We start from the raw sequence: 57,671 nt of genomic DNA on the forward strand, positions 1-57,671 counted from the left end.
TTAGCGTGGCGTCGCGTGGGCGCCAGGTTCGGCGCCGTCGGTACGGATATAGATAATTTTCTGTGTGTCGTTACCGCAGTGACCCACGACCTGACCGTTCGCCTGCTGTACCTGATCGTTGGGGACGATCTCCAGCGTAAAGGCGTCCTGCGGGACGCCGTTGGCTACGATCTTCTGGCTAATCTCATCCCGGATGGTTTCGCAGGAGGAGACGGCGGCATAAGAGAACAACGGTGCCAGGAGCAGGGCGGAGAATAAGATAGGTTTATGCATATGATACCTGTCAGTTAGGGAGTTAACGGACGCCCGCTCTGACGATCCAGGCAGCGGCGCGTCCCTGGTTCCCAGTAGGCGTTGACGTTCAAACTGCGCTCACAGCGCTCTCGCTGTTCGATGGCCCGATCGGCCTTATCAAACTCTTTCTCAACGTGCGTGTTGACCTTACTACGCAAAGGGCGGGTTTGGTCCCATTGCTCCCGCTGTTCACGCGCCTGCTCTTTGGTCAGCGAGTTGTCTTGTCCACCGCTGGAGCCAAAGACGCAGGTGCTGCCAGCCTCGCAGCTGGCGGCCTGCGCGGCGCTTTGCCAACCGATGCCGCCGAGCAGTAGCAGCAGGGGAATCAAACGGACGAGTTGATGTCGTTTCTCTATCTTCACAGTGTTGTCCTCAGCGAAATGCACTTTTCAGACCGCGCAGAGCGTCATTGATTCAATCTGCCATGATTTTCTCTATGACGCTATAGCCATTCGGCGAATGCCTATTCGCCGCGATAGACCGCCAGGGGTGAGAACGACTGGGAGACCGGCATCATCTCCATCGTATTGATATTGACGTGAGGGGGTAGCGTTGCCACCCAGAACACCGCCTCGGCGATATCGTCGGCGGTCAGGGCATGCGCATCTTGATAGGTACGGGTGACGCGCTGCTCGTCGCCTTTAAAGCGGACGCTGGAGAATTCGGTACCGCCGACCAGGCCGGGCTCAATGTCGCTTACCCGGATTCGGGTTCCGTGCAGATCGGCCCGCAGGCCAAGGCTGAACTGGCGGACAAAGGCCTTGGTCGCGCCATAGACATTGCCGCCGGCGTAGGGCCAGCTGCCCGCCGTTGAGCCGATATTGATAATATGACCCGCGTTGCGGGCGACCATTTCCGGCAGCAGGGCGCGAGTCATGTTCACGACGCCTTTGACGTTGGTGTCGATCATGGTTTCCCAGTCATCGATATCCGCCTGATGGGCGGGCTCCAGCCCCAGAGCCAGTCCGGCGTTATTGACCAGCAGATCGATCGTGCGCTGCACCGGCGTCAGGTGCGCGATCGCATCCTGGATAGCGGCCCGGTTGCGGACATCCAGCTGAACGACCGTCAGCGTATCGCCCAGTTCATCGCGTAGCGCCTCCAACCGCTCGAGGCGCCGTCCGGCGGCGATAACGTGGTGGCCATGGCGGATAAACTTACGGGCGATCGCCGCACCAAACCCGGCGGTAGCCCCGGTAATGAAAACGTTCATACTCACTCCCTCGCGTGTGGATAAATTTGATGCGCCTTTGCAACGTTTCACAACCGCCGACGTTACGCACCGTAATGGAACACTGTCTATCAGAATGCCAGAATTATCCTAATATGTAATCATGATAATAATTCGATACATATCATATTTTAAAATTCTATGTTTTTTATTCGTAATATACTACCTGTCTTATTAAAATCGAGATATTCTTAACAGGGATTTACGTTACTACGTATAAACATGCGACATATTAAGGACTATGCAAGATGCATGAAAAACCAGTAAACCATGTCAATGATGAGATCGATCTGCTTGATATCATTAGGCAGCTATGGCAAGGGAAAGTGATTGTTTTTTGTGTTTCAATCATGTTTCTCGCTATCGCTGGCCTTTATATCATGTTGACTACGCCAAAATGGACGGCGGAGTCAACGCTTTCGAAGCCTTATCTTAACCAATTGGCAAATTATCCCGCAGGGGTCATGCTGAGCCAGGTCTGGACGATGAATGACGGGGATAACGCCCCCGTTATCGATGATGCCAAAATAACCGGCAATGTATTTAATACGTTTATCGCTATGGCTAATGCTCAAATTCTCTCCGGGATGGATATCAGTATTCGTCCCGGCACCACCGCCGAGACGTTTATTGTTTCCTCAACGGCAAACGATCCGGCACTGGCGAAGAAAAACTTGCAATCAGCCTTAATTTCGCTGAGTGATGATGCGCGTAAGCAGCTGGATGCGTTGATGTACAGTTCGCTACGTGAACGCGCTAATAGCTTGAAAATACAGATGCAGGCTCAGGAAAATAGCGCCAGAGCGCAGCGAGACTATCGCATTAGCGTGTTGAAAAATGCGCTACAGCTGGCGAACCAGATGAATATCCAACAGACCAAGCTTAACCCGGCATCCGGAGAAATATCTGATGATATGCTGTTTATGCTTGGCGTTCCAATCTTAAACACAATGATTGAGCATGAAAAAAACTTACCGCTGAAGTTTAACGCCAGCTATTTTGACATGCAGGAAATGTTTGATTCGATTAATGGATTCAAGCTCACTGAAGATAATTTATCCATATTCAATGCGACTAATATATCGGTGGATAAAGTAGGGCAAAAGCGTGCTTTAATTTTGGTCTTGTCCTTACTGCTGGGTGTGATTTTAAGCTGCGGGTATATCTTGTTGAGAAACGCACTGCGTAGCGCTAACAAATAATACCTATTTAAAAGGGCATGCCCATCGCGAGGGCATGCCCTTTTTCTTTATACCGATGAGGCCTCTGCGCTCCGATCCGATTTCCCCCGGCAATTATTTATCAGCATAGCAATATCGACCCGATCCATTTGCTCTGGGCGTAGGTAGCGCTTAGCGTAGTCCAGGTAGACGCCGCTTTGTAGAAACAGACAAAATACATCGGCATCGATATGCTCTCGACGGCACATCTCACTCATGATCGTGAGCGTCTGCGATAGCGTCTTCGCCGGTTTATAGGGACGATCGCTGGCGGTAAGCGCCTCAAAAATATCGACAACGGCCATGATACAGGCCTGTATCGACATCTGACTGCGGATCAGCCCCCGTGGGTAGCCGGAGCCGTCGATATGTTCATGATGACTGCCGGCAATATTGGGCACCTGCTGCAGGTGACGGGGAAAGGTCAGCTGATTCAGCATTAGAATCGTCTGAATAATGTGTTCATTGATCTTAAAGCGCTCCTCGTCGGTTAAGGTTCCGTGCACGATGGTCAGATTATGCAGCTCGCCATGATGATACTGATACTGCGGTATATCCATGGTAAATCCCTGCTGACGATAGGCCTCCAGCAGTTCGTTACCGTGGCGCGGCAGAAGATGCTCCGCTCTGTCGGCCAGCAGCGGTTCATTCACCGGCAGGGGCGATTCCGGCGTCGCTTGCTTGCGCTGCGTCTCATCGGCGGAGAGCCCGATTCTATCGGAAAGGGTGCGGGTCCAGGTTCGTAGGGCGATGGCACGCAGACGCTCAATCGCCTCCGGCGACAGGGATTCACTGCCGCGGTTACAGGCGGCGACAAAGGCAAACTCCTCATCCAGCTGTAATTTTAGCGTATCGCGCACCCGCGCCAGCGTCGTCGGATCGCCGCCTTCCGCCATGCCTTGCCAGTAGGCGACGTCAGCATCCCGTTTTAGCAGCTCAAAGCGCATACGGATCTCATGAATCCGGTCATACAGGGTCTCCAGCTTGGTGGCCTTTTCCATCACGGAGTCCGGCGTCGTCACCTTGCCGCAGTCGTGTAGCCAAGCGGCGATGCGCAGCGCCTCCCACTCATCGTCAGAGAGAGAGAAGTCAGCAAAGGGGCCCTGTTTTTGGTCGCAGGCCGCCTGTGCCAGCAGCTTGGCCAGCACGGGAACCCGCTGGCAATGCTCTCCGGTATGCGGACTCTTCGCATCGATGGCGCCGGCGATGATACGAATAAAATCCTCCAGCAGGCGCTTTTGCTCATCCAGCAGGCGCTGGGTATTCAGCGCGACGGCGGCCGTTCCGGCCAGCGCCTGGGCGAAGGCCAGCATACGCGATGAGACGGGAAAGTGCTGATGATCGATGAACAGGATCAGCAGCCCCAGGGACTCTTGCGCGGCGTTTCTCAAGGGGAGCAGTAGCAGAGTCAGCGGCCGGATCGTCGGGGGAAACGCCGGAAAGGCCGCCGCTAGCGTAGGCGGATCGATAGTGCGCCGGATGAGCTGCTGCTGCTGCATTCGCTGGAGCAGGCCCATCCCGGCAGCAGAGACCCAGGTATGACGTTCATCGATTGTCGTGGTTGTTTCCTGCCAGCGCGACTGAACCGGGTGCAGCCCCCCCTGCTGAGATAGCAGGATTAATCCCCCCATCGCATGGGTCTGGCTGGTCATTTCGGCCAGGATCCGCGCCAATAGTACGGGCTGGTGACGTTCGCCGACCAGCGCCAGAGAGATCGCCATAAAGTGGTCGATGCTCTCTTTCATTTTCCCGAATGCTTTGGCCAGACGATAAATTTCAACGATGTTACTCTGCACATTGACCGGCTCATCAAAGCGGAACTCTTCGATCTTCTTGACTTCATTAACCAGCTGATTCAACGGCTTGGATGCGCGGTGCGCCAGCCATATCGCGCCGATCAGCCCCAACCCAAGGATCAGCAGCGAGATCCGCAGCATTTGGCCGACGTCCTGTCGGGCGCTGGCCATCAGCTCCGCCGTAGGCGAGGCCATCAGCAGGCGCAGCGTTTCTCCCCCTAATACCTTAAAGGTAAAGGGCATACCTTCCCAGCGTTCGCCGTTGGCAAGATCCAGCGAGACGGGCTGTAAGGGCGGCATACGGCTAAGCTGGGCCAGCGGGAGCAGCTGCGGGTTGTCGGTATCGGCCAACGTAGGAAGGTGGACAATACCCAGGCTGTTGGTCAGTAGTCCAGGCAGTCCCAGATCGCTGGCGAGGATTTGCCCCTGGGCGTTGAGGAGGACCAGATGGCTGTTGGGCGTAATGCGCGCCGCCTGCAGCATCGCATCTAATCCATTAAGCTGAATATCGCTGCCTGCAACGCCGGGGGCGTTGACCATGCGTGCCGCGAGCGTGATCCCCAGCAGGCCGCCGCTGGCAAAGCGGTATGGCGAGGTGCTGTGCAGCATGCCCGGATCGCTGGCCATCTGATACCAGTTACGCATGCGCGGATCAAAACGATAGGCGGCGACGCCGCGCTGTTCCAGGAGGGTTAATTTATCATTATAAAACAGGTAGCTTCCCGTTATTTTGCCATCGCCGTTCAGCGTTTGGCTCTGTACCATCCAGGCGGTTCCCGCCGGCGGATCGAACTGGCGGATCATTTCAGCCGACGGAATATAGCGACGGACCAGAAAAAACGTGCCGTTATCATAGCCGGTATAGAGCGCGGCTAGTTTAGGACTATTGCGTAATGCGGTGACATAGAACGGCAGATGCTGCAGGCGATCTGCCAATGGCTGCGTCGCCATATCGTTGCGCTGGTTAGCCAGCAGCTCGACCAGCAGCGAGCCGCTGTGGTAGGCCTGCTCCATTTCATTCGCGGTTTCACTGACGACGCTGCGATAATGATTGTACGTCGTCCCCAAGAGCAGGCGGGTGCTGGCGTGATATTGATACCATAGGATCAGGCAAGAGAAGACCAGCAGCAGTCCGATAAACAGATAGGCAATATGCAAATAAAAGGGAATCGCGCGCGGAGGCTTCATGGTGATCCAGGCAACGGGTCAAGATGTCAGTTAACTTAAGGATAGCACCCGGCGATAAAGATGCCGGGTCTATCTGGATTCGCTAACTCAGTTACCTTTTAACGGGACGATCAGCGTATCAATGTTTATGGCGTCAATGGTGTTCTTCGCCACGGAAAGAAAGGAGACAAATTTCTGTGCAAACGCGCTGTTGTGGTGCCCCAAAATCACCAAGTCGATTTGCTGCTGCTGAATAAAGTCCTCCAGGGATGCAGAAAAATCATTGCTGATCATAATAGTAATTTCTGGGCATGCGGCGCCAATGGTGTGCTTCAGCGTTTCGGCCTGATCCTCTAGCTGAGAAAAGTAGGGTGAGTTTCCGCCGTCATCGCCCGGATCAATATCGAGCACGACATGTACCGGATGCAGGGTTGCCTGCAGACGCTCACCCAGCTGAACGCCCTTGCTCAATAGCTGAATGTCCTCTTGGGATCCGGTTTTAAGGTCAAGTAGTACTAAAATATTTCTGTACATAATTGTTTCTCCTATTGGCCCTATTGTTAAATTTAGCCGTATTGCCGGCGAATGGGTAACAAAAAATAACTGTTTAATGTATGGAAAATAGTCATAACGGTTAGGCCCTGCGCAGACGGATACGCAGCGGGAATTATTGCCGCAGCCTAAATGCGCCATGGCAATATATGGCGTATGCTGAAGCTGATCGTTGCGACGTAACGCGTCATGACTGACGTCATTTCCCCTCAGGCTCGAGGAGTTGAACAATGAAGGTCTCTTCTGTATCTGCTGCTTCCCCATCGACCATGCCGATAAGCCAAGATTCATGTACCACTATTCTGATTGGCGCGGCGGCGACACGCGATGGTTCGCGTATTATTGCCCGCACCGAGGACCACGATCCGCTGCTGTCGAAGGTACTGCTCAAGCATCCGCCGAAGGCGGATCAGCGTGGGCTGTTTCATGCCAATGAAAATGCCTTTAGCTGGCCGCTACCCCAAACGGCGCAGGGCTATAGCGCATTCGCTAACGGTAAAGTCGGAAAAACGGCGGCGCAGATGACCTGGGGCGCCGCCGGATTTAATCAGCGCGGCGTCGGAATGAGCGCCACCGAGACGATTTTTGCCAGTGAGCAAGCCTTGTTACACGATCCTTATCTGAGCGAGAGTGGGATCACCGAGGACAGCATTGTCGATATTGTTTTGCCCTATATCGACTCCGCGCGGGACGGGGTATCGCGCCTGGGTAAAATGATTGAAGAGCAGGGCGCCGGTGAGGGGTTTGGCGTTGCCTTTATCGATTCGGATGAGATTTGGTATCTGGAGACCGGCAGTGCGCACCAGTGGCTGGCCGCTAAACTGCCGCCGCACGGCTATTTTGTTACCGGCAATCAGGGACGCCTGCGCGACTATGATCCCGACGACCACGACGGCTATATGGCGTCGGCCTCGCTGATCGACTTTGCCCTTCAGCATGGACTGTATGATCCCCAGCGCGAGGGGGCCTTCAATTTTGAGCGGGCCTATACGCGCCATGACGATCGCCTCGACGGCTATTATAACTATCCGCGGGTGTATGCCTTGCAGCAGCTGTATCGCCCCGATCCGGACAGAACGCTGCAGCAGCCGCAGCAGTTTGCGGTATTCGAAGCGCCCAGCGCTGCGCTGGATGTGGAATCGGTTAAGCGAGGGCTACGCAACACATACGATAATCTGGGGAGGCAGCCCTATGCGGATACGCCGGACTATACCTGGCGGCCGATATCACTGTTCCGCACCCAGCAGTCCCATATCCTACAGTCGCGCAGCGGTTTGCCGCGCGCGCTGAGCGATGTGATATACCTATCCTACGGTATGCCCAGCATTTCGCTCTATATTCCGTTTTATCCCAACGCTCAGGGCGATGTGCCAGCCGCCTATTGCGAGGTTACCGCCGGGGAGGCCGATACGTTCTCGGCGCAGTGGCAGTTTCGCAAGCTGCAGACGCTGGTTATGGTCAACTACTATCGCTATGCACCGAGCGTTCAGCAGGCATATCAACAATTAGAGTTGCGCTTTAGCGAGCTGCAGCAGGCGATGGAGTCTGAATATATTAATATTTATCAAGATGATATGGATGAGGCCGACCGCCTGCTTCAGCGCTTTGGCGAGCAGGTATTTGCGGAGGCGTTAGAGACGACGCAGAGGCTAACCAACCAGCTGTTTACTCAGCTGGCGCAGGATGTTAACGCGAAATACCTGTTTGCCGGCGCCTAGCGAGGCGCTATTTCGCCCGTGCGCCGCCTTGAAAAGTAGGGCGCCGGCGGCGCGAGGTGCGCCACATCGTGACGTTGTCACGGATTATCAGCGTGCGGCGCCGGCGATGGCGCCGCTCTCAGGGCAGATCCCCGACCGCTGCAGCGGGTGATAGAGGCGGTTCGGGGTTAACCGCGAGGGGGTGCGCAAACGACGGGGTCGACGTGCGTCATCAGACACAGCACCGGATGTTCTGCCATCACTCTGCGCTCCGCCTCGCTGGCGATATGATGTCCCGCGGTGACGCTAAGCCGGCCGTCAATTTCCAGATGGACATCGGCCAGGATCAGATCGCCGCTTTTGCGGGTTTTTAGCGCATGCAGTCCGATGACCCCGGGCGTAGATAAAATAGCCCGTCGGATGGCATCATTCTGCTCAGCGTCGGCGGCCCGATCGGTTAAATCATGCAGCGCATCCGCGCTAAAGCGCCATCCCATACGGCTCACGATTGCCCCGACGATCAGCGCTGCGATGGGATCGAGCCACCCAAACCCCAGCAGATTTCCAGCGATCCCGATGGCGACAACCAACGATGAGGCGGCGTCCGATCGGGCATGCCAGGCGTTGGCGACCAGCATTCCAGAGCCAACCCGATGGGCGACGGCGAGCATGTAGCGAAAGAGTATCTCTTTCACCAGCAGTGCAGCTATCGCCACGCCGAGTGCGGTGTAATGCACGGTAGGAATGGCCGCCGGATCGCTGAGCTTATTGATGGCCGAAACGATCATCCCAATACCGACGGCCAACAGGAGTCCTCCCAAGATCAAAGAGGCCGCATTCTCGTAGCGCCGATGCCCATAGTGATGACGAACATCCGGGGCCCGCGGACTGCGCTGAACGGCGCAGAGGACGACAAAGTCTGCCGCCAAGTCGGATAACGAATGCATACCGTCGGCGATCAGCCCCTGAGAGCCGGAAAAAACGCCGGCGACGATCTGAAACACCGTCAGTACACTATTGACGACCACGCTGATCCAGGTGCTGCGTTTACTGGCCACCTCACGGCTGTGATCCGCGTCGGGGCCGCGGCAAAACGGCATGTGCTGCTGTTGATTCATGGCAGAAGATCCTGCATTGGCGCAACGATAAAAGGGGCGAGGCTGCGCAGCCTCAGTCGAGATCCAGGTGCGGCTCATCCAGATGTTCCAGCATGCTGGCCACCATCCGGGAAATATGCGAGTCCGACACGAAGTAGAATACCTGTTTACCCTGACGATCGGCCGTCACTATTCGAGCGGCGCGGAGGAGGCGCAGATGATGGCTGACCAGCGATGGGCTAATATCCAGCGAAGCGGCAATATCGCCGACGGCGATGGGATGCGCTCGACAGCACAGCGTAATGCGTAGTCGAGTTGTATCACCCAAGAGACGAAAAATATCGGCCAGTTCAGAGACGGTGCTTTCAGCGACGGTTAACATCATAAATACCAACAATTGAATATGTGTTCATATGTTATTTCGTGGCGATAGCATTGTCAATACGGCGAATAATCAGGCGCGACGTTAGGATGCGTTAGGCGAAATCAGCAGGGTAGTTATCCTATTTCCATTCCAGATTTCACGTAGCGACGCCATTTTTAACGCGGCGGCATGGCGAATTTGACGTCAATTTGATCGCGTAGCGAGCGTATCGCCAGCGCTATGGCGAATAACGTCGATAAAATCATCTGACGTACCGTATTACGCCACACCGCGTGGGTCAATTGATGCCAAGGTATGAATCTCGGGTCAGTTTGGGTCATCATAATCACGTCCGCGACGCCCATCAAGCCTTGCTCCGTTGCCGATGAGCGCGAGCGTATAGGTGAAGCGCGGGAGTAGGGAAGCGCTGCCGGGCTATAAGCCAGCCGGCGATCTTTTCACCGACTCGAATCGGGCGGCCTCAATATATTTCAGTGGATTAACTCGGCGTCTTCATGCTGCCTGAGTGTTACCCTGAGGCGGACTGAATCATGAGATGCCTGATGGATTGCTTGCTAAGGACATACCGTGAATTTGCATTCGCTTTTCTTATGCCTGCTCAGATCCGATATCTTGGGCCGGAGGAGGCTTACGCCAGGTGGTTCAGGCTGACGTAGCATTCTGCTGATAGAACAACAGCAGTAGTCAGGCTCGGGTAATATCGAGTCTCTTACCGAGACTCCGTTGCAGCCTGGCCAGAATCTGAATTGCGCTCGATGACATCCTGAAGGATCTTGAAGCGGTGCTTATTTTCACGGAGAACATCTCGACGTCAGACATAGCCAGCGCAAACGCCTTATCAGGAAAAGTGATCCGTTGACGAGGCATACCGGCGAAGAGGCTCACGTAGTGGCGCTGGGCTGTATTATGCTAGTTCGCATAATGTATATTATGTTAAATTACGAATGGACCAAGAAACCAGGGCACTTTCTCCATCGGCGTACTCTGGCCTTAGCGTATTGGCACCTCCCCTGCGGCGTTGATCTCCCCGGCGCCTGCACTGTCTGATTGCCGCTGTTATGGTTATCGGTAGGCGCTGCGCATATCGCGCCGACCTTAGCCTCTTGCTTCCGCCGCATCATTGCCGCGTGGTCGAAACGTGCGTTGCGATGAAACGGTATTCTGAATGCATGTTGCCGTGGATGCATTTCTCACTATCGCCGTATCCGTCGCCTCGATCGCCGGCCTCATTACGGATGATCATCTGCCGTCGTCGCGGCCGATATATCGCTCAAGGCTGCCGCGCTGCGCTCCGTCGTTTGCCAGCGGCCATGGCATCACGTTTTATGATGCGCCGTGTTCACGGTGCCAGATATGTTGACCGGGTACGTTTTATCGGCCCTGCGCTGGTCGTCGCGACCCCCCTTGCATTGGCGTCGCTACGTGAAATCTGCGCGTCGATTAACATGATTACCCTGCTGATTTTCTCTATCGACACCTTCTGTGCCCATAAAAAATGCAGCCGTCGGCTATATTGACGGCTGCATCGCCTAATTTATGGACAATAGCGCGCAGTTTTAGTGTGTAGAAGCCGTTTCCGGCTGTAGCACCGGGTACCATCCCCAGCCGGGATCCCTATTGTTTTGCCAGGTCAGCGGCCAGTTAGGTCCAATGCCGTAGTCCCAGGCCGCCACCGGCGGCTGCGTTTCGCTCACCTGCCAGAGTTGAATGCCCTGAATGTTCAGCATGACAAAGGTATAGGGTGACGAGCCTATTTTACCCACCTCGCTGCCGCTGAGGGTTCCCAATACCGTGACCAGATGATGACGGTAGTTGACCGGATCGAGGAAGCGATCGCTACGGGCGATAAGTCGTCCTTGATAATGCTGATCTAGCTGCGGTCTGGCGGCGCTGTTTAACGGCAGCACGGCGATCTCCAGCAGCGTCTGTTTGGGCTGATTAATCACGTTAATCACTCGCCCACCCAGGCGAACCTGCTGACCCGTGTAGAGATTGGGCGCCATGCGGATCTGGTTAAAATCTTTTTGCAGTATCGGGCTGTTGTTACCCTGTATATCGCCGGGAATGGCGGCGCACCCGCTGAGTATTAACGGTGCACAGATCGCCGCGGCGAATAGTGAATGTCGGCACTTCATCATGACTCTCCTTACGCAGTCACATCGAATATGATAGTTATCACTCAGTCCCACGATGAAAAGAGATAGTTAAAGCATAGGAGTCATGCGGGAATATTGCTTGTTATATTGTGATAAAACGTCAGCGATGGCGGGAGATATCGTAGATAGGAATATAGGAATAAAAAAATAGAGGGCGGCCATTAGGCCACCCTCTCGGTTGACGCGGTATAACGTAAAGCGGACTACATGCGGAACTGACCTACGGTATCGGCCAGCTCACTCGCCTGCCCTTGCAGCGCGGCGGAGGCCGCGGTTGACTCCTCAACCAGGGCGGCGTTCTGCTGCACCATCGTATCCAGCTGGATCACTGCGCTGTTGATCTCACTGATGCCGCGGTTTTGCTCTTCCGCCGCGTTGGTGATCTCACCCATGATGGCGCTGACGGCGCCGACGCTGTTCACAATATCCGTCATGGTTTCACCGCTTTGGCGTACCTGATGTGAACCGGAGGCGACGCTGGTCACGGTTGAGTCGATCAGATTTTTGATCTCTTTGGCTGCCTGGGCGCTGCGCTGGGCCAGCGTTCTGACCTCGCCGGCGACAACGGCAAATCCACGCCCCTGCTCGCCCGCGCGAGCGGCTTCAACCGCGGCGTTGAGCGCCAGTATATTGGTTTGGAATGCAATGCCATCGATAACCCCGGTGATGTCGCCGATTTTACCGGAGGCGACCTCAATCGAAGACATGGTTTCAATGACCTGCGAGATCATCTTGCCACCGCGCTGCGCTACCTGAACGGCAGAGCTGACGGCCTCATTGGCCTGCTGGGCAGAGGTCGCCGACTGCGCGACGGTGGAAGAGATCTGCTCCAACGCCGCCGAGGTCTGCTGCAGGCTGGCCGCCGCTGACTCGGTTCGACAAGAGAGATCTTCGTTGCCCGCGGCGATTTCCCGCGCGGCAATGCGAACCGATTCACTGGTGCTGTGAATAGAGACCATCACCCGGGCCAGCTTATCCACGAACTGGTTAAATGCGCGGGCGATCTGCGAGACCTCATCTTTGCCCTGCACATCCAATCGCTTGGTCAGATCCGCGTTGTTGCCGGCGCCGATGTTTTCCATTGCCTGGCGGATATGGAACAGCGGACGCAGCGCTCGACGCGTAACGATGCCGATCACCAGCGTGGCGAGAACGATCAGAACCAACAGTGCAATGCAGGAGGCCAGCAGCAGCGAACGCATTCCGGCCGTGGCCTCTGTCTTATCCATGGCCACGACGGTATACCAGCTGGTTCCAGAGACCGGCATCGCCAGCAGCAGTACATCACGGCCGGAAACGGTCGCCTCTACGGGTTTGCCGGAGGTTAACAGCTGGGTCAGGCTCAGGCCTGGCGCGATATTGGCCAGCGGCTTCAGCGTTAGCTGCTGATTGGGGTGAGCAATAATGGTTCCGTCAGCGTTGAGCAGCATGCCAAAGCTGTTTTCCGTGGGGCGGATGGATCGCACGTTGGCAATCACTTTATCCATGTGTACATCGCCCTCGACGACGCCGCTGATCGGCGTGTCCTGTGGGCCGGGCGCGGCAAAGGTTACCACGAGGGTATGGGTATTCGCATCCATATACGGTTCGGTAACGATCGGATGCCCTGCTTTTCTGGCATTGATAAACCAGGCGCGGGTCGTGGGATCGAAGCCCGGAGGAATGCTGGCGGGATCGGAGGAGATCTCCACCTTGTTGGAGTACCCCATATCCACGCTGATAAAGCCACCGGCGTCGGCTATCTGCTTTAAGAGCGGCCGGGGATCGCTGTCCCCCACGTGGGGCGTCAGCGACGCGATCAGCGCCGTGTTGTTTTCCACCCACTGACGTACGGTGGCGGTATGGCTAGCGGTTAAAGAGCTTAGGGTATGTTGAATGGCTTCTGCGTTGGAGTCGCTGGCAATGCGGTAATTAATCAACGTATTGACACAAAGCGACGCCGCGACAATGACGCCGGTTGTCGCGAGGATCCGTGCCCGAATGGAATCGAACATAATAAGCCTGCCTGTGTAGTAAGTAAGACAAATTTTAAATGGTTAGTCTTACTGATAACGGCAGACTGACTTTAAACTTGAGTGATTTTATCTAATGTAAAGAGTATCAGAGTGTTACTCATGGCGAGTGTTAATATATAAGATTATTTTTACATTGCGAAACACTTGCCCATAGCACCGCCGGTCTCTGCGACGTGGCTATGGGCAGGCAATGGCTAGCTTGCCAGGCGGGAGGTCCTGCGGCACAGTAAACGATACTCTGACGGCGAGACGCGATACTGATTTTTGAATATCTGGCAGAATGTACTTTGGCTGGGATAGCCAAGCGCGTGGCTAATCTCCTTAATGCGCAGGTCGGTCTCTTCTAACTGCTGCAGTGAACGCTTGAGGCGTTCGAGACGAATATAGTTTGCCAGCGTCATTCCCATAGCCAGCTCAAATTCGCGGAGAAAGTAAGAGCGGGAATAACCTGAAATCGCTACCACGTCGGCGCTTTTAATTCCAAGATGAACGTGGCTGGCAATCCAGAGCTTAATGGTTGAAAAACTTTTTAAAATAAACTTATCTCTAACCATAGTGCAATATCCTACCGTTTATGCGTGGCGTAGTGAAAGTTCAAAAATAACGGTTTCAGCCTGGCATGAAAAATTGAAATGGGCGTTAAGAACAAACTCCCCTTCTTTTTCACTGATGTCGTGGGTAATGATGCAAGGGTACTCTTGCTGCGCAACGCGCTGGGCTTTCGCGGTGAGCTGGGCCAGCTGCTTCTCGGCCTCGTCACGGCTGGCATAGGCTTGCGTAATGACGGTGGTGCAATTATCGTTATCGAGCACAGAGCCAATATCGATGGCACAGCCTTTGTTACTGCATTTATCGACGACGTCTTTCATCACATTGCCCTCATTATTATCAACTGTTTCTAGAGTAAAACAATTTAATAATTAACAAAAACGATTAATTATAATATATACAACCACTTTTACAGATAATTACTTTACAAAAAAGGTCCGCCGGAGCGGACCTGAGCCAGGTTCGACGAACCGCTACACCGATTTCAGGTGTACGTTGCCGACGTAGGTGTCTTCTTGCCAATACATCCGTTCGGCAACCTGAGCGCCCGGGTTCAGGGTGACGCCCCGCAGCACCCGCTTTTTAAAGTCGCTGTAGCCGGCGCGATCGATCAGATGCCCCATATGCAGATACACCGGCGTGCCGTCCAGCATTTCGCGTTCAAATTCAAATATGTTGCTGATGACAGCCTGGATCACATCTTCGGTGACCCAGTTAAGAAAGACTTTGCCGACGCGCGGTGTCTTCTTACTGGTACGACCGCCCAGGCGCACCTGATATAGCTGCTCTGGACGTCGCTGCCAGGCCAGCGTGGGACAGGCCAGCACGCACTCGCCGCAGCCGATGCACAGACTCTCCTGCTTTGTGGCCTTACCATTCAGCAGAGAGAGACAGTCGACGGCATGGTGCTTACAGGCGCGAACGCAGGCGCCACAGCCGATGCAGCGCTCGGGGGTAAAGTGAATCCGGGCGACCCCCAGGATCCCCAGATCGGCCATGGTGGCCTTAGCGCAGTCGTTGGGGCAGCCGGCCAGCACCACCTTGAGATGATAGCGGCTGGGATAGATCAGCTTTTCCAGCCGCTGCGCCATACCGGTGGTATCCGTATTGGCCTTTTGGCAGATGCGGTTGCCCTGACAGGCCACGATATTACGCCCGCCGATGGCCTGATAGCCGGCCTTCGGATCCTCGACCTCAATCCCGCAGGTTTCAATTTCAATCTCACGGATAAAAGGCTCCAGCGCGGCGTTAACCTTGTCCATGTCTTCATAGCGAATGCCGGGCATCGCCAGCTTTTGGCGGGTCGTCAGGTGAATCAGCCCGTTGCCATACTCTTCGGCGATCTGCTGGGCTACGCTCAGCAGACGCGCGGGCAGGATCCCCCCGGGGATCCTGACGCTGACCATGGCCTCAGAGCGCACCTTGGAGAAACGGTATTCATTCAGCGCCCGAGCGCGGTAGATATCGACATCGATACTCATTATTGGCTCCTTCAGTCAACCATGGCGCGAGCGTCGGCATAGTTAAACACCGGCCCATCGACACAGATATAGACATCTCCCATGCGGCAGTGGCCGCACTTGCCGACAGAGCAGGCCATGCGACGCTCATAGTCGACCCAAATCTGTTCATCCCGCAGACCGTTTTTCTGCAGCATGGCGACCGTCGCTCGGATCATCACCGGCGGCCCGACCACAATGGCTTGGATCTCCTCCGGCGCGCTGAAGTCCAGGTACGGCAGATGGTCGGTCACGCGCCCCAGGTGATAGTATTCGGCGATGGTGTCGCCCTCATCCAGGGTCAGACACAGATTGTGCCGGCTGCGCCAGAAGTCGAGCTCGCGTTTGTACAGGACGCTGTCCGGATTCTTATAGCCTAAGATCATATCCAGGCTTTTCACCTGCTGCGGATGTTCGCAAAAATGGCGCATCAGCCCTTTTACCGGCGCGACGCCGGTACCGCCGGCGACCACGATCAGGCGCTTATCGTAAAACTGGCTCAGGTCATAGCCGTTGCCGTAGGCGCCGCGTAGCCAGACCTTATCACCGGCCTGCAGCGCAAACAGCGCGTCGGTCACGTGGCCTACCCGGCGGATCAGCAGATCAACCCAGCCATCGCCATAGTCGGACACGGATATCGGCGCCTCGCCGACCAGCGGCAGAGAGACCTCCACAAACTGGCCATAGTGCAGCGGAAAGTCGCAGGCAACGCGAAAGTTCCACTCCAGCGCCGTATGTTTCTCAATCTCCAGAATCGGGTATGCCGCTGGCAGCAGCACCTGGTGACGATGTTCACAGTTACCGTTACACATTATTCCCGCTCCTCCTGCAGCACCCGGGCGACTTCAGCAGTCATCTTATTAATAATGTTGGAAAATTTTATATACTGCGGGCAACGATCGTCGCAGCGACCGCAGCCGACGCACATATGCTCACCCTCTTGGGCGCGGGCACGGTAGTCGTTGACCTTATGCAGGGCGCGAAAGCGTAGGCGCTCGCTGACCTTGTCGCGGAACTGGTGGCCACCGGCCATATCGGTAAATCCGGCCACCATACAGCTGGCCCACTGGCGGCGGCGCTCGCCGCGCTGTGGATTTTCAGCGTAGGCGACATCGAAGATGCTGTAGCAGGTACAGGTCGGGCAACCGGTGGTGCAGCGGCCGCAGCCGATGCAGCGGTGCTGGTAGTCATCCCACAGCGGACTCTGCTGTAGGATCTGGCGCACGCGCTTGGGGTCATCGCATACCTGGTCCGGGGTCACCACTTTCTCGGGATTCTCGCTGACGAACCCGGCGCGATAGTTACACGCCTGCCCCAGCCCGGAAAAGGCGGCCTCTAGCGTTGGATCGGTGATCTCGACGTTCACCCCCTGCTCATCAAAACGCATGGCGGCGCTGTAGTTATCGGTACGGTTGGTTCCCATGGAAACGCAGAAGCAGTTTTCAAAGCTGGATGCGCACTCCATCAGCACAAACTTGATGCTGTCGCGCACCAATGCGTAGCTGTAGTCGGCATTATTGCCGTTCTTCAGATACATATAGTCAAGGCGACTCATGGCATTAATATCACAGGCGCGCGCCAGGATCAGACGTGGACGGCGATCGACATCGGCAATTTGAATCACATCGTTGTCGAAGTGAAACAGTGTCTCGGTAATGGGGGATATAATCGTGCTGGGTGCCATATGGGACTTTTCCTGCCAGACAATATCCCGCCAGCGAGTCACCTCTTGGTAGACGATATTATCAGTATCAGAAAAGCGTCCGCCGCGATACTCCGCCACCGGCGCATAAACCCGGTAGTGGCTGCGCAGGCGCGTCAGCGCCGCGTCGGCGTCGGCCTCAGACAAACGAAGTGACATAATGACTTCTCCACGTTAATTGTATGGATTTTCTGAATATGAATATATAACGCCTGCGCGACGTCGACTTACGCGAAATGCGAATTAGCGATAAAGTAAAAAGAGGTAAATGGAATTTATCTTATAAAAACAACAAATTATTTTATTCCCGGGCGAGGGTCGCGGTGGGTAGGCAGTCAGAAATGTAAGTCAGATCGCATTTTTGGCGGGAGATATCTCCCGCCGATGGGTAAAGAAAATGAAAATAATTGGTTATTTTACGGATATTTTAGAATTATCTTTGCTTTCCAGGCAGCGTTTTTAGCAACTCATCCGGTGTAATGGCTCCCAATACGCTGCCCGGCAGCGCCATTTTAAGCACGTGGGGTTTAATCTTGCCAATCACCTGCATTTCACAGTGTTTGCAGTCAAATTTCAGCGTCAGTAGCTCATCCTGATACACCAACTGCATTGGCGACGCCCTTCCCTTAACGCCCTGGATCCCTTTAGCCTGCTTTGGACAGAGGTTAAACGCAAAGCGCAGGCAATGCTTGGTGATCATCACCGGAACCTCGCCCTTCTCCGCGTGCGCCTCATAGGCGGCGTCGATCAGGGTGACGCCATGCTGGTGATAAAACTCACGGGCCAGGCGGTTATACACATTGTCTAAGTAGGTCAGATGGCTCTGCGGGTACTGCGGCGTTAGCGCGGCCCGGCGCCGCAGACGATTGTCCTGGCGAGCTCGGACCTGATCCAGCTGCTCGATGGCTTCGCGGCGCAGCTGGTTCAACTGGCTGTTGGGAACAAAATAGGGCTCGGCCAGCGCAATCTCGATCTCATCGGCCTGATACAGGGTTTGCCCCAGCTTGCTTAGCCCCTCGCGCAGCCCCTGCAGCGCCCGCTCGGCCTGGCGCGCCGGTTCAAAGTGGCCCTCCAGAGACTGGCTAACGCTGACGCCGTCTTCGCTGGTGACCGTCAGCTGCAGACGCTGGGCCGAGCCGCTTAAATGCAGTTTCAGGCCGACGCGGCGCTTTCAGCAGCGCCTGCTGCCAGTCGTGGTCCAGATTACGGTTCAAGGGATGAGGCAACCGCAGCGTCGCCAGCGCCGGCGGCATTTCGTTAGGCCAGATGCGATAGCGCCCTTCGCCCCGCGCCTCTACGGTATTGGCGCGCAGCCCAACGATGTCTCGCTTCACCTGCACGTTCAGCCCATCGCCGTTGTGCAGCGTCTCGCTGACGCTGACATCCAGGTGCTCGGCGGCAACGGCGGTGACCTCACCGATAGGAACCCCGATAAATTTAGGCGACTCAAATGCGCCGATATCCATTTGTCGCTCGCGCACAAAGTAGTCGGTGCTGCCGCGGTGAAAGGTCTTGTCCGGCGACGGCGTAAAAAAGTGGCGGGTACGCCCAAGGGAGGCATGGCACAGCGCTGGCCGCTGCTCCAGAATGGCATCCAGACGCTGGCGATAGTAGGCCGTGATATTTTTCACATAGCTCATATCTTTGTAGCGCCCCTCAATCTTAAAGGAGCGCACGCCGGCATCGATCAGCGCCGTTAGGTTGTCGCTTTGGTCGTTATCCTTGAGCGACAGCAGATGTTTTTCATAGGCGACGACGCGTCCCTGCTCATCCTTCAGGGTATAGGGTAAACGACAGGCCTGGGAGCAGTCGCCGCGGTTAGCGCTACGCCCGGTCTGGGCATGAGAGATATAGCACTGCCCGGAATAGGCGACGCACAGCGCGCCGTGAATGAAGAATTCGATATTGGCATCGATACTGTCGCGGATGGCGGCAATCTGCGGCAGACTCAGCTCGCGGGCCAGCACGATCTGGGAAAAACCGACCTCGGATAGGAAGCGCGCCTTCTCCACGCTACGAATATCGCACTGGGTGCTGGCATGCAGATCGATGGGGGGAATGTCCATTTGCAGGATCCCCATGTCCTGCACGATCAGTGCATCCACGCCGGCGTCGTAGAGACGGTGGATCAGACGGCGCGCCGGCTCCAGCTCATTATCGTGCAGTATGGTATTGAGCGTAACGAAGATTTTAGCACCGTAGCGGTGGGCAAAATCGCTCAGGGCGGCAATATCACTCAGGGAGTTACCGGCGTTATGGCGCGCGCCAAAGCTGGGTCCACCGATATAAACTGCATCGGCGCCGTGCAGAATGGCCTCACGACCGATGGCCGCCTCGCGGGCGGGACTGAGGAGTTCAAGCTTGTGTGTGGGTTGGCGCATGCGGTTACCGTGGTTAGTCGCTGAAACGGCGCTATTGTAGTCGCGCCGGGCACAGTTACAAGGCTCGCGGGGTGAATTTCTTATCCGCGTCGCCGCGCCGGCCGCCGCCGGGCTCGCCGGCGCGCTATTTTCTCGGCGCCCCATCGTGCTATTATAAACGGATTACTTACTTAAATGGCGCTGCGTTGTTTTATTTATTTGTGTGATTTTATTCTTGCCCGCGCTGTAATTTTTAATTTCCGCTCCGATTGTTCTCTCCCCGCCAAGCCCCGTGCTGCCTCGCTTTGTGCTTATTTTTACGCCGTCATTCCCGCCGCGGCTAACACGACATCAACAGGAAAAATCATAGCGCTAACATAATTAATGGTGCCAACCATATTATCGTGACAATGTCACCAATAAATAATGTGCTATACATCACAGCTTATACACGAAACGTGCCTTAATTCGCATCCCCACATCTGGATCAACAATAGGGTTTATTATCCCCCATAAAAGATGTTAAAATTGACCGATATCAATATTATTTAGGCAACACCTATGATTCCGGAAAAACGTGTCATTCGTCGTATCCAGTCTGGTGGTTGTGCGATCCACTGTCAGGATTGCAGCATCAGCCAGCTGTGTATCCCGTTTACGCTTAATGAGCATGAGCTGGATCAGCTCGACAACATCATTGAGCGTAAAAAGCCGATTCAGAAAGGTCAGGCGCTGTTTAAGGCGGGGGACGAACTGAAGTCGCTGTACGCGATCCGCTCCGGAACCATTAAGAGTTATACCATCACCGAACAGGGCGACGAGCAGATCACGGCGTTTCACCTGGCGGGCGATCTGGTGGGGTTTGACGCCATCGGCGCGCAGATGCACCCCAGCTTTGCCCAGGCGCTGGAAACCTCCATGGTGTGCGAGATCCCCTTTGAAACGCTGGACGATCTGTCCGGTAAAATGCCCAGCCTGCGTCAGCAGATGATGCGCCTGATGAGCGGCGAAATTAAGGGCGATCAGGACATGATCCTGCTGCTCTCCAAGAAGAATGCCGAAGAGCGTCTGGCCGCCTTTATCTATAACCTGTCGCGGCGCTTTGCCCAGCGCGGCTTCTCACCGCGTGAATTCCGCCTGACCATGACTCGCGGCGATATCGGGAATTATCTTGGCCTGACGGTCGAGACCATCAGCCGCCTGCTGGGCCGCTTTCAGAAAAGCGATATTCTCAGCGTAAAGGGTAAATATATTACGATTCAAGATATTGATGCGTTGGCCCATCTGGCCGGTAATCCGCGTACGCCCTGCGGCGAATGAACGCCCGCTGCGAATAAAGAAGACGGCCTGCGGGCCGTTTTTTAGTGTCACCCTCCCTGCCCACGCCTCCCTCGATTATATTTTCTGATTTGTTGCTCGTCGGCATTTTCCTTATCTATTCTATTGTATGGTGAATGGTGAAGTTCGCGTAAAAACACGTTAATGATGAGGCAGTAAGGAGAGTCCATATGGCCCAATATCAGAAAATACTGGTGGCTATCGATCCGAACCAAAACGATCAGCCTGCGCTGCGGCGCGCGGTATACCTGGTGCAGCGTAACGGCGGCCAGATCCTGGCATTTTTGCCTATCTACGATCTCTCCTATGAGATGACGACCCTGCTGTCGCCCAGCGAGCGGGTGACCATGCGCCAAGGCGTCGTCAGCCAGCGCACCGCCTGGATCCGCGAGCAGTGCCACTACTACCTTGAGGCGGGTATCTCCATTGAGATTAAGGTGATCTGGCATAATCGCCCGTTCGAGGCCATCATCCAGGAGGTGATCTGCGGCGGTCACGATCTGCTGCTGAAGATGGCCCATCAGCACGATCGGCTGGAGTCGGTCATTTTTACCCCCACCGACTGGCATCTGCTGCGTAAATGCCCCTGCCCGGTATGGATGGTGAAGGATCAGCCCTGGCCGGAGAATGGCGTGGCGCTGGTTGCGGTGAACCTCTCCAGCGAGGAACCCTATCACGATCCGCTGAATATCAAGCTGGTGCGGGAGACGCTGGCGCTGGCGGAGAAGGTGAACCAGACCACGGTTCATCTGGTGGCGGCCTATCCGGTGACGCCCATCAATGCCGCTATCGAAATTCCAGACTTTGATCCGCGTATCTACAACGAGGCCATTCGCGGCCAGCATCTGGTGGCCATGAAGGCGCTGCGGCAGAAGTTTTCGATCCCAGAGACGCAAACCCACGTAGAGAAAGGACTGCCGGAGGATGTGATCCCCGCGGTTGCCGCCCGGCTCAATGCCGGCGTGGTGGTGCTCGGCACCCTGGGGCGCACCGGTATTTCCGCGGCGTTTATCGGCAATACGGCGGAACATGTGATCGATCATCTGAAATGCGACCTGCTGGCGATTAAGCCGGACGGCTACGCCTCGCCGCTGGAGGTGGACAGCGAAGATGAGCACGACGACGAGTAAGTAGACTGCGCCTCGCCCTAAAATGAAAAAAGCGCCCCACTGCGGGGCGCTTGCGTTTTTATCCCGACGCCGCGTTACAGGGCGCGCAGGATGGCCTCGACGCTGTCTTTGGCATCGCCGAACAGCATCTGCGTATTTTCTTTAAAGAACAGCGGGTTTTGCACCCCGGCATAGCCGGTATTCATGGAACGCTTAAAAACGATGACGTTCTGCGCCTTCCATACTTCCAGCACCGGCATCCCGGCAATCGGGCTGCGCGGATCTTCCATGGCCGCCGGGTTGACCGTGTCGTTGGCGCCGATCACCAGTACCGTATCGGTATCGACGAAATCATCGTTGATCTCATCCATCTCCAGCACCACATCGTACGGCACCTTGGCCTCTGCCAGCAGGACGTTCATATGGCCGGGCAGACGCCCCGCCACCGGGTGGATACCAAAGCGTACCTTGATCCCGCGATCGCGCAGCTTCTGAGTGATTTCCGCGACCGGATACTGCGCCTGCGCTACGGCCATGCCATACCCCGGCGTGATGATCACGGTTGAGGAGTTCTTCAGCATGTCGGCCACCTCTTCCGCGCTGGCCTCGCGGTATTCGCCCATTTCGCCCTCATCACCGGTGGATGAGCCGTCGGTGCCGAAGCCACCGGCGATCACGCTGATAAAGGAGCGGTTCATCGCTTTACACATAATGTAAGACAGAATGGCACCGGACGAACCGACCAAGGCACCGGTTACGATCAGCAGATCGTTGCTCAGCATAAAGCCCGCCGCCGCCGCCGCCCAGCCGGAGTAGGAGTTCAGCATGGAAACCACCACCGGCATATCCGCGCCACCGATAGAGGCCACCAGGTGCCAGCCAAAGGCCAGCGCAATGAGCGTCATCAGCAGCAGGGCAAACACCTGCGCCACGCTGGAGCCGGTATTGACGAACCACAGCATCAGCAGGAACGAGACGACCAGCGCCGCCAAATTCAGCTTGTGACGATGCGGCAGCATCAGCGGCTTGGATGAGATAATCCCGCGCAGTTTGCCAAAGGCGACGATAGAGCCGGTAAAGGTGACGGCCCCGATGAAGATCCCCAGGAACACCTCGACCAGGTGGATATTTTCCAGCACCGCCTCCATGCTGCCCGGCTGATGCTCGATGTAGCTGTTGTAGCCCACCAGAACCGCTGCCAGACCGACGAAGCTATGCAGAATAGCGACCAGCTCCGGCATTTCGGTCATCTCGACCTTACGCGCCAGATGCATGCCGATCGCGCCGCCGATCACCATCGCCACGATGATCCAGCCGATGCTGCCGGCGTCGGGACCACAGATGGTAGCGATCAGCGCAATGGCCATACCGACCATGCCAAAGGTATTACCCTGCTTGGACGTCTCGTGCTTGGACAGCCCGGCCAGACTAAAAATAAACAGGATGGCGGCAACAATGTATGCTGCGGTGACTAATCCTCCAGACATTTGTTACCTCCCTCAGTTTTTACGAAACATTTTCAGCATGCGCTGGGTGACGGTGAAACCACCGAAAATATTGATACTGGCGATCAGCACCGCAATAAAAGCAAAGAACGTGATCCAACCGCCGTGCCCAATCTGCAGCAGCGCACCGACGACAATAATGCCGGAGATGGCATTAGTGACCGACATCAGCGGCGTATGCAGCGCATGGCTGACGTTCCAGACCACGTAGTAGCCCACTACGCAGGAGAGCGCAAACACGGTGAAGTGCGATAGGAACTCCTTCGGCGCCACGCTGGCCATCCAGCCGAACAGCACGATGGCCAGGGCCATCAGCAGGTACTTCTTCAGCGGCGACGTCGGCTTGGCTACGGGGGCGGTCACCGGCTCAGCCTTAGCGGCCTGCGGCTGAGCGGAAACCTTGATCGGCGGCGCCGGCCAGGTGATCTCTCCCGTCCGCACCACGGTCACCCCGCGGATGATCACATCCTCAAAGTCCACGTTAAGGGTGCCATCTTTCTCTTTGCACAGCAGCTTGAGCAGATTGACCTGGTTGGTAGCATACAGCTGGGATGACTGGGTCGGCAGACGGCTCGGCAGATCGGTATAGCCGATGATCTTGACGCCGTTTTCCGTGGTCACGACCCGATCGGCCTGCGTCAGCTCGCAGTTGCCGCCGGTCTGCGCCGCCAGATCGACGATCACGCTGCCCGGCTTCATGGTGGCGACCATCTCTTTGGTGATCAGGCGCGGCGCCGGTTTCCCCGGGATCAGCGCCGTGGTGACGATGATATCCACCTCCTGCGCCTGGGCGGCGAACAGCGCCATCTCGGCCTTGATAAAGGCCTCCGACATCACTTTGGCATAGCCGTCGCCGCTGCCGGCCTCTTCTTCAAAGTCCAGCTCCAGAAACTCGGCGCCCATACTCTGCACCTGCTCTTTGACTTCTGGACGGGTATCGAAGGCGCGAACGATGGCGCCGAGGCTACCGGCAGCGCCGATGGCGGCCAGACCGGCAACGCCGGCGCCGATCACCATCACCTTCGCCGGCGGCACCTTACCCGCCGCCGTGATCTGACCGGTAAAGAAGCGGCCAAATTCATGAGCCGCCTCCACGATGGCCCGGTAACCGGCGATGTTTGCCATGGAGCTGAGGGCGTCCATCGACTGGGCACGCGAAATACGCGGCACCGAATCCATCGCCATCACCGTGACCTGACGCTCGGCCAGCTTCTCCAAAAGCGCCTGGTTCTGCGCCGGCCAGATAAAGCTTATCAGGGTAGCGCCTGCCTTAATGCGGGCAATTTCATCATCATCCGGCGCGTTGACCTTTAATATCACGTCAGACTGCCAAACCTCGTCAAGTTCAACCACCTCGGCGCCGGCCTGCTGATAGGCTGCATCCTCAAAGCTGGCCAGTTTTCCTGCGCCGCTTTCGATTGCCACCGTGAAACCCAGCTTTAGCAGCTGCTCTACCGTTTTCGGCGTCGCCGCTACGCGGGCTTCATTGGCCAACCGCTCTTTTGGTACACCAATACGCATAATCGTCCCTTTTCACCTGTCAATAAGATGAGCGTCATCCATACCCTGCGATGACCTTGTATGCTGTTAGCGAAAGTTGCTGATAGCTTGCTATAAACTACTGAAAACAGGTGCGCCGATCCACTACTGATCGTCACGTCCGCTTCCAAAAGCGGCAAAACTTTCGCATTTGTCATGGCGATAACCGCGAATGCCTGATTTACGGCGGTTTATGCGCGAGCCCACGGGAAGGATGTGGCGGTGCTTTAAAAAAGGAAAAGTGAAATCAATTAATTATCAGCCGAGTTATCACCGCGGACAGAAATGCTGGCCGGCGGCCAGACGGATTGCCCATCGCCCATCTGGGGGGATGCCAGCCGCGGCAATAACAGTGGGCTGGCGCATTTATCGCATAAAATCCTGAGGCAAGGGGCGGCATTACGTGTAATAATCTGGCGCATTATTATGTGCTGTCATTGTCAATCGCGGCAAGGTTTGGCAAAAGCCGGACGCCCCGGTGTAGGCTTCTGCCGCTAACCAAAACAACCTTATAAGGCGTAAAGGATTTTTTTGATATGAAGCTGAAAACCACCCTCGTTGCGTCGGCCCTGCTCTCTGCCACGGCATTTTCTGTCCAGGCGGCCCAAGAACTCACGCCGCAAAAAGCCGCGGAGCTGAAGCCTTTCGAACAAATCGCCATCAGCGGGCGCTTCAATATGCTCAGCGAGGCGGCGGATGCCGTTTCTCGCCGGGCCGATCAGCTGGGCGCCGCCTATTTTTATATTCTGGATACCAACGCCAGCAACGACGGCGGCAACTGGCGCGTCGTGGCTAACGTCTATAAGAAAGATGCGGAAACCGTCGACAAGAGCCAGCGCTACCGTACCTTCCAGGGGGTTAAAGAGCTGCCGAAGCAAGAGGCCGTTGCGCTGCAGCCTTTCGATACCGTGACCGTCAGCGGCTTCTTTAATAGCCAGCCAGAGGTAAACGACGCCGTCGCCCGCGCCGCGAAGAAGAAAGACGCCGCGGCGTTTTATATCGTGCGTCAGATCGACACCAATAACGGCGGCAACCAGACGATCACCGCCTACGTCTTTAAAGCCGATGCGCCGAAGCGCCAGGTGCAGAGCCCTGATGCGATCCCCGCCAACTCTGACGCAGGCCGCGCGGCGCTGGCCGCCGGCGGTGCCGCGGCCGCTAGCGTCGAGATCCCGGGCGTTGCCTCCTCCTCTACCCTGAGCAACAACGTCGGCCAATTCTGGCAAACGCAGTCCTCTACCGGTCACCGTTACACTGTAACATTACCCAACGGTACCAAAATCGAAGAGCTGAACAATGCCACCGCCGCCCAGATGGTTCCCTTTGACTCCATCACCTTTACCGGTCGCTTTAACAGCATGACCGATATGTCAACGGAAGCCGCCAAGCGTGCGGCGGCGAAGGGCGCCAAGTACTACCACATTACCCGCCAGTGGCAAAATCAGAGCGGCGGCAACCTGACCGTCAGCGCCGATCTGTTTAAATAAGCGCCGCCCGTATGATGAACGGCCCCGCGGGGCCGTTTTTTTATCCTTTTCGCTGCCCAATCTCGCTATTTTTTGAATAATTTTTTACTCAAATTGCATAGTATTCCATTGCGCGTCAGGCGCTCTCTTCGTACAATCGGCGCCACTTTTACCGGCCAGCCCCCGCTGAGCCCGTCATCGTCAGTTTTTACATCGTAGAAATGTAAAATATTGGTTAATTCATCTATTTTTGGATTTTGCCTTGGAAAAAAAACTCGGACTTACCGCCCTGACGGCGTTGGTATTGAGCTCCATGCTCGGCGCCGGCGTATTCAGCCTGCCGCAAAATATGGCGGATGTGGCAAGCCCTGCGGCTCTATTGATCGGCTGGGTGATTACCGGCGTCGGCATTCTGTTTCTGGCGCTGGCCATGCTGCTGTTGACCCGCTTACGCCCCGATCTGGACGGCGGTATCTTTACCTACGCCAAAGAGGGGTTTGGCGAGCTGGTGGGCTTTTGCTCGGCCTGGGGATACTGGCTGTGCGCCGTGATCGCCAACGTCTCTTATCTGGTCATCGTGTTTGCCGCCCTGAGTTTTTTCACCGATTCGCCGCAGCAGACGCTGTTTGGCGATGGGAACACCTGGCAGGCGGTGATCGGCGAGTCCATTCTGCTGTGGGTCGTGCACTTTATGGTGCTGCGCGGGGTTAAAACCGCGGCGGGGATCAACCTGGCCGCGACGCTGGCCAAGCTGCTGCCGCTGGGGCTGTTTGTGGTCCTGGCCGCCATCGCCTTCCGCCTGGATACGTTTAAGATCGACTTTACCGGGCTGAAGATGGGCGTCCCGGTCTGGGAGCAGGTCAAGGACACCATGCTGTTTACCCTGTGGGTCTTTATTGGCGTGGAAGGCGCCGTCGTGGTCTCCGCCCGCGCCCGCCATAAGCGGGATGTGGGTCGGGCGACGATGCTGGCCGTCGTCTCCGCGCTGGTGGTCTATCTGTTGATAACCCTGCTCTCCCTCGGCGTGGTGCCGCGCGCCGAGCTGGCGGAAATGCGCAACCCCTCCATGGCAGGACTGATGGTGAAGATGATCGGCCCGATTGGCGAAATCGTGATCGCCGGCGGACTGATTATCTCCGTCTGCGGCGCCTACCTGAGCTGGACCATCATGGCGGCAGAGGTGCCGTTCTTGGCCTCGCAGCACGGGGCCTTCCCGAAAATCTTCGGGAAACAGAATGCCAAAGAGGCGCCGGCCTCTTCGCTGTGGCTGACCAACGGCGCGGTGCAGGTGACGCTGATCATCATCTGGGCGACCGGCGCAAACTACAACAACCTGTTGACCATCGCCTCCGAGATGATCCTGGTTCCCTACTTCTTGGTCGGCGCCTTCCTGTATAAGGTCGCGCGGGAAAAAGGCGATCGCTGGATCACGCTGGCGGCCATCGGGGCCTGCGCCTATGGCCTGTGGCTACTTTACGCCTCTGGGCTGACGCACCTGCTGATGTCGGTGCTGCTGTATGCGCCGGGTCTACTGGTCTTTATGCACGCGCGTCGTTCTCAGTGCGATCGCCAGCGGATGAGCGTGCTGGAGCGCAGCGGGATCTGCCTGCTCCTGATGGCAACCCTGCCCGCCGGCTGGTTTATGCTGCACTGACGGCGAGGTTCGTGAGACGTTGTAAAGGGCCGCAGCGGATAGCGCTGCGGCCCTTGTTATATGGCGGTCTCTGGACGGGCTCGCTAGCCTGGCGGCGGCCGATAAACCGCCCCCTGCCAAGCTGGAGAAAGAGATAAAAAAATCCGCACGCCCTGGGGGCCTGCGGATCCGGGTTTTCGCTTCGGCGCGCGCCACGACGCCTTGCCTGAACGGCCATGAGCCTGAGGACGCTCTTTGCGCCTCGCCTCTCGTCGCTATTTCAGCGCGATCAGCAGCTGCTCGCCGCGCGGCTCAATGCGGACTGGAATGACGGACTGGGCGCGGATCGCGCTCAGTTGGGACTCTTCCAGCGCATAGGGCAGCTGGATCTCGATCTCCGGCAGTCCCTGATGGTTTACCAGCTCAATCAAGCGCAGGATATTGGTTTCATCGCTGACCTGGGTTGAGAGCACCTGCAGCGCCAGCTGGCGGATCCGCGCGCTCTGGGTGCTGCGTTTGCTCTGCTCCGTGTCGCGGGTCACCATGCCGAACAGCGGCATCACCCCACAAATGGCATCGACGAAACGCCAGCGTTTATTACACGATGCGGACAGAAAATGCGTGTAGTCGAAACAAACCCGCTCTTGTTTTCCGACAGACCGATAAAGATCAGACATATTCCAGGCTCCCAATCGCATCACGCCAACGCTTAGAACATCCATGAGCAGCGTGGCTTTATTTCTGCGGTGTCGGGCTATTATTCCAACTCATTGCGGAGAGTTCAATATAAAGTTGGCGTCTCATCTGGCTCAGGCAGCAAACATACAAAAGCCACATCACATTTTAGCGTTGGATTAACCTGGTGCGTTTTTTATTATCACCGAGTTAACATAGTTGAAAAAGCAAAATAAGCGCAATTAACTGATTTTACTTAAATATTCCAATAGGCAAAATGTATTACAGCGATAGGGAAAACTTTTTTAAAGAAATAACGACATATTCTCCACGCCTTGTTTATTTTTATTTACAAAATGAGAAATATTATAGTTATCCCCTTTGCACAACCTTTTCTATCCTGTATGTAGCGCTAAACATTTTGTGACTCAGCGCACATGAGTAGCACCACGATCATATCATCTGGCACGCCGAGGCTTTCTCTATTGTGCCATATTCATTTACACTCGATTAACGCTATAGGCATTGATATATAGCAAATGGCATAATTGCCCGGCGAATTTTAACCTTTGCGGTACATGTCCCGCGCGCCGATGGTACGCTGAGCCGTAACGGTATCGTGCCGTCGCACACCTTTTTCAGTTAAGGAAATTGCAGATGGATACGCTGTCCATGCCGCCGGTGGTGATCACCGGCGGCGCCCGCCGCGTCGGACTGGCGCTGGCCCTCTCCCTGCTTGCCAGAGAGATCCCCGTACTGGTGGCCTACCGCAGTGAATACCCTGCCCTGGCCTCGCTGCGTCAGGCCGGGGCGCACTGCCTACAGAGTGACTTCTCGACGACGGAGGGGATCTATGACTTCGCCGCGCGGGTGCAGCGCATCACGCCCCGCCTGCGGGCGCTGATACACAACGCCAGCGCCTGGCAGGCCGAACGCCCCGACGTAGCGCCGGAGCAGACGCTCAATGCCATGCTGCAGATCCATGTCCACACGCCCTACCTGCTGAATCTGCTGCTAGAGCCGCTGCTGCGTGGGCAGGGAGACGCCGGCGCCGATATCATCCATTTGACCGATTATGTCGTGGAGCGCGGCAGCGATAGCCATATCGCCTATGCCGCCGGCAAGGCCGCGCTGGACAATATGACGCGCTCCTTTGCCCGCAAGCTGGCGCCAGAGGTCAAGGTCAACGCCATCGCCCCGGCGCTGATCCTGTTCAATCCGCAGGATGATGAGGCCTATCGGCAAAAAGCGCTGGATAAGTCGCTGATGAAAATTGCCGCAGGCGAACAAGAGATTGTCAATGCCATTGACTTCCTGTTGAATAGTCGTTTCATTACCGGTCGTACCATAGGGGTCGACGGTGGCCGTCCCCTGCGCTAACCGTTAACCAGGTGTAGAGACGATGAGCAGAATTGTATTTGTTGAGGATGATCCCGACGTAGGCCAGCTGATTGCCGCCTATCTGGGGAAACATGACATTGATGTCACGCTGGAGCCGCGCGGCGATACCGCCTTTGACACCATCATTCGGCTAAAGCCGGATCTGGTGATGCTGGATATCATGCTACCGGGGAAGGATGGCATGAGCCTATGCCGGGATTTGCGGCCGGCCTACGCGGGGCCCATCGTGCTGCTGACCTCGCTCGACAGCGATATGAACCATATCCTGTCGCTGGAGATGGGCGCCAGTGACTATATTCTGAAAACGACGCCGCCGGCGGTGCTGCTGGCGCGCCTGCGTCTGCACCTGCGCCAGCATGCGACGCCGCTGCCGGAAAGTACGCGCGCCGCGCCGGCGTCGTCGGCCCGACTCAATCCGCTGCAGCTCGGTCAGCTCTGTATCGATCCGGTCAACCGCGAGGTGCGCCTCGGCAGCGCGGAGGTACATCTCTCCACCTCCGATTTTGACCTGCTGTGGGAGCTGGCAACCCACGCCGGCACCATTATGGATCGCGATGCCCTGCTGCAGAATCTGCGCGGCGTCAGCTATGACGGTCTGGATCGCAGCATCGATGTGGCCATCTCCCGTCTGCGCCGCAAGCTGAACGATACCGGGCCGGAGCCCGTGCGCATCAAGACCGTACGCAATAAGGGATACCTGTTTGCGCCTAACGCCTGGGAATAGTACCGATGCGCAAACTGTTCATTCAGTTCTACCTGCTGCTGTTCGTCTGCTTTCTGGTGATGGCCATGCTGGTCGGGCTGGTCTATAAGGTCACCGCCGAGCGCGCCGGCCGTCAGTCGATGGATGATCTGATGAAAAGCTCGCTGTATCTGATCCGCAGCCAGCTGCGTGAGATCCCGCCGCGCGATTGGAACAAGACCATCGACAAACTCGACTGGAATCTGTCGTTTCAGTTTCATATCGAGCCTCTCGGCAAGCGCCATCTCTCACCCGGACAGGATCGTAAACTGCGTGAGGGCGAGATCGTCGCCTTGGACAGCGAGTACATTTTTTTACAGCGCATTCCGCGCAGCCACTATGTCCTGGCGGTCGGGCCAATCCCCTACCTGTTTTTTCTGCATGAGATGCGCCTGTTTGATTTTGCCCTGATGCTGCTTATCGGACTCTCGCTGGCGCTGCCGGTATTTCTGTGGATGCGCCCCCACTGGCAGGATCTGCTCAGGCTGGAGAACGCCGCCCAGCGCCTGGGCGAAGGGCACCTGCAGGAGCGCACGCACTTCGACAGCACCTCCAGCCTGCATCGCTTAGGGGTCGCGTTTAACCGCATGGCCGACAACATCAATACCCTGATCGCCAGTAAAAAGCAGCTGATTGACGGCATTGCCCACGAGCTGCGGACGCCGCTGGTGCGCCTGCGCTACCGGCTGGCCATGAGCGATAGCCTCAGCGCCGAGGAGCAGGCGGCGATTAACCGGGATATCGGCCAGCTGGAGGGGCTGATCGATGAGCTGCTGACCTATGCACGCCTCGATCGCCCGCAGGTCAGCACCCATCTGGAGGCGATCGACCTGCCAGCCTGGCTGGAGGATAAGGCCAATGAGCTGCGCCAGATGCATCCCCAGCAGCAGATCTTGCTGGATATCCCCCATCGGGGCGATTTCGGCGCTATCGATATCCGCCTGTTCGAGCGTCTGCTGGATAACCTGATCAACAACGCCCTGCGCTATAGTCAGGGCAAGCTCCGTATCGGGCTGTGGTTTGACGGTGATAATGGCTGCCTCCAGGTGGAGGACGACGGGCCCGGTATTCCCGCCGCCGAGCGCGAGCGGGTCTTCGAACCCTTTGTTCGACTGGATCCCAGCCGCGATCGCGCCACCGGCGGCTGTGGCCTGGGTCTGGCCATCGTCTACAGTATCGTACAGGCTTATCAGGGACAGATCGCAATTAGCAGCTCGTCGCTGGGCGGCGCCTGTTTCCTGTTTACCTGGCCGCGTCATAGCGCTACGCTCCCATCGGCGCCCGCCGCCTCAGCCTGACCCCCATCACCCTACTAACGGCCCCCCGTGGGCCGTGGAGTCGCGATTATGACCAGTGCCTATCAACGTTTGGAAACGATCTTTCAGCGCCTGGCGCGCTTTGACCATCTATCAGCCATCGCCGGCTGGGATATGCAGACCTATATGCCGAGCGGCGGCAGCGGCGCTCGCTCAGCGGCGCTCACCGAGCTTAGCCTGCTGATGCACCGAATCCTGTGCGACGAAGAGACCGGCGTCTGGCTGCAGCGCGCCGCGCAGGAGAGCCTCAGCGATGAGCAGCGCGCTAATGTGGCCGAAATGCAGCGACGCTACGCGCGGGCCAGCCTGCTCCCCGCCGCCCTGGTCGAGGAGAAATCCCTGGCCGGAATGCGCTGCGAGCATGCCTGGCGGACGCAGCGCGCCAATAATGACTGGCATGGATTTATGGAGAATCTGCGCCCGGTCGTTCGGCTAAGCCGCGAGGAGGCCAAAATCCGCGCCGATCATGCCGGATGCAGCCGCTATGATGCCCTGCTGGATCTGTATGAGCCGGGGATGAACAGCGCGCGCCTGGACACCCTGTTTGGCGAGATTAAAGGCTGGCTGCCTACGCTGCTGCAGCGGGTAGTGGAGCGACAGCAGCGCACGCCGCCGCGGCTGCCGCGCGGGCCCTTCGATGAAGAGGCGCAGCGTCAGCTGGGGCTGCGTATCATGGCGCAGCTGGGCTTCGACTTTGCCCACGGCCGCCTGGACGTCAGCGCCCATCCCTTCTGCGGCGGCGTGCCTCAAGACGTTCGCATCACCACCCGCTATAACCGCGATGACTTTCTTAGCGCGCTGCTGGGCATCGTGCATGAAACCGGTCACGCCCGCTATGAGCAAAATCTACCGTCTGCCTGGGCGGGGCAACCGCTGGGCGAAGCGCGTTCTACCGCGATCCATGAGTCTCAGAGCCTGTTTTTTGAGATGCAGCTGGCGCGCAGCCACGGCTTTTTGAACTTCCTGCGCCCGTGGGTTATCGAGGCCTTCGGCGACGATCCGGCCTTCAGCGCGGAAAACTTTGTCCGCCTCAATCAGCGCGTCAAGCCCGGCTATATTCGGGTCGATGCCGATGAGGTCAGCTATCCGGCGCACATCATTTTGCGCTATGAGATCGAACGGGCGCTGATTGAAGGCGAGATTGAGGTCGAGGATATTCCGGCGCTGTGGGACAGCCAGATGCGCGGCACGCTGGGGCTGAGTACCGCCGGCAACTACCGCGACGGCTGTATGCAGGATATTCACTGGACTGACGGCGCCTTTGGCTACTTCCCCACCTATACCCTCGGCGCGATGTACGCCGCGCAGCTGTACGCCGCCGCCCGCCGCGATATCCCCGATCTCCCGGCGCAGATCGCCGCCAGCGATATCGCCCCGATCGGCCACTGGCTGCGTCAACATATCTGGTGCCATGGCTCGCGCTGGGATACCGATACCCTGATCCGCAACGTCTGCGGTGAGCCGCTGAACCCAGATTACCTGCGGCGCCATCTGGAGCAGCGCTATCTGGGGAGTGAGACGGACGATAGCCTGCGCTAAGGCGTTTGGCCACCGTTCGGCGTCGTTCGCGATGAGGGCCAACAGGCGGTGGCACCGGGGAGCATCCCCAGTACTCCGTCTGTTCCGATGGCCTAGAGGATAATGATGCGGCCGCCGGCGCGGCGTACTCGTCGCGCTCGGTCAGCGTGACCGGCGGCAAACGCGCGGTGCCATCCTCTGCGGGAAATGACAACCGACCTGCCCGTCCTTCCGCAAAAACCCAAGGCGAGCAGGTCAGCGATGTCTTCTCGTCGCGCCGCCGCGTCTACTCTGTCATCAAACGGTAAAAAGGCTCTTCTCGTAACGCTTGGCTTTGCATCTCGCCACCGCCGCGCTCGCTGCGCAGCTCGTTACGATAACTGATATACCGCCAACTGTCGGGATGGACGTCCGACTCGGGGACGCGCCCGGGGATAATCCCCTGCTCCGATAGCCTCGACTCCAGACTGGCTATAAATTGCCGCGTCTTGTGAAGCGCCGTCGCACTGTACTGCGAATCGCCCCGATCCGGCTTGACATACAGCGTAAACTGCGCCCCTTCGCCAACGCGGGATTGCTGATCGACCCGCGCCATATCGGTCACCTTCCACTTATCGATGGGGCTGTCCTCTGAAAACAGCAGTCCAGATAGCGCTTGAAAGGCCTGCGCTACCTGTTGCTCTTGCACGCTGATGTGGAACTTGTCACCGATAAATTCGCCCCTGTACTGCGGCGCTTCGCGACGGGCGTGAATGAAGAAATCATCACTCGCGTTCGACAGGCGAAATCCCTGACTCAGGGCAAAGAAGCCACTCTGGCGTATCCCTGAGTAGTCCGGCGCATTCGGCTCTACGGTGAAGTGGGAAAGCGGCATCTGGCGCATTTGACGGTGCAGCGTGTCGAAATTGCTTTTTAGGCTCTCATTCATTGGGGGCATCTGCGGCCTCCCGGCGGGGGCCCCGACCTGAAATGGCGGGAGGCTAAGCGTCAAAGCGGCTCGGTTAATTGGCACAGGGAACGTCCTTTACACGATGAGAGTCCATGATTATCACGTTTAAACGCTCACCCTTCTTTGGAAAAACGCGGCGTTATTTAAAAATCCAACCGCCCTATCCAGCGATAATAAGACCGCCCCATTGGTAAGCGGGACGACGTATTTAGCATCGGCGATTGATTGGCTCTGATGGCTTATTACGCCCCGCCTCTTCGCCTTCTGTGCCCCCCGCTCTCGCGCCATGGCCAGCGCCTGCCGATAAAGTATAAACGCAGCGTAGGTGTAACTTTGCGGTATAGCGCCAGGCAAATTATTGCCAACCTGTCACACTTTTGCGGCGTATTAAAAAAGCGTAAGGAGTTAGGGATGAAAAAACAGATAGTCGCAGTTATTGTCGGGGCACTGCTGGCGGCCGGCGCCGCGCAGGCGCAAAGTGAACCGCAGGGATACCAGCTGCAGCAGGTGTTGATCATGAGTCGGCACAATCTACGTGCCCCACTGGCCAATAACGGGAGCGTGCTGGAGCAATCGACCCCCAAAGCCTGGCCGCAGTGGGATGTCCCGGGTGGACAGCTCACCACCAAAGGCGGCGTGCTAGAGGTGTACATGGGGCACTATGTGCGTGAATGGCTGGCGCAGCAGGGGCTTATCAGCAGCGGCGAATGTCCTGCCCCCGAGGCGGTGTATGCCTACGCCAACAGCCTGCAGCGCACCGTCGCCACTGCGCAGTTCTTCATTACCGGCGCGTTTCCAGGGTGCGATATCACGGTGCACCACCAGGATAAGATGGGCACCATGGATCCCACGTTTAACCCGGTGATTACGGATGCCTCGCCGACGTTTCGCGAACAGGCGCTGAAGGCGATGGAAAGTGAACGGCAGAAAATGCACCTGGGCGATAGCTACAGGCTGCTGGCGCAGATCGTGGACTATCAAGATTCCCCGGCATGCAAAGAGAAGCACCTGTGTTCGCTGGCGGACGGGCAGGATCGCTTTAGCGCCAACGAGGGACAGGAGCCGAGCGTCTCTGGGCCGCTGAAGATCGGTAATTCGCTGGTCGATGCCTTTACCCTGCAGTATTACCAAGGTTTTCCGGTGGATCGGGTCGCATGGGGCGAGATCAACACCGACGCGCAGTGGCAGCGCCTGTCGCAGTTGAAAAATGGTTACCAAGACAGCCTGTTCACCTCTCCGGCGGTGGCGCGTAACGTCGCCAAGCCGCTGGTAAAATACCTGGATAAGGCACTGGTGACCGACGCGGCGAAAACGCCGAAGATAACCCTACTGGTGGGGCATGATTCGAACATCGCCTCGCTGCTGACGGCGCTGGATTTCAAACCCTACCGACTGCATGACCAGTATGAGCGTACGCCCATCGGCGGAAAAATCGTATTCCAGCGCTGGCGGGATACGGCAAAAAACCAGGAGATGATGAAGATTGAGTACCTGTATCAAAGCACTCGCCAGCTACGCGATGCCGCGCCCCTGACGCTGGCGTCACCGCCGCAGCGGGTGACGCTTGAGCTCAGCGGTTGTCCGATAGATGCCAACGGCTTCTGCCCGGTCGAGCAATTTAATGCGGTGCTCAATCAGGCGGCGCAGTAATCTTACGCCGATACGCCCCGGGGAAGACGCGCTGTGCCCTCCCCGGGCCTGCTGCCGGAGAGGTAAACTGCCGCCCGGCGCCCTGTCTCGCGCCGGGGGTATCATCTTTTTTTGCATAATAGCGCCATGTAACAGGGGAAAAATGGTGAGAGCGCGAGTCGGTCAGGGTATTTTTAACGATCGGATCGCCTATCGTGATGATGTCACCCACCGTCAGCCCACCGTCAGCCCACCGTCTTTGGCCGCTGTGCCATCGCCGGCGTGGCCGCCAGTGTGAAACTATTGTCTATGCGCCTACAAATCTCAGCGAGAGGAACCACGCCGTCTAGGCGAAGAGTGACCCAATATTTTTTGTTCATGTGATAGCCGGGAAAGTATCTTCTGCCATCAACAAGCGTCGAAATATCGTCCGGGGCCATTTTTAAATCGATAACTTCAACCATATCGTCGTCGAGACCGCCCAGCTTTGCGCTCTTGATGCGCAATATGGCGCCGTACCACTTTCCATTATCCGCCCGCCGAAAGATGGCATTATCAGGAGAGCGCGGCCATAAAAACTCCAGCTCACTGTGATATTTTTCTTTGATAAACCGAATGACCTCCTTTGCCTGTTCCGTTTTAAACGGATGGAGGGAAAAACACTTTTCCGCTATATTTATCAATTCATTTTCATACTCCTCACGAATTTTACCCACGAAGGCGCCGGTCGCCGACCTGATACGATGTAATATGTACTCCTCCTCCGTGAGCCTATCCACAACCACCGCAGATATTTCTCCATGCCGAGTGATTGTTACCGTCATAACGAACTGACCGTCGGCTACATCACGAGAGTAAATATAGCATTGTTCATTTTGGCAAAACCCATAGGCGCTCAGACGTTGAACGTCGACCTCACGCCGTGCGAATATGTCATTAATATCATGCATATACCCTTGCCTTACAACCGCGAAACCATAGATAACAAGTTAAAATATCTACCGCGTATAATCAATCAGGATGGATCGCATCGCCCAATGCGATATCCCCCGCGGGATCTTATCCTCAGTGTGATGGTCGCCCTGCGCTATCGCCACCGTGCGGCGGGCGCAACTGAACCGTACCGGGTTTCTGGGAGACTACACTCTCAGTGAAAGGAGACCCGATATGACATCGACATCATCCAAGCGTTATTCTCCCGAGCTCCGTGAGCGAGCTGTCAGAATGCTGATAGAACAGCGGGAGAGTTACCCTTCTGAACATGCTGCCATCAAAAATCGGCTGTAGCATCGATACCCTACGCTATTGGCTTCGCCAGCATGAGCGCGATGTTGGCGGTGGTGATGCTGGACTCAAGACTGCCGAACCGCCAACGGCTGAAGGCGTTGGAGCGGGAGGTTAGAGAACGTCGACGCAGCAACGATATCCTGCGGCAGACCTCTGCTTATTTTGCGAAGGCGGAGTTCGACCGTCTGTGGAAAAAATAATGCCGCTGCTAGATACCCTCTGCGGTAGTCATGGGGTCGGACCGGTATGTCATGAGCTGAATATCGCCCCATCGATGTACTACCGGCACCAAAATTACCGTCAGCTCCCTCCCTGAAACACGCAGTCAGCGTGACCAGCGAGATGAACATCTGAAGCTGGAGATACAGCGTGAATCGTCGGTTACTGGAACGAGTCGGTCACATCCCCCCGGCTGAAGCCGAAAAAGCGTATTACGCTTCCATCGGAAACGGGGTTATGCCAGCCTGAGTTCCCGGACTAAAAACTCTCCCACAAAACCGGTACGGTTCAATTTTCGGTTTCCAGACCCACAGTTTATCGAACACTTTCTCGTGCAACTGTAGCGAAATAACATCCCCCCCAAAAAAAATTGGGAGAGATTTTTCCTATTATAAGAAATAATGATCTTTACTCGAAAGCTTTATGGAATGTAACTATCCCAGAAGGCAATTGATTAATATTGATTAGTGATTGTGCCAAAAAATATTTAGCAGGAACACCCTCAACAATGAACCGATGATTATGATGGAAACCAAAACGTGAGTAATACTCTGGGTCACCCAAAACAACAAGGCCATCAATATTTCTTTCTTTTAACAACAAAATCGATTGTTCTATCATTTTACTGCCAATTCCCTGCCTCTGCCGCGAAGGTGAAACAGAGATAGGCGCCAGAGCATGCCAGCGGGTTGTTATCCCATCTATTTTTACGGATGAATAGGCAAGATGACCAATAATCCCACTATCATCCTCCGCGACCAATGATAATGTCATTGCTTCCGCATCACGTAATCTGTTGATAATCATATGCTCATTTGGGGATGAACCCGGTTCATGATGAGGGTGTCCTGTAAACGCCAATAAAGTTAACCTTTCTATATGGTTTATATCTTGCTTCTTTTCTTCTCTGATAATCATTTTATTGTCTCTTTTGTATAATAAAAATTTGATATCCATACTCCCCCAGACAGGTATCATTGATATCTATTTCTCTTTTCAGGTCCTGCCAAGCCATCGAGTGGCTCAATTTACTTTTTAAAAGTTCAACTCTTTTTTTTAGCGGCGAAAGATAAAGCTCCCAGGCTTCTTTACTTATTTCAAAATCTGAGATTAGATCGTAACCTGCTTTTTTAATCAGCATCTTATTTTGTGCAACATTTAACATGGCTGGATAATTTTTCAACCAGAAATTTCTAGCGCTTTCACTAGGTGTATTACTTAACCAAACTATTTCACTGATGACCAGACATCCACCAACTCTCAGATACTTTTTCCATGACAATAAAGCATTATTAAATCCCATGATGTAGGCACTGCCTTCTGACCAAATAAGATCAAATACGCCATAGGCGAAAGGAAGTGCTCTCATACTGGCACAGCACAGATTTACGCGGTGACGCAGACCATATAACTCATTCAAATATAGTGGTTCATTATCTAGAGCTGTAACGTGAGCCTGAGTATTTGAAGCTAACAATCGAGTTGCCACCCCACGTCCACAACCAATCTCAAGAATGTTATCTAGCTTATCGGGAACCATGCTTAACGCTCTTAACGTATCTGGATCAGAGCCAGGTCCAAGGCGAATGAGACCGAGAAATATTTCATTAAAGTCAGACATATATGAATCATGCTCATGAATATTTCTTGAAAGGTTGCGAATTCTTAGAGCCTCTTTTTCATTAATCCCCTGAGTATTGAGCCAGCGCAAATGCACATCTGGCGATATTTTTTCCAACTCCAGATGCCAAGTCTGTTCTTCTGAAACACCTAACATAGACTCCAGTAACATTTTAGCCCGTAACTTTATGGCTATATCATCTTCGAGTTGTTTCAACCTTTCTGTTAAGAGTTGCTTATCACTCTTCACATTTATACATACCAGGCACTCCTTGAGAGTCAGGCCTGCAGCATGCAGATGGATGACTAATTGCAGTCTTTGAACATCTTTTTCGCTGTAACTCCTATAACCATTAGGAAGCCTGATGCTTTTAATAATACCGAGCTTTTCATAGTAAAGCAGCGCCGTGCGAGATAGACCTACAATGGCGGCAACCTCTGATATTCGGAACATACCGCACCTCCAGAAGTGAAGTATCAACTATGAAGCAATAGACGGGTCAATACAAAAATATCTATTTGGCTCAAACCAATATCACTCTTATTTGTTATTGAATTGTAACGGAAAAGCGAGTAAGAACCGACCGCTCATACAAGATAAACCACAGGTTTATGGTTTTAAACACTTAGCCCAGAGTTGACAGAAATTTCGGCGGTTCCGGCGTAGAACCCCAAGAGGATGGAAATACTATGATAGCTAACGTTCATCCTGAACGCGTGATACGAGATCGCGACGAGAGCACTATTGTGAATTTAATTCCACTATAGTAAATTTGCGCAGGTGAATTTTGGACGTAACTACACCCAATAATGGCCACGAGAAGGTAGCAAAATGTTAAAAATCAGAATGTCACGACTATCTGAGGCACCCGAAATTATACAAATTTGGCGCAATGCTGTAGATGCTACGCACGATTTTCTCACCGCCCACGACCGGCAACAGATCGAACATGAGGTTATCAGCTTTTTTTCACAAACCCCCGTCTGGGTTGCAACTAACCAGGAAGATCGTCCACTGGGCTTTATGTTTTTGCATGATGGCCATCTAGAGGCGCTTTTTGTCGATGCTTCTGCGCGCGGGCTTGGCGTCGGCAAACGGTTGATATCACATGCACTGGCGCTTCACCCTGATTTAAGCGTCGATGTAAATGAACAAAACCAGCAGGCCGTAGGGTTTTATCAACATATGGGCTTTAACGTCTCAGGGCGTTCCGACCTGGATAGCCAGGGAAGGCCGTATCCCCTATTACACCTGCGCAAAGCCGACGGATGTTAACGGCGGCTGCAGGGAGAATATCATTTATTTTTTTGGCAAAAAGCCACAACGTATGAACAGCTCTGCTCCCTATCAGGGTTATTCATTTGATATTCGCTTGTAAAGGTAAGGGCAATACAGTCTCCAGCCTGGAGATGATGGTTCTGATGATTGACCCGAAAATCAAGGCAGCCACTCAGCATCCAGAGTGTTTGCCCTGAAAGATGCTCATTCGCGCAGGCGGGGATCGTTAGTTGACCCAGCGCGGGAATGTCGACTCTTATCAGCTCTGGACATGCGCCCACGGGGGAGAGAGACCAGCGAGTAATGCCCGACTGTTCATCTGTCCAATGCTGCTGCTGATGGGCAAAGCGCACCCGTGAATTCTGGTGTTGCTCAAGCTCTGCGAAAAATGTTGAGAGCGTAATATTCATGGCGCTAGCTAAGCGACTCAGTATTGTCGCGCTGGGACTGGAGGTGCCCCGTTCGACCTTGCTAATCATGGCCTGGCTGACGCCCGATCGCTGCGCAAGCTCTGCAACCGTCCAGCCGCGTGTTTTTCTGTGTTTAAGCAATAAGCGCGCAATGTCGCTATCGACTATCTGATTTTTAGATGTTTTATCCATTTTCACACTCATGCTCACTCTCGCTTTCGTCGGCCTGATTATGCCATTACCTCAATTAGGCTGAAATCCTTGATTTTGTAAGTTTAAAACATCGGCATCATCTATGATTGGCGCATCGTCTCGTCTCAGAGGTCATGGCAGGATCATTAGATGTCGCGCTGGGTAACTGCACGTTTGCTTCTGACGCTAAGCAGAGGAATAACGCCGGAAGCCTGAGCCGCTATGACCTAATGAATCAATCCGCGAGCAGTAAGCGAAGACCGCTCCCGCCGCCGCCTTATTAGCCTCAGGGAGACATCGACGAATGGCGTAAATCGAGCGGTCGTTACCCCGCCCCTCGCCTAATGGACCCAGCGATCTCTCCTTTCCTTCATAACCGGTGTGACTGTCCGACGGCGGGAAGCGTTCAGAAGAGGGAAAAGAGAGATAAATGTATGTTGTAACTAATTGGAGATCTCGCGACGCCGTACAAAGGGTTACATGCCGAAACCATTCCCCCACAGTCGGAGCGCAGCCAATCTTCTACCATTATCCTATCGGCCCGCTCTGCCCCTGGGGTACTCCTATGTTCCGTCACTATCGCTTCGAGCTGTTGATGCTATTGCTCATTCTGTGCGCCATCATCGCAGCCTGTTTTTATGTTTAGCTGCATCAGATGACGTGCATAGCGCCCCGCCGATTGACTACACTGTCGATAAATAACACGATGATTCACGGAATTAACCATGCGCTTCCCTGCCCTTTTGAGCATTACGCTGTTATTGACTCCCTGGCTACCGCACGCCGCCCTGGCGGATGACGGGCTTACCCCCGCTCAGCAGCGACAGCTGTTCTTCGGTCACGACGATCGCGATCGCGTCAGTGAGGTCGCCGACGGGCCATGGAACGCCATCGGCCAGGTCGAAACCGCCAGCGGCAACCTGTGCACCGCCACCCTGATCGCGCCGCGCTGGGCGCTGACGGCGGGCCACTGTCTGCTGGCACCGCCGGGAAAAACCGATCGCGCCGTAGCGCTGCGCTTTATATCTCAGGACGGTAAGTGGCGCTACCAGTCACGCCATCTACAGACGCGGGTCAATCCGCAGCTGTACAAAAAGCTCAAGGCCGACGGCGATGGCTGGATTGTTCCGCCTGCGGCGGCGCCGCAGGATTATGGATTGGTGGAGATCACGGCCGGTCCCCTGCCCGATCTGCGTCCGCTGCCGGTATGGCAAGGGACACCGAAAGCGCTGAGCGCGGCGCTGAAGGCGCAGCACCGCCAGGTGACCCAGGCCGGCTATCCGCAGGATCATCTGGATGTGCTCTATCGCCATCGCGACTGCCTCATCACCGGTTGGGCACAGAGCGGCGTGCTGAGCCACCGCTGCGATACGCTGCCGGGCGACAGCGGATCGCCGCTGCTGATGCGTCAGGCGACCGGATGGACGCTGGTCGCGATCCAAAGCTCGGCGCCGGCGGCGGAAAACCGGGCGCTGGCCGATAATCGCGCCGTCGCCGTTACCGCGATTAACGCGGGGCTGCAGCGTCTAATGCGCTGAGGCCCCGGGTGGCGCGGCTATGGCTGCTCCGCCGCCTCCATCGCCTGCAGGATACGCTTGTCTGACACCGGATAGGGTGTGCCCAGCTGCTGAGCAAAATAGCTGACGCGCAGCTCCTCGATCATCCAGCGGATAGCCTGCACCTCCGGCGCCTGACGCCGCACCGGCGGCAGACGGTTAAGCCACTGCTGCCAGGCCTGCTGTACCTGTTCAACGCGCAGCATCTGGGCCCGATCGCGGTGCGGGTCGATACCCAGCTTCTCCAGGCGACGCTCGATGGCGTGCAGATAGCGCTCCACGTCCGCCAGGCGATCCGCGCCGGTCGCCGTGACAAAGCCCCGGTAGATAAGCCCGCCCAGCTGCGCCTTAATATCGGAGAGGGCCAGCGCCATCGTCATGTCAACCCGCCCTTTCAGGCGCTTATTGATCCCGTTGGCACAGGTCAGAATGCGCTCGACCTGTGCGGCAATCGCAACCACCGTCTCATTCAGCTCGCCGCGCACCCGCTCATGCAGCGCCTCAAACGCCGCGGTCTCCCAGACGGCGCCGCCGTGGCGCGCCACCAGCGTATCCACGCCGCAGGCGATGCAGTCGTCGATCAGCTCCAGCACCTTGCCATAGGGGTTAAAGTAGAGCCCCAGCTTGGCCTTGTTCGGCAGCTTTTCATGCAGATACTTCACCGGAGACGGAATATTCAGCAGCAGCAGTCGGCGCAGACCGCGGCGCATCGCCTGCTGCTGCTCCTGTTCGGTCTCAAAGAGCCGGATCGCCACGCTCTCCTTCTCATCCACCAGCGCCGGATAGGCCTTGATGGCATAGCCGCCGCGCTTTTGCTCATAGCACTGCGGCAGCTGACCAAAGCTCCACAGATGCAGCCCCGCTTGTTCAAGGCCATCGTCCGCCACCGCCGACAGGGTTTGCTGTACACGATCCTTCAAACGCTGCTTCAGCGCTTCCAGCGACTTACCCTCGGCCAGCGGCCGGTTGCGATCGTCCAGCACCCGAAACGTGACGCTCAGGTGATCGGGCAGCTGATCCAGCTGCCAGTCATCACGTGACACCGTCACACCCGTCATGCGGCGCAGTTCGCGCTCCATCGACTCCAGCAGCGGCAGCTCAAAGGGCGTCGCACGGGCCAGGAAGGCATCGGCATAGTTGGGGGCCGGCACAAAGTTACGCCGCAGCGGCTTCGGCAGCGACTTGATCAGCGCCATCACGCGCTCACGGCGAATACCGGGGATCTGCCAATCAAAATCACGATCCTCGATCTGATTCAGGATCGCCAGCGGAATATGCACCGTCACGCCGTCGGCATCCGCGCCCGGCTCGAACTGGTAGGAAAGACGCAGGCGAAAGTTGCCCTGCTGCCAGGCATTGGGGTAATCCTGCGCGCTAATGCGGGCGGCCCCCTCTTTGATCAGCATCGACTTCTCAAAGTTGAGCAGCTCGGGCTGCGCGGCCCCCGCTTTCTTCCACCAGCTATCGAAGTGACGCACCGACACTACCTCTTGACCGATCCGTCGGTCATAAAAGGCAAACAGCGTCTCGTCATCCACCAGAATATCGCGGCGACGCGACTTGTGCTCCAGCTCTTCGACCTCGCTGCGCAGACGTTGATTGGCGCGCATAAAGGCGTGCTTTGTCTGCCACTCCCCCTGAACCAGGGCATGGCGAATAAACAGCTCTCGGCACAGCAGCGGATCGATGCGTCCATAGTTCACTCGCCGCTCGTTGACGATCGGCAGACCATACAGCGTGACCTTCTCGCTGGCCATCACCGCGCCCTGGCTTTTCTCCCAGTGCGGATCGCTATAGCTGCGCTTAATCAGGTGCTGTGCCAAGGGTTCGATCCACTCCGGGTCGATCCGTGCGGCGACGCGCCCCCACAGGCGAGAGGTCTCCACCAGCTCCGCCACCATCGCCCACTTGGGCGGCTTCTTAAACAGCGACGAACCGGGAAAAATGGCGAAACGGGCGTTGCGCGCGCCTGTAAATTCCTGCTTTTCGACATCTTTCTGTCCGATATGGGAGAGCAGGCCGCTCAGCAGCGCGCAGTGCAGCGCCCGGTAATCGGCGGGGGCGCTGTTAATATGGAACCCCAGCGATTTCACCGACTGACGCAGCTGGGTATAGATATCCTGCCACTCGCGCACCCGCAGATAGTTGAGAAACTCGCTTTTACACAGCCGACGCAGCTGGTTAGCGGAGAGCGCCTGCTGCTGTTCGCGCAGATAGTTCCACAGATTGACCAGCGCCAGAAAGTCACTCTCTTTATCGCTGAAGCGACGGTGCTTCTCATCCGCCGCCTGCGGACGGTCGGCGGGCCGTTCGCGCGGGTCCTGAATCGACAGCCCGGCGGCGATCACCATCACCTCACGCAGGGCACCGTTGCGCTCCCCTTCGATCACCATGCGCGCCAGACGCGGATCGATGGGCAGCTGCGCCAGCTGACGTCCCAGCGCGGTCAGTTGCTGGTGTCCACGCGCATTGACCGTGACCGCGCCCAGCTCCTCCAGCAGACGCACCCCATCCTGAATATTGCGCTTATCCGGCGCCTCGACAAAGGGGAAGGCAGCAATGTCGCCCAGCCCCAGCGCGGTCATCTGCAGGATCACCGACGCGAGATTGGTGCGCAGGATCTCCGGATCGGTAAAGGCGGGACGCGACAGGAAGTCCTGCTCATCGTACAGCCGGATACAGATCCCATCGGAGACGCGGCCGCAGCGCCCTTTACGCTGATTGGCCGAGGCTTGGGATATCGGCTCAATCGGCAGCCGCTGAACCTTGGTCCGATAGCTGTAGCGACTGATGCGCGCCGTACCGGGATCGATAACATATTTGATCCCCGGCACCGTCAGCGAGGTCTCCGCCACGTTGGTCGCCAGCACAATGCGCCGTCCGCTATGGGCGTGAAAGACCCGGTTCTGCTCGGCCGCGGACAGGCGAGCATACAGCGGCAGCACCTCGGTATGGGGCAGCTCAAGGCGGTTCAGCGCATCGGCGGTATCGCGGATCTCTCGCTCGCCGCTCATAAAGATCAGAATATCGCCCGGCGCCTCATGGCGCAGCTCATCCACCGCATCGATAATCGCCTGGGTCTGATCGCGATCGCCTTCGCCATCGGCGATGGGCCGGTAGCGAACGTCAACCGGATAGGTCCGTCCGGACACCTCGACGATCGGCGCATTATTGAAGTGGCGGGAGAAACGCTGCGGGTCAATGGTCGCCGAGGTGATGATCACCTTGAGATCGGGACGCTTGGGCAGCAGCTGACGCAGATAGCCCAGGATAAAGTCGATGTTCAGGCTGCGTTCGTGGGCCTCATCGATAATCAGCGTGTCATACTGCATCAGCAGGCGGTCCTGCTGGATCTCCGCCAGCAAAATCCCGTCGGTCATCAGCTTGACCAGCGTATTGTCGCCGACCCGATCGCTAAAGCGCACCTTATAGCCCACGCAGCTACCCAGCGGGGTATCCAGCTCATGGGCGATACGCTCTGCCACCGAACGGGCCGCCAAGCGGCGCGGCTGACTGTGACCGATCATTCCGCGCACTCCGCGCCCCAGCGCCAGGCACATTTTGGGCAGCTGGGTCGTTTTACCGGAGCCGGTCTCCCCGGCGACAATCACCACCTGATTATCGCGGATCGCCGCCAGCAGCGCCTCGCTCTTCTGACTGACCGGCAGCCCCGGCGGATAGCTAATCGTCGGACAGGCGGCGCGCCGGTTGGCCGTCACCTGACGCGCCCGGGCTATCTCCTCCGCCAGCGTCGAGGCGGTCGCCTGCAGGGTATCGGGTTGGGTGATTTTATTGGCGCCCTGGAGACGGCGCATCAAACGCTGGCGATCGCGCAGCATGACATCATCAAGCTGGTCGGCCAGCGCACCAAGCGGGGATTTCACGTTCAGAATTCCTTGGAAAGGCGCCGGTGCGATACGTATTCGCCCGGCGCGGCAGTTGATATCCTGTTATCTCCCTATCTTACCACAGACGGGCGCCGGGTCAGAGTGTGACAGGGCGCGCACTTTACCCCCGATGTCCGACGCTGATCACGGCTTGCGCAGCCACATACCGTTGATGCCCTGCACGTAGTCACCGGGCCGAGCGCGAGCCACCAGCTTTTCGCCCGCTAGGCGCGCCACGCTGTCGCGACTGACGCCGTTGCTCTGCGCCAGCGCCTGATAGCTTTCCGCCCGCCCCCGATTGACCCGCGCCACCAGCGCCAGCGTCTCGGCGTCCTGACTGCGGGCAGCCAGATAGCCGCTGAGGGTCTCCCCGACCCGACCACTGGCCCGGGCCTCATCCAGCGTTACCGCCCGCAGCGGCAGGCTCAGCGCCAGCGCGGCGCAAAACAGCAGAATCCGATAGCGTTTCACCCCTCCTCCTTAGAACAGCCCAGGCTTGGACTTCAGCAGGGTTTCAACCTCTTTATCCAGCGTAATGTGAATGTCATGCTCAATCTTCACGTTCATATTGATGGTGATAGGCTGCGTGGGCGCCGCGACCTCGATGCGCGGCGTACACCCCGTGGCCCACAGCGCCAGCAGCAACGCCGGCAGCGCAAAATTACGGTTACTCATGCTGACTCCTCGTTGCCCGGGAGAGGCGGGACTGCAGCCACTCCTGTACGTTATCGCCGAAGCGCAGGCTGCGCCACAGCTGGAATACATTCTCCTGCTGGCGGTAGTTGAGCTCGATAACCCGCCGATGGTCCTTCTGCCGATTAATGCCGTACAGCGTCGCATCCAGCGTCAGCTCCCCCAGATTGCTTAAATCGATCCAGGTGTGGGAGCGCCCCACCTCCAGATAGCGCAGCCAGTCAAGGGCCGCCCCACCGATCGGGTTATTGCTGACGATGGCATCCACCATATCCTTGTCCAGGCGCAGCGTGACGGGGCGGGTGTTACCCAGCCAGCCGCGGTGAATAATCCACTGCGGGTTATGCAGATAAAGCGGCAGCTCGCCATCCACCTTGCCCGACAGGGCAAACTGCTTCACCTTCAGCGCGGTGATCAGCTCACTCAGCTCAATATTGTGCAGCCGCAGCAGCGTGGGCTGATGCTGCGGCAGACGCAGGCTGGAAAAACCGACCTCGCCCCCCAGCATGTCGGCTGTCACGTCGCTCAGGGTCAGCGGGGAGGCCTCGTCGTATGGGTAATAACCCTGCAGATCGGCACGGATCTTCCGCAGATCGAACTGATTGACCAGTCGATCAATACGCAGGGTGACCGGCGTATGTGGGCCGAGCTGCCAGCGACTGTCGTGCAGCCGATAAGGCAGCGTCAGATCCATCGCGTCCACCCGGCCATCCTTTAACCACAGACCCACACCCTTGGCCTGCAGATGCCCCCCGGCGACAAAGCCTTGGCCGCGCGCCGCCGAAAAGGCCGCCTGGGCATGGAATTGCCCCTCGCGCAGACGTACCCCCAGCGATGGCGTCAGCAGCGGCTGAAAGACCGTTACCGGCTGGCTGGCCCACCAGGCCTGACCGCGCAGACGCGTACCATCCCAACGCCCATCCAGCCGGATCGGGCCGATGGCGCCGGCGCGCAGATCGCCGCGCAGCTGCATCGACGCCGGCGATTCACCCTGCGCCGTCAGTTGGAGACGCGGCGTGGGCAGATAGCCGCCGTGGGTAAAATCAATCCGCTGGGCGGCCAGGGCAAACCCGGCGTGGAATGCCGCATGCTGCGACGCCCGCAGCCACATCAGCGGCTGGGTCAGGGTCAGGCGTGGGCGGATGACCCGTGCCAGCCCATAGGTCAGGCGATCGAAGCCGGCGGAGAGATAGTCCAGGTGCAGCGCATCATCCTGCCATGCGCCCTGCCCGCTAACGTCCCAGCGCGCCCGCAGCGGCGGCATCTGCCCTTTTCCCCAGTAGCGCCAGCGCCAGAGTCCCTTATCGGGGCGAAACGCCTCGGCCTGGCCATCCAGATGCAGCTGTCCCTGCCCCCAGTAGCGGTGGCTGACGCGCAGAATGGCCTGGAGACGTCCGCTGACGCCGTCGCGGCTGACGCGCACCCCCGCCAGCGGCCAGCGCACCTCCTGCAGGGTGGTCTGGGCATCGGTTTTACCCCAGATGCGCAGCAGCGCACCGGGCAGCAGCCTTAGGGTGGGGTCCTCGGGCGTGCCGCTGACCCGCGCATCGAGGGCGGCGGAAAACGACAGACCGCCATGATTAACCAAGCCGTTCAGGCGCAGGGGAAAAGCCCCCGCCTGAAAATCCAGCCGCCCCGGCCCCAGCTGCATCACCATGTTGGCCTTTCCCTGCGTCCCCCGAGTCAGCATATTGACCCGCCCCTGCAGCTGGGCATGCCGCCACCCCGATAGCCAGTCGCGCAGCTGCAGCGCGGCGCTACCCTGCAGCGGCTGAGGCCCATAGGGCCAAAACCACTGCCCATCGCTGACCGTCAGCGCCCCCTGCTGCTGCTGCCAGGGCAAATCGACCAGCGGGCGGGGCTGATCCAGCGCGTTGAGCAGCAGGCGCCCCCCCTGGCGCTGCCAGATAAGCCGTAGGCGTAGCGGGTGCGGCAGCCCGGACAGACGAAACTGCGCCTGCAGCAGTCCTCCCGGCGGCACGGTCGCGAGATCCAGCCCCAGCGCTATCTTCCCCTGTAGCTGCAGAGCATCGTCGAGCTGCGGCAGCCGCAGCAGCAGCGAGCGCACGCTCAGGGCCTGATGCTCCAGCGCCAGATCCAGCTTAAGCTGCTCGCCGTCCAGGCCGATACGCTGGGCGCCGTCCTGATTATTCAGCCGGAGCGTTCCGCCGTAGCGCTGCCACGGCAGGATATTGAGACGCCCGATGGTCAGGGCCAGAGGCGGGAGCGACTGCTGCAGCGAGGCGATCGACGGCATGGTGCCCCCGCCGGGCGCGGCAGAGAAGCAGCGGCTGTCCAGATCGACCGTATCGGCATTGAGCTGCCAGTGCGGGCGCCGGTAGCTCAATGCCGCGCCGCGCAGGCTCAGCAGTGGACATGCGCCCAGACGATAGTCCAGCCGCGGCAGCCGCAGGGCACCATCGGACCAGTATGGCCGAGCGGGAATCATCACATCGGCGCCGGCCGGCAGCCAGGGCCGCAGCGCTGCGGACAGCCAGTAGGGCGAACTCCACCACGCCGCTACGCTGCCCGACAGTAACACCGCCGCGCCTATCGCACCGATATATCGCTTTTTCACTCGTCTTCCCCACCCGTTACGCCACGGCGCCGCACCATACCATACTTACCAGTTTAGCTAAATGTACCCCGGACGACAGTGGATTAATCTATTGCCATTCAAGGCGCTAACAGGAAAAAATGATTTACATCACACTTCCCCGTCCGTTTTGTCCACCTTCTCTATTTTTGCTATGATGATCACAATTTCAGCTGGGGGAATATTTATGAAACTCGCCATCTACAGCACCAAACAATACGACCGAAAATATATTGAGCTGGTAAATAAGCAGTTCGGCTTTGAACTGGAGTTTTTTGACTTTCTGCTGCGCCCACAGACGGTGAAAACCGCCCAGGGGTTCGATGCGGTCTGCATTTTTGTCAACGATGACGGCGGACGCGAAGTGCTGGAGCAGCTGGCCGCCATGGGCATTCGTATCGTCGCCCTGCGCTGCGCCGGCTTTAACAACGTCGATCTGGACGCCGCCAAAGCGCTGGGTATCGAGGTGGTCCGCGTCCCGGCCTACTCGCCGGAGGCGGTCGCCGAGCATACCGTTGGCATGATGCTGACCCTTAACCGTCGAATTCATCGCGCCTATCAGCGCACCCGCGACGCTAACTTCTCGCTCGAAGGGCTGATCGGGTTCAACATGCACAACCGTACCGCCGGCGTCATCGGCACCGGGAAAATCGGGATCGCCACGATGCGTATCCTCAAAGGGTTCGGCATGCGTATCCTGGCATTCGATCCCTATCCCAACCCACAGGCGCTGGAGCTCGGCGCAGAGTATGTCGATCTGAAGACCCTGTATGCCCAGTCCGACGTCATTACCCTGCACTGCCCGCTGACGCCGGAGAATCACCATCTGTTAAACCAGGATGCCTTTGCCCAAATGAAAGACGGGGTGATGATCATCAATACCAGCCGCGGCGGCCTGATCGACTCCTGCGCCGCTATCGATGCGCTGAAGCAACAGAAGATCGGGGCCCTGGGCATGGACGTGTATGAGAATGAGCGCGACCTGTTCTTTGAAGACAAGTCCAACGACGTGATCCAGGACGACGTGTTCCGCCGCCTCTCCGCCTGCCATAACGTGCTGTTTACCGGCCACCAGGCCTTCCTGACCGAAGAGGCCTTGACCAGCATCTCGCTGACCACCCTGCAGAACATCGATGATCTGATCCATCATCGTCACTGCCCGAATCGGCTTACCGCCTGATCGCCACGTGTGTCTTGGCGCACAAAAAAACCCGCTGCGGCGGGTTTTTTCGTTCACGATTTGCGGCGGCGGCCTACACCAACTCCTCCTGCGTATAGCGCTGGCGATAGTAGGCGAGACGCTCGTTGAACAGCGCCCGCTGTTTCGCCGTCATATTTCCCTGTACCTCGGTCGCACTGATATTGCGCCCCTGTGACTCCATCATTGCAATACTGCTGGCCAGAAAATCCATGGTGTTTGTGCTAAACGCAGCCGCCGGCCGGTCGGATACCATCGCCATTCGCACACTCCTCTTTCTGTATTGATGCTGATGCCAATTGCCTGTCAAAATCATCGTCGGCGTCCGTGCTGCGGACGACGGCGACCGGCGCAGAAAACGCGCCGCACATTGCGCTACGGCGATAGCGAGCCGACGGACGTCGTGTCCGTCATCGCGGTGGTCTCGCTGGATTGCCGTACGAATAACAAGTATAGATGAGACAGAGAAAGCTGCCGTGAAAAGCGGGACATCATTGCATTTATTCTACGCCTTGCCTGCGGATACCCCCTCTGGAGAGAGAAGCTGACATGAAAAGGATCCTGACCGCCCTGCTGTGCGGCCTGCTCGGCGCCTGCAGCGCCCCGCCGACGGCGCAGCAGCTGCTGCACCATCGCTATGTTCTGCAGACGATCGATGGCCATCCCCTCGCGGCAACGGCGGCGTCCCGCGCGCTGACGCCGGATCTGGAGTTTGGTGAAGGGCTGTGGATCAGCGTCAGCCTGTGCGGTCAGCTAAGTGGCCAAGCGACCCTGCGACGGGGCACGCTGCGCATCGCCGCGCTGCAGCGCACGCCGTCCCCCTGTCCCGATCCCGCCTGGCAGGCGGCGCAGCGCCGTCTGGAGACGATGCTGCGACACGGCGCCCGGCTCACGCTGCGGGGAGAGACGCTGGCGCTGCGCGATGCGCAGGGAACGGTGTGGCGCTATAGGCTACGCGACTGGATGTAGCGGCGGCCGTGCGATCAGTTGGGGCAGCGGCCGCTGATCACGCCCCGCTCCGTACAGCGTTTGCCGTCCGGCAGCTGACACTGTACCAGCGAGGTGCCGTCCAACTGATGCGCCAGCGCGACCTCGCCGCCGATCAGTGCGCATCCCTCGCTCAGCGCCGCGCTGGCGGCGATATGTGGCCGCGCGCCGGCCGTCTGTGCCGCAGGCTCGCTGGCGCAGCCTGATAGCATCACGACCAGCAGCCCCCCGATCCCCATAGCAACCCCTCTCATTCTCATCACTCCCCTGACATAAAACGTAACGCTTTGCCTCCCATCGCCACCGCGCCCAAGCGCCATCAGCACAGGGCAAGCGTGCGGAATCTTTGTTACCATAGCCCTGCAGGCTAAGGATAGCGTGGCATGGGTTTTTACGCCGAATGATGGCGGAAAACAAGCGGGTAGATAACAACGAGAGGTTAGCATGGTCACCGACTTATTGCTGCGCGTCGCCCTGGCGGGGCTACTGGGCGGGTTAATCGGCCTTGAGCGCCAGCTGCGGGCCAAAGAGGCCGGGCTACGCACCCATATTTTGGTCGGTATCGGCAGCGCGATGTTTATGATCGTCTCCAAGTATGGCTTTGCCGATATTCTCGCGCTCTCCCACGTCGGGCTGGATCCCAGCCGTATCGCCGCACAGGTCGTCTCTGGTATGGGGTTTCTCGGCGCGGGGACCATCATCATTCAGAAACAGGCCGTTAAAGGGCTGACGACCGCCGCCGGCATGTGGGTGACGGCCGCGATCGGCCTGGTGATCGGCAGCGGGCTGTATGAGATTGGGATTTATGGCACGCTGATGACGCTGATCGTGCTGGAGCTATTCCGCCAGCTGAGCAACCTGCTGCTGGGAGAGCACCACGGCCTGATCATCCATCTGCCGCCGGAAGAGGTCAGCGCGCTGCTGCTGACGCTGCAGCAGCTGAATCTGAAGCCGGAGCGCCTGTCGCTGCGCCAGCGACAGGAGGAGACGCTGTGCGAGATCCGCCTGGAGATCACCCTGCGCCCCCGGCAGCGCGTCGGCGAGCTGTATCAACAGCTGCAGAAGCTTGACGCCGTACGCTTTCTCGAAATCCGCTGAGCGCCGCCGTCTGCGATGGACAGAGCGGTTGCAGAATGTAACTTAATGTGCCGACGTGTGGGAGAATAAATTAATCACCAGCACGCCCCCGACGATCATCGCCATCCCCAGCAGCGCCGCCCAGTCGAGCGTCTGCTGGTACAGCCAGTAGGCGGCCAGCGAGACCAGCACGATCCCCATACCGGACCAAATCGCATAGGCGACGCCCAGCGGGATGCTCTTCACTACCTGAGAAAGTCCCCAGAAAGCAATGGCATATCCAACAACCACCACCAGACTCGGGCCGAGTCGGCTAAACCCCTGGGTGGCTTTCAGGGCGGTCGTGGCGATCACCTCGGCGCCGATCGCCATCGCCAGATACAGATATCCGTTCATTTATTCATCCCATTACTATTGCGTCTATATGGCGCAATTCTATCCGGCGTCGACGCCAGCGGCAATCCACCCGCAGACACATTCATTCATCACCTGCCGGGCCGACCATTTGCCATAAAACTGATAAGACGCTGAAATCGCGTTTGCTAGAATCCTGTTAATAACAACATCACAATGTGAAGCCAAAGGTAACCTTCATGATCACCATTGACGGTAACAGCGCAGTGGCGTCCGTGGCCTATCGAGCCAGCGAAGTCATTGCCATCTATCCGATTACCCCCAGCTCAGGCATGGCCGAGCAGGCCTCCGCCTGGTCCGCCGACGGACGCCCCAACGTCTGGGGCGATATTCCACGCGTCGTCGAGATGCAGTCTGAGGGCGGCGCCATCGCCGCCGTACACGGCGCGCTGCAGACCGGGGCACTGGCCACCAGCTTTACCTCATCCCAGGGGCTGCTGCTGATGATCCCCACCCTGTATAAGCTGGCTGGCGAATTAACCCCCTTCGTTCTGCACGTCGCCGCGCGCACCGTCGCCACCCATGCGCTCTCCATTTTCGGCGACCACTCCGACGTCATGGCGGTACGCCAGACCGGCTGCGCTATGCTGTGCGCCGCCAGCGTGCAGGAGGCCCAGGATTTCGCCCTGATAGCCCATATCGCCTCCCTCAACAGCCGTCTGCCGTTTATCCACTTCTTCGACGGTTTCCGCACCTCTCACGAAATCAACAAAATCGTGCCGCTGGCCGACGATACGCTGCAGACGCTGCTGCCGGCGCAGGCCATCGCCGCCCACCGCGCCCATGCGCTGACCCCGGAGCACCCGGTGATCCGCGGAACCTCCGCCAACCCGGACACCTATTTTCAGGCACGAGAGGCCAGCAACCCGTGGTACGACGCCGCCTATGACCACGTGGCCGACGCCATGCAGGCCTTCGCCGACCAGTGCGGGCGCCGCTACCAGCCGTTTGAATACGATGGCGATCCCGAGGCCACCCGGGTCATCGTCGTGATGGGCTCCGCCTGCGGCACCTGCGCCGAGGTGTGCGATATGCTGCGCGCGCGCGGGGAGAAGGTGGGCGTACTGAAGGTGCGGCTGTACCGTCCCTTCTCCGCCCGTCACCTGCTCGCCGCGCTGCCCCTCTCCGCGCAGCGCATCGCGGTGCTCGACCGCACCAAAGAGCCGGGGGCGCTGGGCGAGCCGCTGTACCTGGACGTCATCGCCGCGCTGGCGCAGGCGGTTAGCAGCGGCGAACGCGCCGCGCTGCCGCTCACCATCGGCGGGCGCTACGGCCTTTCCAGCAAGGAGTTTGGCCCCGACTGCGCCCTGGCGGTATTTGAGGCGCTGGAGACCCCGCGGCCTCGACCGCGTTTTACCGTGGGCATCAACGACGACGTGACCCACCTCTCCCTGCCGCGCCGGACGGATGTCCACCCGGTGAGCAACCGGCTGGAGGCGCTGTTCTATGGGCTGGGCAGCGACGGCACCGTCTCGGCGGCGAAGAACAACATCAAGATTATCGGTAACAGCACGCCGCTGCATGCCCAGGGCTACTTTGTCTATGACTCCAAAAAGGCCGGCGGCCTGACCGTGTCACACCTGCGAGTACGGGAAACGCCCATTCACTCCGCCTACCTGGTGGAGCAGGCCGACTTTATCGGCTGCCACCAGTGGCAGTTCATTGAACGCTATCAGATGGTTGAGCGTCTGCGCCTCGGGGGGATCTTCCTACTAAATACCCCCTATGCCGCAGACGAGGCGTGGGCGCGGCTGCCCCAGGAGGTGCAGGCGCTGCTCAACGCACGGCAGGCGAAGTTCTACGTTATCAACGCCGCCCGTATCGCCCGCGAGTGTCGGCTCGGCGCCCGCATCAACACCGTCATGCAGATGGCCTTTCTGCACCTCAGCGACCTGATCCCCAACGGCGGCGCCCTGCCGCTGCTGCAGGATGCCATCGCCCGCAGCTATGCCAATAAAGGACAGGAGATCGTCGAACGCAACTGGCAGGCGCTGGGGGCGGTCGAGGGCGCGCTGCACGCCGTTCCCCTGCGCCCGGTCGATGCCGAGAGCCCGCGCCGGCCGCCGATCGTCGCCGACCAGGCGCCGGACTTTGTCAAAACCGTTACCGCCGCCATGCTGGCCGGGCTGGGCGACAGCCTGCCGGTCTCCGCCTTCCCGCCGGACGGCACCTGGCCCGTCGGCACTACCCGCTGGGAGAAGCGTAATATCGCCGAGGCCATCCCCATCTGGCAGCCCGCCCTCTGCACCCAGTGTAACCACTGCGTCGCCGCCTGCCCCCACGCGGCGATCCGCGCCAAGGTGGTCGCGCCGGCGGCGCTGGAGCACGCGCCAGCCACGCTGGAGAGCCTGGAGGTCCGCGCCCGCGATCTGCGCGGCGAGCGCTATGTGCTGCAGGTGGCACCGGAAGACTGCACCGGCTGCAACCTGTGCGTGACGGTCTGCCCGGCGGCGGATCGTCAGGACCCCAGCGTCAAGGCCATCAATATGCAACCACGTCTGGCGCACCTGGCGCGGGAAAAGGCGCATTACGACGCGTTTCTGGCCCTGCCGGAGATCGACCGCCGTCGCCTGGAGCGCATCGATATACGCACCTCGCAGCTGATTTCGCCGCTGTTTGAATACTCCGGCGCCTGCTCCGGCTGCGGTGAAACCCCCTATATCAAGCTGCTGACCCAGCTGTTCGGCGATCGTATGCTGATCGCGAACGCCACCGGCTGCTCCTCCATCTATGGCGGCAACCTCCCCACCAGCCCCTATACCACCGATGCACAGGGACGGGGGCCGGCCTGGGCCAACTCGCTGTTTGAGGATAACGCCGAGTTTGGCCTCGGCTTCCGCCTGAGCGCCCAGCAGCACCGCCAGCGGGCGCTGCGCCTGCTCCATGCGCTGGCCGGACAGCTGCCAGAGGCGCTGGTCGCGGCGCTGCAGCAGGAGGAGACGCCCACCGAGACGCGGCGTCAGCAGATAGCGGCGCTGCGCGCGGCCCTGGCGACGCTCGACGATCCGCAGGCCCAGGCGCTGGCGCAGACGGCCGATGCCCTGGTAGAGCAATCCATCTGGCTGATCGGCGGCGATGGCTGGGCCTACGATATCGGCTTCGGCGGGCTGGATCACGTGCTGAGCCTGAGCGAAAACGTCAACGTCCTGGTCCTGGATACCCAGTGCTACTCCAATACCGGCGGACAGCAGTCCAAGGCGACGCCGCTGGCAGCGGTCACCAAGTTTGGCGAACACGGTAAGCGCAAAGCGCGTAAGGATCTCGGCGTCAGCATGATGATGTATGGCCACGTCTACGTCGCCCAAATCTCGCTGGGCGCTCAGCTGAACCAGACCGTCAAGGCGCTGCAGGAGGCCGAATCCTATCCGGGCCCCTCGCTGGTGATCGCCTACAGCCCCTGTGAGGAGCACGGCTACGATCTGGCCGACAGCCATGAGCAGATGAAGCGCCTGACGGCCAATGGATTCTGGCCGCTGTACCGCTTTGATCCGCGCCGCGGCGCCGAGGGGCAGAACGCCCTGGCGCTGGACTCCCGGCCGCCCAGCGGCGATCTGGCGCAAACGCTGCTGGCCGAACAGCGGTTCCGTCGGCTGAACAGCCTGGCGCCGCAGGAGGCGCAGACGCTATACCGCGAGGCAGAGGAGAACCTGCGTCAGCGTTTCGCCCTGCTCAGCCTGCTGGCGGGGAAAACGCCCCCTGCCACCGAGTAACCCACC

At 57.7% G+C, this 57,671-nt stretch carries 47 protein-coding genes, 2 pseudogenes and 1 other annotated feature; of the genes and pseudogenes, 19 read left to right on the plus strand and 30 right to left on the minus strand.

The genetic code is table 11. The features are described 5' to 3' along the window. From L1P05_RS08390 to ydfG, 3 genes are all read right to left on the minus strand, one after another. The gene (locus L1P05_RS08390) at nucleotides 1-273 is read right to left on the minus strand and encodes a DUF1161 domain-containing protein (protein WP_012848564.1); all 273 of its coding nucleotides are present in this window, start codon (nucleotides 271-273) and stop codon (nucleotides 1-3) included. A gap of 14 nt (nucleotides 274-287) precedes the next feature. Continuing rightward, nucleotides 288-623, minus strand: coding sequence for a DUF1283 family protein (locus L1P05_RS08395; protein ID WP_012848565.1), 336 nt, complete (start codon nucleotides 621-623; stop codon nucleotides 288-290). Nucleotides 624-757: 134 nt separating this feature from the next. Then, the gene (gene ydfG, locus L1P05_RS08400; RefSeq protein WP_012848566.1) at nucleotides 758-1,507 is read right to left on the minus strand and encodes a bifunctional NADP-dependent 3-hydroxy acid dehydrogenase/3-hydroxypropionate dehydrogenase YdfG; all 750 of its coding nucleotides are present in this window, start codon (nucleotides 1,505-1,507) and stop codon (nucleotides 758-760) included. A 266-nt stretch (nucleotides 1,508-1,773) separates the two neighbouring features. On the opposite strand from ydfG, the gene wzzB reads away from it, so the two are divergent. Further along, nucleotides 1,774-2,727 carry an LPS O-antigen chain length determinant protein WzzB gene (gene wzzB, locus L1P05_RS08405; RefSeq protein WP_012848567.1) on the plus strand — a complete coding sequence of 318 codons (954 nt, stop codon included), beginning with the start codon at nucleotides 1,774-1,776 and terminating at the stop codon, nucleotides 2,725-2,727. 47 nt (nucleotides 2,728-2,774) lie between these two features. Here the strand turns inward: wzzB and L1P05_RS08410 are convergent, their stop codons facing one another. Further along, a complete protein-coding gene (locus tag L1P05_RS08410) occupies nucleotides 2,775-5,729 on the minus strand; it encodes an HD domain-containing phosphohydrolase (protein ID WP_012848568.1) in 2,955 nt (984 codons plus the stop codon). Nucleotides 5,730-5,816: 87 nt separating this feature from the next. Continuing rightward, nucleotides 5,817-6,242, minus strand: coding sequence for a universal stress protein (locus L1P05_RS08415; protein WP_012848569.1), 426 nt, complete (start codon nucleotides 6,240-6,242; stop codon nucleotides 5,817-5,819). A gap of 248 nt (nucleotides 6,243-6,490) precedes the next feature. On the opposite strand from L1P05_RS08415, the gene L1P05_RS08420 reads away from it, so the two are divergent. After that, on the plus strand, nucleotides 6,491-7,978 hold the full coding sequence (locus L1P05_RS08420; RefSeq protein ID WP_012848570.1) for a C69 family dipeptidase: 1,488 nt from the start codon (nucleotides 6,491-6,493) through the stop codon (nucleotides 7,976-7,978). Between the two features lie 167 nt (nucleotides 7,979-8,145). Here L1P05_RS08420 and L1P05_RS08425 read toward each other — a convergent pair whose 3' ends face one another. From L1P05_RS08425 to L1P05_RS08470, 10 genes and pseudogenes are all read right to left on the minus strand, one after another. Then, nucleotides 8,146-9,075 carry a cation diffusion facilitator family transporter gene (locus tag L1P05_RS08425; protein WP_012848571.1) on the minus strand — a complete coding sequence of 310 codons (930 nt, stop codon included), beginning with the start codon at nucleotides 9,073-9,075 and terminating at the stop codon, nucleotides 8,146-8,148. A 52-nt stretch (nucleotides 9,076-9,127) separates the two neighbouring features. After that, nucleotides 9,128-9,439: an ArsR/SmtB family transcription factor gene (locus tag L1P05_RS08430; RefSeq protein WP_012848572.1), complete on the minus strand. Its 312-nt coding sequence runs from the start codon at nucleotides 9,437-9,439 to the stop codon at nucleotides 9,128-9,130. A 1,556-nt stretch (nucleotides 9,440-10,995) separates the two neighbouring features. After that, nucleotides 10,996-11,574, minus strand: a complete 579-nt coding sequence (locus L1P05_RS08435) for a Slp family lipoprotein (protein WP_015461491.1) — start codon at nucleotides 11,572-11,574, stop codon at nucleotides 10,996-10,998. Nucleotides 11,575-11,798: 224 nt separating this feature from the next. Further along, a complete protein-coding gene (locus L1P05_RS08440; protein WP_012848577.1) occupies nucleotides 11,799-13,589 on the minus strand; it encodes a methyl-accepting chemotaxis protein in 1,791 nt (596 codons plus the stop codon). Nucleotides 13,590-13,804: 215 nt separating this feature from the next. Further along, a complete protein-coding gene (locus L1P05_RS08445) occupies nucleotides 13,805-14,164 on the minus strand; it encodes a helix-turn-helix transcriptional regulator (protein WP_012848578.1) in 360 nt (119 codons plus the stop codon). 18 nt (nucleotides 14,165-14,182) lie between these two features. Beyond that, entirely contained in the window at nucleotides 14,183-14,479 is a 297-nt protein-coding gene (locus L1P05_RS08450; RefSeq protein WP_012848579.1) for a DUF406 domain-containing protein, read from the minus strand. 153 nt (nucleotides 14,480-14,632) lie between these two features. Then, nucleotides 14,633-15,640, minus strand: coding sequence for a sulfite reductase subunit C (gene asrC, locus L1P05_RS08455; RefSeq protein ID WP_012848580.1), 1,008 nt, complete (start codon nucleotides 15,638-15,640; stop codon nucleotides 14,633-14,635). A gap of 11 nt (nucleotides 15,641-15,651) precedes the next feature. Beyond that, the gene (asrB, locus tag L1P05_RS08460; protein ID WP_012848581.1) at nucleotides 15,652-16,470 is read right to left on the minus strand and encodes an anaerobic sulfite reductase subunit AsrB; all 819 of its coding nucleotides are present in this window, start codon (nucleotides 16,468-16,470) and stop codon (nucleotides 15,652-15,654) included. Beyond that, complete coding sequence (gene asrA, locus L1P05_RS08465) at nucleotides 16,470-17,519, minus strand: anaerobic sulfite reductase subunit AsrA (RefSeq protein ID WP_012848582.1); 1,050 nt, start codon at nucleotides 17,517-17,519, stop codon at nucleotides 16,470-16,472. Before asrA ends, asrB begins: the two co-directional genes overlap by 1 nt. Before the next feature lie 274 nt (nucleotides 17,520-17,793). Beyond that, nucleotides 17,794-19,741: pseudogene (locus L1P05_RS08470) on the minus strand (peptidase U32 family protein). Nucleotides 19,742-20,281: 540 nt separating this feature from the next. Here L1P05_RS08470 and L1P05_RS08475 point away from each other — a divergent pair. Together L1P05_RS08475 and uspE are read left to right on the plus strand one after the other, a co-directional pair. Continuing rightward, the gene (locus L1P05_RS08475; protein ID WP_012848584.1) at nucleotides 20,282-21,040 is read left to right on the plus strand and encodes an FNR family transcription factor; all 759 of its coding nucleotides are present in this window, start codon (nucleotides 20,282-20,284) and stop codon (nucleotides 21,038-21,040) included. A gap of 188 nt (nucleotides 21,041-21,228) precedes the next feature. Beyond that, entirely contained in the window at nucleotides 21,229-22,188 is a 960-nt protein-coding gene (gene uspE, locus L1P05_RS08480; RefSeq protein ID WP_012848585.1) for a universal stress protein UspE, read from the plus strand. 74 nt (nucleotides 22,189-22,262) lie between these two features. Here the strand turns inward: uspE and pntB are convergent, their stop codons facing one another. Together pntB and pntA are read right to left on the minus strand one after the other, a co-directional pair. After that, a complete protein-coding gene (gene pntB, locus L1P05_RS08485) occupies nucleotides 22,263-23,654 on the minus strand; it encodes a Re/Si-specific NAD(P)(+) transhydrogenase subunit beta (RefSeq protein ID WP_012848587.1) in 1,392 nt (463 codons plus the stop codon). A 12-nt stretch (nucleotides 23,655-23,666) separates the two neighbouring features. Beyond that, nucleotides 23,667-25,193, minus strand: a complete 1,527-nt coding sequence (gene pntA, locus L1P05_RS08490) for a Re/Si-specific NAD(P)(+) transhydrogenase subunit alpha (RefSeq protein WP_012848588.1) — start codon at nucleotides 25,191-25,193, stop codon at nucleotides 23,667-23,669. Between the two features lie 554 nt (nucleotides 25,194-25,747). On the opposite strand from pntA, the gene ydgH reads away from it, so the two are divergent. Both ydgH and L1P05_RS08500 read left to right on the plus strand, forming a co-directional pair. Continuing rightward, complete coding sequence (gene ydgH / locus L1P05_RS08495) at nucleotides 25,748-26,698, plus strand: DUF1471 family protein YdgH (RefSeq protein WP_012848589.1); 951 nt, start codon at nucleotides 25,748-25,750, stop codon at nucleotides 26,696-26,698. A 241-nt stretch (nucleotides 26,699-26,939) separates the two neighbouring features. Next, nucleotides 26,940-28,331, plus strand: coding sequence for an amino acid permease (locus tag L1P05_RS08500; protein WP_012848590.1), 1,392 nt, complete (start codon nucleotides 26,940-26,942; stop codon nucleotides 28,329-28,331). A 254-nt stretch (nucleotides 28,332-28,585) separates the two neighbouring features. Here the strand turns inward: L1P05_RS08500 and L1P05_RS08505 are convergent, their stop codons facing one another. Continuing rightward, on the minus strand, nucleotides 28,586-28,987 hold the full coding sequence (locus L1P05_RS08505; protein ID WP_041692518.1) for a preprotein translocase subunit SecD family protein: 402 nt from the start codon (nucleotides 28,985-28,987) through the stop codon (nucleotides 28,586-28,588). A gap of 655 nt (nucleotides 28,988-29,642) precedes the next feature. Here L1P05_RS08505 and folM point away from each other — a divergent pair. Genes folM through L1P05_RS08525 form a run of 4 tightly spaced genes read left to right on the plus strand, consistent with a single transcriptional unit; the run spans nucleotide 29,643 to nucleotide 33,983 of the window. Then, on the plus strand, nucleotides 29,643-30,365 hold the full coding sequence (gene folM, locus L1P05_RS08510; RefSeq protein WP_012848593.1) for a dihydromonapterin reductase: 723 nt from the start codon (nucleotides 29,643-29,645) through the stop codon (nucleotides 30,363-30,365). 22 nt (nucleotides 30,366-30,387) lie between these two features. Further along, on the plus strand, nucleotides 30,388-31,110 hold the full coding sequence (gene rstA / locus L1P05_RS08515; protein WP_012848594.1) for a two-component system response regulator RstA: 723 nt from the start codon (nucleotides 30,388-30,390) through the stop codon (nucleotides 31,108-31,110). A gap of 5 nt (nucleotides 31,111-31,115) precedes the next feature. Continuing rightward, on the plus strand, nucleotides 31,116-32,426 hold the full coding sequence (gene rstB / locus L1P05_RS08520; protein WP_012848595.1) for a two-component system sensor histidine kinase RstB: 1,311 nt from the start codon (nucleotides 31,116-31,118) through the stop codon (nucleotides 32,424-32,426). Between the two features lie 48 nt (nucleotides 32,427-32,474). Next, nucleotides 32,475-33,983 (plus strand): carboxypeptidase M32, encoded by a 1,509-nt coding sequence (locus L1P05_RS08525; RefSeq protein ID WP_012848596.1) that lies wholly within the window; start codon nucleotides 32,475-32,477, stop codon nucleotides 33,981-33,983. 265 nt (nucleotides 33,984-34,248) lie between these two features. Here the strand turns inward: L1P05_RS08525 and eseH are convergent, their stop codons facing one another. Next, complete coding sequence (eseH, locus tag L1P05_RS08530) at nucleotides 34,249-34,974, minus strand: type III secretion system effector phosphothreonine lyase EseH (RefSeq protein ID WP_034168068.1); 726 nt, start codon at nucleotides 34,972-34,974, stop codon at nucleotides 34,249-34,251. 348 nt (nucleotides 34,975-35,322) lie between these two features. Here eseH and agp point away from each other — a divergent pair, with 348 nt between their 5' ends. Next, entirely contained in the window at nucleotides 35,323-36,561 is a 1,239-nt protein-coding gene (gene agp, locus L1P05_RS08535) for a bifunctional glucose-1-phosphatase/inositol phosphatase (protein WP_015683358.1), read from the plus strand. Between the two features lie 224 nt (nucleotides 36,562-36,785). On the opposite strand, the gene L1P05_RS08540 is transcribed toward agp, so the two are convergent. After that, a complete protein-coding gene (locus L1P05_RS08540) occupies nucleotides 36,786-37,490 on the minus strand; it encodes an MmcQ/YjbR family DNA-binding protein (RefSeq protein ID WP_012848599.1) in 705 nt (234 codons plus the stop codon). A 217-nt stretch (nucleotides 37,491-37,707) separates the two neighbouring features. Here L1P05_RS08540 and L1P05_RS08545 point away from each other — a divergent pair. Further along, nucleotides 37,708-38,198: pseudogene (locus tag L1P05_RS08545) on the plus strand (transposase family protein); the annotation flags it as partial. Next, nucleotides 37,982-38,098: a sequence feature (AL1L pseudoknot), on the plus strand. Its footprint overlaps the pseudogene before it by 117 nt. Nucleotides 38,199-38,454: 256 nt before the next feature. On the opposite strand, the gene L1P05_RS08550 reads toward L1P05_RS08545, so the two are convergent. Together L1P05_RS08550 and L1P05_RS08555 are read right to left on the minus strand one after the other, a co-directional pair. Continuing rightward, the gene (locus L1P05_RS08550) at nucleotides 38,455-39,003 is read right to left on the minus strand and encodes a GNAT family N-acetyltransferase (RefSeq protein ID WP_197500818.1); all 549 of its coding nucleotides are present in this window, start codon (nucleotides 39,001-39,003) and stop codon (nucleotides 38,455-38,457) included. Further along, nucleotides 38,966-40,120, minus strand: a complete 1,155-nt coding sequence (locus tag L1P05_RS08555) for a MerR family transcriptional regulator (protein ID WP_012848602.1) — start codon at nucleotides 40,118-40,120, stop codon at nucleotides 38,966-38,968. Before L1P05_RS08555 ends, L1P05_RS08550 begins: the two co-directional genes overlap by 38 nt. A 378-nt stretch (nucleotides 40,121-40,498) precedes the next feature. Between L1P05_RS08555 and L1P05_RS08560 the strand changes: the two genes are divergently transcribed. Continuing rightward, nucleotides 40,499-40,942: an acetyltransferase gene (locus tag L1P05_RS08560; protein ID WP_015683361.1), complete on the plus strand. Its 444-nt coding sequence runs from the start codon at nucleotides 40,499-40,501 to the stop codon at nucleotides 40,940-40,942. Between the two features lie 20 nt (nucleotides 40,943-40,962). Here L1P05_RS08560 and L1P05_RS08565 read toward each other — a convergent pair whose 3' ends face one another. Further along, nucleotides 40,963-41,547, minus strand: a complete 585-nt coding sequence (locus L1P05_RS08565; protein WP_012848604.1) for a helix-turn-helix domain-containing protein — start codon at nucleotides 41,545-41,547, stop codon at nucleotides 40,963-40,965. A 595-nt stretch (nucleotides 41,548-42,142) separates the two neighbouring features. On the opposite strand from L1P05_RS08565, the gene L1P05_RS17585 reads away from it, so the two are divergent. Both L1P05_RS17585 and L1P05_RS08570 read left to right on the plus strand, forming a co-directional pair. Beyond that, nucleotides 42,143-42,193: a hypothetical protein gene (locus L1P05_RS17585; RefSeq protein ID WP_455424226.1), complete on the plus strand. Its 51-nt coding sequence runs from the start codon at nucleotides 42,143-42,145 to the stop codon at nucleotides 42,191-42,193. A gap of 79 nt (nucleotides 42,194-42,272) precedes the next feature. After that, a complete protein-coding gene (locus L1P05_RS08570) occupies nucleotides 42,273-43,085 on the plus strand; it encodes a trypsin-like serine peptidase (protein ID WP_012848606.1) in 813 nt (270 codons plus the stop codon). Between the two features lie 17 nt (nucleotides 43,086-43,102). On the opposite strand, the gene hrpA is transcribed toward L1P05_RS08570, so the two are convergent. The 4 genes from hrpA to L1P05_RS08590 all read right to left on the minus strand — a co-directional run bounded on the left by hrpA (nucleotide 43,103) and on the right by L1P05_RS08590 (nucleotide 50,261). Then, nucleotides 43,103-46,987, minus strand: a complete 3,885-nt coding sequence (hrpA, locus tag L1P05_RS08575; protein WP_012848607.1) for an ATP-dependent RNA helicase HrpA — start codon at nucleotides 46,985-46,987, stop codon at nucleotides 43,103-43,105. A gap of 147 nt (nucleotides 46,988-47,134) precedes the next feature. Continuing rightward, a complete protein-coding gene (locus L1P05_RS08580; RefSeq protein WP_012848608.1) occupies nucleotides 47,135-47,461 on the minus strand; it encodes a YdbL family probable chaperone protein in 327 nt (108 codons plus the stop codon). Between the two features lie 9 nt (nucleotides 47,462-47,470). Further along, nucleotides 47,471-47,665, minus strand: a complete 195-nt coding sequence (locus L1P05_RS08585) for a YnbE family lipoprotein (RefSeq protein WP_012848609.1) — start codon at nucleotides 47,663-47,665, stop codon at nucleotides 47,471-47,473. Then, entirely contained in the window at nucleotides 47,658-50,261 is a 2,604-nt protein-coding gene (locus L1P05_RS08590; RefSeq protein WP_012848610.1) for a YdbH family protein, read from the minus strand. The genes L1P05_RS08585 and L1P05_RS08590 overlap by 8 nt, the downstream gene beginning before the upstream one ends. A 205-nt stretch (nucleotides 50,262-50,466) precedes the next feature. Between L1P05_RS08590 and L1P05_RS08595 the strand changes: the two genes are divergently transcribed. Next, a complete protein-coding gene (locus L1P05_RS08595; protein ID WP_015461514.1) occupies nucleotides 50,467-51,459 on the plus strand; it encodes a 2-hydroxyacid dehydrogenase in 993 nt (330 codons plus the stop codon). 73 nt (nucleotides 51,460-51,532) lie between these two features. Here the strand turns inward: L1P05_RS08595 and L1P05_RS08600 are convergent, their stop codons facing one another. Next, nucleotides 51,533-51,739, minus strand: coding sequence for a hypothetical protein (locus L1P05_RS08600; RefSeq protein ID WP_015461515.1), 207 nt, complete (start codon nucleotides 51,737-51,739; stop codon nucleotides 51,533-51,535). Between the two features lie 287 nt (nucleotides 51,740-52,026). Here L1P05_RS08600 and L1P05_RS08605 point away from each other — a divergent pair, with 287 nt between their 5' ends. Further along, on the plus strand, nucleotides 52,027-52,446 hold the full coding sequence (locus L1P05_RS08605; RefSeq protein WP_012848614.1) for an META domain-containing protein: 420 nt from the start codon (nucleotides 52,027-52,029) through the stop codon (nucleotides 52,444-52,446). Nucleotides 52,447-52,460: 14 nt separating this feature from the next. Here L1P05_RS08605 and L1P05_RS08610 read toward each other — a convergent pair whose 3' ends face one another. Continuing rightward, a complete protein-coding gene (locus L1P05_RS08610; RefSeq protein WP_034168064.1) occupies nucleotides 52,461-52,718 on the minus strand; it encodes a putative hemolysin in 258 nt (85 codons plus the stop codon). Nucleotides 52,719-52,908: 190 nt separating this feature from the next. Between L1P05_RS08610 and L1P05_RS08615 the strand changes: the two genes are divergently transcribed. Further along, nucleotides 52,909-53,562 carry an MgtC/SapB family protein gene (locus tag L1P05_RS08615; protein ID WP_012848616.1) on the plus strand — a complete coding sequence of 218 codons (654 nt, stop codon included), beginning with the start codon at nucleotides 52,909-52,911 and terminating at the stop codon, nucleotides 53,560-53,562. 42 nt (nucleotides 53,563-53,604) lie between these two features. Here the strand turns inward: L1P05_RS08615 and L1P05_RS08620 are convergent, their stop codons facing one another. Further along, entirely contained in the window at nucleotides 53,605-53,937 is a 333-nt protein-coding gene (locus tag L1P05_RS08620) for a DMT family transporter (RefSeq protein WP_012848617.1), read from the minus strand. 197 nt (nucleotides 53,938-54,134) lie between these two features. Between L1P05_RS08620 and nifJ the strand changes: the two genes are divergently transcribed. Then, nucleotides 54,135-57,665, plus strand: a complete 3,531-nt coding sequence (gene nifJ, locus L1P05_RS08625; RefSeq protein WP_012848618.1) for a pyruvate:ferredoxin (flavodoxin) oxidoreductase — start codon at nucleotides 54,135-54,137, stop codon at nucleotides 57,663-57,665. Nucleotides 57,666-57,671 lie beyond the last annotated feature (6 nt).

This window comes from Edwardsiella piscicida (genome assembly GCF_021733145.1).
Classification (GTDB): domain Bacteria; phylum Pseudomonadota; class Gammaproteobacteria; order Enterobacterales; family Enterobacteriaceae; genus Edwardsiella; species Edwardsiella piscicida.

What these genes read in the sequence shown, in the direction of transcription:
- L1P05_RS08505 (WP_041692518.1), bottom strand. Translation starts at nt 28,987, where the DNA reads ATGTCTGATCTTTATCGGTCTGTCGGAAAACAAGAGCGGGTTTGTTTC.
- agp (WP_015683358.1), top strand. Translation starts at nt 35,323, where the DNA reads ATGAAAAAACAGATAGTCGCAGTTATTGTCGGGGCACTGCTGGCGGCC.
- asrA (WP_012848582.1), bottom strand. Translation starts at nt 17,519, where the DNA reads ATGTCACTTCGTTTGTCTGAGGCCGACGCCGACGCGGCGCTGACGCGC.
- rstA (WP_012848594.1), top strand. Translation starts at nt 30,388, where the DNA reads ATGAGCAGAATTGTATTTGTTGAGGATGATCCCGACGTAGGCCAGCTG.
- L1P05_RS08570 (WP_012848606.1), top strand. Translation starts at nt 42,273, where the DNA reads ATGCGCTTCCCTGCCCTTTTGAGCATTACGCTGTTATTGACTCCCTGG.
- L1P05_RS08390 (WP_012848564.1), bottom strand. Translation starts at nt 273, where the DNA reads ATGCATAAACCTATCTTATTCTCCGCCCTGCTCCTGGCACCGTTGTTC.
- asrB (WP_012848581.1), bottom strand. Translation starts at nt 16,470, where the DNA reads ATGTGTAACGGTAACTGTGAACATCGTCACCAGGTGCTGCTGCCAGCG.
- nifJ (WP_012848618.1), top strand. Translation starts at nt 54,135, where the DNA reads ATGATCACCATTGACGGTAACAGCGCAGTGGCGTCCGTGGCCTATCGA.
- ydfG (WP_012848566.1), bottom strand. Translation starts at nt 1,507, where the DNA reads ATGAACGTTTTCATTACCGGGGCTACCGCCGGGTTTGGTGCGGCGATC.
- L1P05_RS08620 (WP_012848617.1), bottom strand. Translation starts at nt 53,937, where the DNA reads ATGAACGGATATCTGTATCTGGCGATGGCGATCGGCGCCGAGGTGATC.
- L1P05_RS08585 (WP_012848609.1), bottom strand. Translation starts at nt 47,665, where the DNA reads ATGAGTAACCGTAATTTTGCGCTGCCGGCGTTGCTGCTGGCGCTGTGG.
- L1P05_RS08540 (WP_012848599.1), bottom strand. Translation starts at nt 37,490, where the DNA reads ATGCATGATATTAATGACATATTCGCACGGCGTGAGGTCGACGTTCAA.
- L1P05_RS08415 (WP_012848569.1), bottom strand. Translation starts at nt 6,242, where the DNA reads ATGTACAGAAATATTTTAGTACTACTTGACCTTAAAACCGGATCCCAA.
- rstB (WP_012848595.1), top strand. Translation starts at nt 31,116, where the DNA reads ATGCGCAAACTGTTCATTCAGTTCTACCTGCTGCTGTTCGTCTGCTTT.
- L1P05_RS08525 (WP_012848596.1), top strand. Translation starts at nt 32,475, where the DNA reads ATGACCAGTGCCTATCAACGTTTGGAAACGATCTTTCAGCGCCTGGCG.
- pntB (WP_012848587.1), bottom strand. Translation starts at nt 23,654, where the DNA reads ATGTCTGGAGGATTAGTCACCGCAGCATACATTGTTGCCGCCATCCTG.
- folM (WP_012848593.1), top strand. Translation starts at nt 29,643, where the DNA reads ATGGATACGCTGTCCATGCCGCCGGTGGTGATCACCGGCGGCGCCCGC.
- pntA (WP_012848588.1), bottom strand. Translation starts at nt 25,193, where the DNA reads ATGCGTATTGGTGTACCAAAAGAGCGGTTGGCCAATGAAGCCCGCGTA.
- L1P05_RS08565 (WP_012848604.1), bottom strand. Translation starts at nt 41,547, where the DNA reads ATGGATAAAACATCTAAAAATCAGATAGTCGATAGCGACATTGCGCGC.
- L1P05_RS08430 (WP_012848572.1), bottom strand. Translation starts at nt 9,439, where the DNA reads ATGATGTTAACCGTCGCTGAAAGCACCGTCTCTGAACTGGCCGATATT.
- wzzB (WP_012848567.1), top strand. Translation starts at nt 1,774, where the DNA reads ATGCATGAAAAACCAGTAAACCATGTCAATGATGAGATCGATCTGCTT.
- L1P05_RS08605 (WP_012848614.1), top strand. Translation starts at nt 52,027, where the DNA reads ATGAAAAGGATCCTGACCGCCCTGCTGTGCGGCCTGCTCGGCGCCTGC.
- L1P05_RS08420 (WP_012848570.1), top strand. Translation starts at nt 6,491, where the DNA reads ATGAAGGTCTCTTCTGTATCTGCTGCTTCCCCATCGACCATGCCGATA.
- L1P05_RS08425 (WP_012848571.1), bottom strand. Translation starts at nt 9,075, where the DNA reads ATGAATCAACAGCAGCACATGCCGTTTTGCCGCGGCCCCGACGCGGAT.
- L1P05_RS08550 (WP_197500818.1), bottom strand. Translation starts at nt 39,003, where the DNA reads ATGGATATCAAATTTTTATTATACAAAAGAGACAATAAAATGATTATC.
- L1P05_RS08445 (WP_012848578.1), bottom strand. Translation starts at nt 14,164, where the DNA reads ATGGTTAGAGATAAGTTTATTTTAAAAAGTTTTTCAACCATTAAGCTC.
- L1P05_RS08615 (WP_012848616.1), top strand. Translation starts at nt 52,909, where the DNA reads ATGGTCACCGACTTATTGCTGCGCGTCGCCCTGGCGGGGCTACTGGGC.
- asrC (WP_012848580.1), bottom strand. Translation starts at nt 15,640, where the DNA reads ATGAGTATCGATGTCGATATCTACCGCGCTCGGGCGCTGAATGAATAC.
- L1P05_RS08475 (WP_012848584.1), top strand. Translation starts at nt 20,282, where the DNA reads ATGATTCCGGAAAAACGTGTCATTCGTCGTATCCAGTCTGGTGGTTGT.
- L1P05_RS08435 (WP_015461491.1), bottom strand. Translation starts at nt 11,574, where the DNA reads ATGAAGTGCCGACATTCACTATTCGCCGCGGCGATCTGTGCACCGTTA.
- L1P05_RS08450 (WP_012848579.1), bottom strand. Translation starts at nt 14,479, where the DNA reads ATGAAAGACGTCGTCGATAAATGCAGTAACAAAGGCTGTGCCATCGAT.
- L1P05_RS08600 (WP_015461515.1), bottom strand. Translation starts at nt 51,739, where the DNA reads ATGGCGATGGTATCCGACCGGCCGGCGGCTGCGTTTAGCACAAACACC.
- uspE (WP_012848585.1), top strand. Translation starts at nt 21,229, where the DNA reads ATGGCCCAATATCAGAAAATACTGGTGGCTATCGATCCGAACCAAAAC.
- L1P05_RS08560 (WP_015683361.1), top strand. Translation starts at nt 40,499, where the DNA reads ATGTTAAAAATCAGAATGTCACGACTATCTGAGGCACCCGAAATTATA.
- L1P05_RS08555 (WP_012848602.1), bottom strand. Translation starts at nt 40,120, where the DNA reads ATGTTCCGAATATCAGAGGTTGCCGCCATTGTAGGTCTATCTCGCACG.
- L1P05_RS08595 (WP_015461514.1), top strand. Translation starts at nt 50,467, where the DNA reads ATGAAACTCGCCATCTACAGCACCAAACAATACGACCGAAAATATATT.
- L1P05_RS08610 (WP_034168064.1), bottom strand. Translation starts at nt 52,718, where the DNA reads ATGAGAGGGGTTGCTATGGGGATCGGGGGGCTGCTGGTCGTGATGCTA.
- L1P05_RS08410 (WP_012848568.1), bottom strand. Translation starts at nt 5,729, where the DNA reads ATGAAGCCTCCGCGCGCGATTCCCTTTTATTTGCATATTGCCTATCTG.
- L1P05_RS08440 (WP_012848577.1), bottom strand. Translation starts at nt 13,589, where the DNA reads ATGTTCGATTCCATTCGGGCACGGATCCTCGCGACAACCGGCGTCATT.
- ydgH (WP_012848589.1), top strand. Translation starts at nt 25,748, where the DNA reads ATGAAGCTGAAAACCACCCTCGTTGCGTCGGCCCTGCTCTCTGCCACG.